The 56,087-nt window shown below is 72.8% G+C and carries 51 protein-coding genes and 1 pseudogene (1 of these 52 only partly in view); 27 read left to right on the forward strand and 25 right to left on the reverse strand.

Features of this window, described 5'->3' with window-relative positions; all coding sequences use genetic code 11:
- Positions 1-948: VWA domain-containing protein (locus ACFWFZ_RS25215; RefSeq protein ID WP_387125212.1), on the forward strand; the 948-nt coding region annotated here is incomplete at its 5' end.
- Between the two features lie 115 nt (positions 949-1,063).
- Here ACFWFZ_RS25215 and aspS read toward each other — a convergent pair.
- On the reverse strand, positions 1,064-2,881 hold the full coding sequence (gene aspS / locus ACFWFZ_RS25220) for an aspartate--tRNA ligase (RefSeq protein WP_387125214.1): 1,818 nt from the start codon (positions 2,879-2,881) through the stop codon (positions 1,064-1,066).
- Positions 2,882-3,037: 156 nt separating this feature from the next.
- On the opposite strand from aspS, the gene ACFWFZ_RS25225 reads away from it, so the two are divergent.
- Positions 3,038-5,200, forward strand: coding sequence for a SpoIIE family protein phosphatase (locus ACFWFZ_RS25225; protein WP_387125216.1), 2,163 nt, complete (start codon positions 3,038-3,040; stop codon positions 5,198-5,200).
- Between the two features lie 48 nt (positions 5,201-5,248).
- Positions 5,249-6,340, forward strand: coding sequence for an AI-2E family transporter (locus tag ACFWFZ_RS25230; protein WP_387125218.1), 1,092 nt, complete (start codon positions 5,249-5,251; stop codon positions 6,338-6,340).
- Positions 6,341-6,420: 80 nt separating this feature from the next.
- Here the strand turns inward: ACFWFZ_RS25230 and ACFWFZ_RS25235 are convergent, their stop codons facing one another.
- The 6 genes from ACFWFZ_RS25235 to ACFWFZ_RS25260 form a co-directional block, all read right to left on the reverse strand.
- Positions 6,421-7,416 (reverse strand): pirin family protein, encoded by a 996-nt coding sequence (locus ACFWFZ_RS25235; RefSeq protein WP_387125220.1) that lies wholly within the window; start codon positions 7,414-7,416, stop codon positions 6,421-6,423.
- Between the two features lie 448 nt (positions 7,417-7,864).
- Positions 7,865-8,245 carry a hypothetical protein gene (locus ACFWFZ_RS25240; protein WP_387125222.1) on the reverse strand — a complete coding sequence of 127 codons (381 nt, stop codon included), beginning with the start codon at positions 8,243-8,245 and terminating at the stop codon, positions 7,865-7,867.
- 97 nt (positions 8,246-8,342) lie between these two features.
- On the reverse strand, positions 8,343-9,302 hold the full coding sequence (locus tag ACFWFZ_RS25245) for a helix-turn-helix domain-containing protein (protein ID WP_387125224.1): 960 nt from the start codon (positions 9,300-9,302) through the stop codon (positions 8,343-8,345).
- A 61-nt stretch (positions 9,303-9,363) separates the two neighbouring features.
- Positions 9,364-9,819 (reverse strand): SseB family protein, encoded by a 456-nt coding sequence (locus tag ACFWFZ_RS25250; RefSeq protein WP_387125225.1) that lies wholly within the window; start codon positions 9,817-9,819, stop codon positions 9,364-9,366.
- 70 nt (positions 9,820-9,889) lie between these two features.
- Complete coding sequence (locus ACFWFZ_RS25255) at positions 9,890-10,093, reverse strand: DUF397 domain-containing protein (protein WP_387125226.1); 204 nt, start codon at positions 10,091-10,093, stop codon at positions 9,890-9,892.
- Positions 10,074-10,925 carry a helix-turn-helix domain-containing protein gene (locus tag ACFWFZ_RS25260; protein ID WP_387125228.1) on the reverse strand — a complete coding sequence of 284 codons (852 nt, stop codon included), beginning with the start codon at positions 10,923-10,925 and terminating at the stop codon, positions 10,074-10,076. The genes ACFWFZ_RS25255 and ACFWFZ_RS25260 overlap by 20 nt, the downstream gene beginning before the upstream one ends.
- A gap of 115 nt (positions 10,926-11,040) precedes the next feature.
- Between ACFWFZ_RS25260 and ACFWFZ_RS25265 the strand changes: the two genes are divergently transcribed.
- From ACFWFZ_RS25265 to ACFWFZ_RS25285, 5 genes are all read left to right on the forward strand, one after another.
- Positions 11,041-11,250 carry a hypothetical protein gene (locus ACFWFZ_RS25265; RefSeq protein WP_387125230.1) on the forward strand — a complete coding sequence of 70 codons (210 nt, stop codon included), beginning with the start codon at positions 11,041-11,043 and terminating at the stop codon, positions 11,248-11,250.
- Positions 11,247-11,606, forward strand: a complete 360-nt coding sequence (locus ACFWFZ_RS25270) for an ATP-binding protein (protein ID WP_387125232.1) — start codon at positions 11,247-11,249, stop codon at positions 11,604-11,606. The genes ACFWFZ_RS25265 and ACFWFZ_RS25270 overlap by 4 nt, the downstream gene beginning before the upstream one ends.
- 116 nt (positions 11,607-11,722) lie before the next feature.
- Positions 11,723-13,549: an acyl-CoA dehydrogenase gene (locus ACFWFZ_RS25275; protein ID WP_387125234.1), complete on the forward strand. Its 1,827-nt coding sequence runs from the start codon at positions 11,723-11,725 to the stop codon at positions 13,547-13,549.
- A 159-nt stretch (positions 13,550-13,708) separates the two neighbouring features.
- Positions 13,709-14,437 (forward strand): hypothetical protein, encoded by a 729-nt coding sequence (locus ACFWFZ_RS25280; RefSeq protein ID WP_387125236.1) that lies wholly within the window; start codon positions 13,709-13,711, stop codon positions 14,435-14,437.
- A 101-nt stretch (positions 14,438-14,538) separates the two neighbouring features.
- A complete protein-coding gene (locus ACFWFZ_RS25285; RefSeq protein ID WP_387125238.1) occupies positions 14,539-15,831 on the forward strand; it encodes a M18 family aminopeptidase in 1,293 nt (430 codons plus the stop codon).
- Positions 15,832-15,884: 53 nt separating this feature from the next.
- Here the strand turns inward: ACFWFZ_RS25285 and ACFWFZ_RS25290 are convergent, their stop codons facing one another.
- Positions 15,885-17,726, reverse strand: coding sequence for an NHL domain-containing thioredoxin family protein (locus tag ACFWFZ_RS25290; protein WP_387125240.1), 1,842 nt, complete (start codon positions 17,724-17,726; stop codon positions 15,885-15,887).
- A gap of 117 nt (positions 17,727-17,843) precedes the next feature.
- On the opposite strand from ACFWFZ_RS25290, the gene ACFWFZ_RS25295 reads away from it, so the two are divergent.
- Positions 17,844-18,398, forward strand: a complete 555-nt coding sequence (locus ACFWFZ_RS25295) for a Uma2 family endonuclease (RefSeq protein WP_387125242.1) — start codon at positions 17,844-17,846, stop codon at positions 18,396-18,398.
- Here the strand turns inward: ACFWFZ_RS25295 and ACFWFZ_RS25300 are convergent.
- On the reverse strand, positions 18,395-19,285 hold the full coding sequence (locus ACFWFZ_RS25300; RefSeq protein ID WP_387125245.1) for a virginiamycin B lyase: 891 nt from the start codon (positions 19,283-19,285) through the stop codon (positions 18,395-18,397). The genes ACFWFZ_RS25295 and ACFWFZ_RS25300 overlap by 4 nt on opposite strands.
- A pseudogene (locus ACFWFZ_RS25305) lies at positions 19,282-20,889 on the reverse strand (ABC-F family ATP-binding cassette domain-containing protein); the annotation flags it as partial. The pseudogene ACFWFZ_RS25305 and the gene ACFWFZ_RS25300, both read right to left, overlap by 4 nt.
- Positions 20,890-20,976: 87 nt before the next feature.
- Here ACFWFZ_RS25305 and ACFWFZ_RS25310 point away from each other — a divergent pair.
- Positions 20,977-21,582 carry a TetR/AcrR family transcriptional regulator gene (locus tag ACFWFZ_RS25310; protein ID WP_387125247.1) on the forward strand — a complete coding sequence of 202 codons (606 nt, stop codon included), beginning with the start codon at positions 20,977-20,979 and terminating at the stop codon, positions 21,580-21,582.
- 93 nt (positions 21,583-21,675) lie between these two features.
- Positions 21,676-22,341 (forward strand): MSMEG_1061 family FMN-dependent PPOX-type flavoprotein, encoded by a 666-nt coding sequence (locus tag ACFWFZ_RS25315; RefSeq protein ID WP_387125249.1) that lies wholly within the window; start codon positions 21,676-21,678, stop codon positions 22,339-22,341.
- Positions 22,342-22,454: 113 nt separating this feature from the next.
- Here the strand turns inward: ACFWFZ_RS25315 and ACFWFZ_RS25320 are convergent, their stop codons facing one another.
- Both ACFWFZ_RS25320 and ACFWFZ_RS25325 read right to left on the reverse strand, forming a co-directional pair.
- Entirely contained in the window at positions 22,455-22,994 is a 540-nt protein-coding gene (locus tag ACFWFZ_RS25320; RefSeq protein WP_387125251.1) for a DUF4240 domain-containing protein, read from the reverse strand.
- A 28-nt stretch (positions 22,995-23,022) separates the two neighbouring features.
- Positions 23,023-23,823: a hypothetical protein gene (locus tag ACFWFZ_RS25325; RefSeq protein ID WP_387125253.1), complete on the reverse strand. Its 801-nt coding sequence runs from the start codon at positions 23,821-23,823 to the stop codon at positions 23,023-23,025.
- Between the two features lie 32 nt (positions 23,824-23,855).
- Here ACFWFZ_RS25325 and ACFWFZ_RS25330 point away from each other — a divergent pair, with 32 nt between their 5' ends.
- Complete coding sequence (locus tag ACFWFZ_RS25330; RefSeq protein WP_387125255.1) at positions 23,856-24,359, forward strand: LURP-one-related/scramblase family protein; 504 nt, start codon at positions 23,856-23,858, stop codon at positions 24,357-24,359.
- 119 nt (positions 24,360-24,478) lie between these two features.
- On the opposite strand, the gene ACFWFZ_RS25335 is transcribed toward ACFWFZ_RS25330, so the two are convergent.
- Complete coding sequence (locus ACFWFZ_RS25335) at positions 24,479-25,258, reverse strand: carbon-nitrogen family hydrolase (RefSeq protein WP_387125256.1); 780 nt, start codon at positions 25,256-25,258, stop codon at positions 24,479-24,481.
- Between the two features lie 163 nt (positions 25,259-25,421).
- Here ACFWFZ_RS25335 and ACFWFZ_RS25340 point away from each other — a divergent pair, with 163 nt between their 5' ends.
- Complete coding sequence (locus ACFWFZ_RS25340) at positions 25,422-26,252, forward strand: maleylpyruvate isomerase family mycothiol-dependent enzyme (RefSeq protein ID WP_387125257.1); 831 nt, start codon at positions 25,422-25,424, stop codon at positions 26,250-26,252.
- A gap of 74 nt (positions 26,253-26,326) precedes the next feature.
- Here the strand turns inward: ACFWFZ_RS25340 and ACFWFZ_RS25345 are convergent, their stop codons facing one another.
- Both ACFWFZ_RS25345 and ACFWFZ_RS25350 read right to left on the reverse strand, forming a co-directional pair.
- Complete coding sequence (locus ACFWFZ_RS25345; RefSeq protein ID WP_387125258.1) at positions 26,327-27,691, reverse strand: nitrate/nitrite transporter; 1,365 nt, start codon at positions 27,689-27,691, stop codon at positions 26,327-26,329.
- A gap of 26 nt (positions 27,692-27,717) precedes the next feature.
- A complete protein-coding gene (locus ACFWFZ_RS25350; protein ID WP_387125259.1) occupies positions 27,718-28,368 on the reverse strand; it encodes a GntR family transcriptional regulator in 651 nt (216 codons plus the stop codon).
- A gap of 196 nt (positions 28,369-28,564) precedes the next feature.
- Between ACFWFZ_RS25350 and ACFWFZ_RS25355 the strand changes: the two genes are divergently transcribed.
- On the forward strand, positions 28,565-29,755 hold the full coding sequence (locus ACFWFZ_RS25355; protein ID WP_387125260.1) for a DUF418 domain-containing protein: 1,191 nt from the start codon (positions 28,565-28,567) through the stop codon (positions 29,753-29,755).
- On the opposite strand, the gene ACFWFZ_RS25360 is transcribed toward ACFWFZ_RS25355, so the two are convergent.
- The 3 genes from ACFWFZ_RS25360 to ACFWFZ_RS25370 all read right to left on the reverse strand — a co-directional run bounded on the left by ACFWFZ_RS25360 (position 29,727) and on the right by ACFWFZ_RS25370 (position 32,369).
- Positions 29,727-30,050: a hypothetical protein gene (locus ACFWFZ_RS25360; protein ID WP_387125261.1), complete on the reverse strand. Its 324-nt coding sequence runs from the start codon at positions 30,048-30,050 to the stop codon at positions 29,727-29,729. The genes ACFWFZ_RS25355 and ACFWFZ_RS25360 overlap by 29 nt on opposite strands.
- Before the next feature lie 15 nt (positions 30,051-30,065).
- Positions 30,066-31,937, reverse strand: a complete 1,872-nt coding sequence (locus tag ACFWFZ_RS25365) for a C1 family peptidase (protein ID WP_387125262.1) — start codon at positions 31,935-31,937, stop codon at positions 30,066-30,068.
- Positions 31,938-32,093: 156 nt separating this feature from the next.
- Positions 32,094-32,369: a glutaredoxin domain-containing protein gene (locus tag ACFWFZ_RS25370; protein ID WP_387125263.1), complete on the reverse strand. Its 276-nt coding sequence runs from the start codon at positions 32,367-32,369 to the stop codon at positions 32,094-32,096.
- A 104-nt stretch (positions 32,370-32,473) separates the two neighbouring features.
- Here ACFWFZ_RS25370 and ACFWFZ_RS25375 point away from each other — a divergent pair, with 104 nt between their 5' ends.
- Positions 32,474-33,679 carry a DUF1266 domain-containing protein gene (locus tag ACFWFZ_RS25375; protein WP_387125264.1) on the forward strand — a complete coding sequence of 402 codons (1,206 nt, stop codon included), beginning with the start codon at positions 32,474-32,476 and terminating at the stop codon, positions 33,677-33,679.
- Positions 33,680-33,753: 74 nt separating this feature from the next.
- Positions 33,754-34,170, forward strand: coding sequence for a PPOX class F420-dependent oxidoreductase (locus ACFWFZ_RS25380; RefSeq protein WP_387125265.1), 417 nt, complete (start codon positions 33,754-33,756; stop codon positions 34,168-34,170).
- Between the two features lie 74 nt (positions 34,171-34,244).
- Here ACFWFZ_RS25380 and ACFWFZ_RS25385 read toward each other — a convergent pair whose 3' ends face one another.
- From ACFWFZ_RS25385 to pdhA, 4 genes are all read right to left on the reverse strand, one after another.
- Positions 34,245-35,180, reverse strand: coding sequence for a GNAT family N-acetyltransferase (locus ACFWFZ_RS25385; protein ID WP_387125266.1), 936 nt, complete (start codon positions 35,178-35,180; stop codon positions 34,245-34,247).
- A 111-nt stretch (positions 35,181-35,291) separates the two neighbouring features.
- Positions 35,292-36,737, reverse strand: a complete 1,446-nt coding sequence (locus tag ACFWFZ_RS25390; RefSeq protein WP_387125267.1) for a dihydrolipoamide acetyltransferase family protein — start codon at positions 36,735-36,737, stop codon at positions 35,292-35,294.
- Positions 36,738-36,750: 13 nt separating this feature from the next.
- Positions 36,751-37,731: an alpha-ketoacid dehydrogenase subunit beta gene (locus ACFWFZ_RS25395; RefSeq protein WP_387125268.1), complete on the reverse strand. Its 981-nt coding sequence runs from the start codon at positions 37,729-37,731 to the stop codon at positions 36,751-36,753.
- Complete coding sequence (pdhA, locus tag ACFWFZ_RS25400; RefSeq protein WP_387125269.1) at positions 37,731-38,939, reverse strand: pyruvate dehydrogenase (acetyl-transferring) E1 component subunit alpha; 1,209 nt, start codon at positions 38,937-38,939, stop codon at positions 37,731-37,733. Before pdhA ends, ACFWFZ_RS25395 begins: the two co-directional genes overlap by 1 nt.
- 326 nt (positions 38,940-39,265) lie before the next feature.
- Here pdhA and ACFWFZ_RS25405 point away from each other — a divergent pair, with 326 nt between their 5' ends.
- Positions 39,266-39,925, forward strand: a complete 660-nt coding sequence (locus ACFWFZ_RS25405; RefSeq protein ID WP_387125270.1) for a response regulator — start codon at positions 39,266-39,268, stop codon at positions 39,923-39,925.
- Between the two features lie 168 nt (positions 39,926-40,093).
- Here ACFWFZ_RS25405 and ACFWFZ_RS25410 read toward each other — a convergent pair whose 3' ends face one another.
- Positions 40,094-41,686, reverse strand: a complete 1,593-nt coding sequence (locus tag ACFWFZ_RS25410) for a protein kinase (protein WP_387125271.1) — start codon at positions 41,684-41,686, stop codon at positions 40,094-40,096.
- A gap of 231 nt (positions 41,687-41,917) precedes the next feature.
- Between ACFWFZ_RS25410 and ACFWFZ_RS25415 the strand changes: the two genes are divergently transcribed.
- From ACFWFZ_RS25415 to ACFWFZ_RS25460, 10 genes are all read left to right on the forward strand, one after another.
- Positions 41,918-43,573 carry a protein kinase gene (locus tag ACFWFZ_RS25415; protein WP_387125272.1) on the forward strand — a complete coding sequence of 552 codons (1,656 nt, stop codon included), beginning with the start codon at positions 41,918-41,920 and terminating at the stop codon, positions 43,571-43,573.
- 146 nt (positions 43,574-43,719) lie between these two features.
- Positions 43,720-44,313: a hypothetical protein gene (locus ACFWFZ_RS25420; protein ID WP_387125273.1), complete on the forward strand. Its 594-nt coding sequence runs from the start codon at positions 43,720-43,722 to the stop codon at positions 44,311-44,313.
- A gap of 83 nt (positions 44,314-44,396) precedes the next feature.
- Positions 44,397-45,047 carry a PadR family transcriptional regulator gene (locus tag ACFWFZ_RS25425; protein ID WP_387125274.1) on the forward strand — a complete coding sequence of 217 codons (651 nt, stop codon included), beginning with the start codon at positions 44,397-44,399 and terminating at the stop codon, positions 45,045-45,047.
- Between the two features lie 25 nt (positions 45,048-45,072).
- The gene (locus ACFWFZ_RS25430; protein WP_387125275.1) at positions 45,073-45,819 is read left to right on the forward strand and encodes an ABC transporter ATP-binding protein; all 747 of its coding nucleotides are present in this window, start codon (positions 45,073-45,075) and stop codon (positions 45,817-45,819) included.
- A gap of 101 nt (positions 45,820-45,920) precedes the next feature.
- A complete protein-coding gene (locus tag ACFWFZ_RS25435; RefSeq protein WP_387125318.1) occupies positions 45,921-48,680 on the forward strand; it encodes an FtsX-like permease family protein in 2,760 nt (919 codons plus the stop codon).
- 82 nt (positions 48,681-48,762) lie between these two features.
- Positions 48,763-49,302: a bacterial proteasome activator family protein gene (locus ACFWFZ_RS25440; protein WP_387125276.1), complete on the forward strand. Its 540-nt coding sequence runs from the start codon at positions 48,763-48,765 to the stop codon at positions 49,300-49,302.
- A gap of 306 nt (positions 49,303-49,608) precedes the next feature.
- Entirely contained in the window at positions 49,609-50,484 is an 876-nt protein-coding gene (locus tag ACFWFZ_RS25445; protein WP_387125277.1) for an NTP transferase domain-containing protein, read from the forward strand.
- Complete coding sequence (locus ACFWFZ_RS25450; RefSeq protein ID WP_387125278.1) at positions 50,481-51,776, forward strand: molybdopterin molybdotransferase MoeA; 1,296 nt, start codon at positions 50,481-50,483, stop codon at positions 51,774-51,776. The genes ACFWFZ_RS25445 and ACFWFZ_RS25450 overlap by 4 nt, the downstream gene beginning before the upstream one ends.
- Entirely contained in the window at positions 51,764-52,864 is a 1,101-nt protein-coding gene (locus tag ACFWFZ_RS25455) for a potassium channel family protein (protein ID WP_387125279.1), read from the forward strand. The genes ACFWFZ_RS25450 and ACFWFZ_RS25455 overlap by 13 nt, the downstream gene beginning before the upstream one ends.
- Positions 52,865-52,890: 26 nt before the next feature.
- A complete protein-coding gene (locus tag ACFWFZ_RS25460; RefSeq protein WP_387125280.1) occupies positions 52,891-53,868 on the forward strand; it encodes an NAD(P)H-quinone oxidoreductase in 978 nt (325 codons plus the stop codon).
- 230 nt (positions 53,869-54,098) lie between these two features.
- On the opposite strand, the gene ACFWFZ_RS25465 is transcribed toward ACFWFZ_RS25460, so the two are convergent.
- Both ACFWFZ_RS25465 and ACFWFZ_RS25470 read right to left on the reverse strand, forming a co-directional pair.
- The gene (locus tag ACFWFZ_RS25465; RefSeq protein WP_387125281.1) at positions 54,099-55,442 is read right to left on the reverse strand and encodes a dihydrolipoamide acetyltransferase family protein; all 1,344 of its coding nucleotides are present in this window, start codon (positions 55,440-55,442) and stop codon (positions 54,099-54,101) included.
- Positions 55,442-56,087, reverse strand: the 3' portion of a protein-coding gene (locus ACFWFZ_RS25470) for an alpha-ketoacid dehydrogenase subunit beta (RefSeq protein WP_387125319.1). The gene runs 323 nt beyond the window's last position; only the last 646 of its 969 coding nucleotides appear in the window; the start codon falls outside the window, past its right edge; its stop codon occupies positions 55,442-55,444. Before ACFWFZ_RS25470 ends, ACFWFZ_RS25465 begins: the two co-directional genes overlap by 1 nt.

Raw genomic sequence — 56,087 nt, forward strand, 5'->3', positions numbered from 1 at the left:
GAACAGCCCGCCGAGGCCGCACCGCAGGCCGACGCCGTCCAGGCAGCGACCCCCGCCCCCGAGGAGCCCGCCCAGGGCACCGAACCGGCTGCGGAGCAGGCCGGTACCGCCGTCACGGCTGAGGCGCCGGCCGCGGACGCAGCCACGGCCACCGAGCAGGCTGCCACCGAGGCCCCGGCCGCCACCGCGGAGCAGGTGGAAGCCGAGCCCGAGGCTGCCGCTCCTGCGAAGCCCGAAGCCGCCGAGCCGCAGGCTCAGGACGAGGCCGGGCCGGAAGCGGAGGCGGAAGGGCCTGCGCATGCGGCTGCGGCCGTGCGGCGCCGGGCGCCTGAGGTCGCCGCCGCGTACAAGGCGGCCGGGCAGGTGCTCCGGAGCAAGGGGAAGGCCGGCGCCCGCGCCAAGGTCTACCTCGTCCTCGACCGCTCCGGGTCGATGCGCGGGTTCTACAAGGACGGCAGCGCCCAGTACCTCGCCGACCACGCCCTCGCCCTCGCCGCGCACCTGGACGAAGCGGCGACCGTGCACACCGTGTTCTTCTCCACGGAGGTGGACGGCACCGCCGACCTGACCCTCGACAGCCACTACGGCTCCTGGGTCGAGGGCCGCCACGCCGAGCTCGGCCGGATGGGCCGCACCAGCTACCACGTGGCCGTCGAGGCCGTCGTCGAGCAGTACCGCAAGGACGGCGGCGAGGGCCCGGCCCTGGTCGTCTTCCAGACGGACGGCGCCCCCGACAACCGCCAGCCCGCCCGGCAGGCGCTGACCGAGGCCGCCTCCACGGCCCCCGGGATCCACTGGCAGTTCGTCGCCTTCGGCGACCACGACTCCAAGGCCTTCGACTTCCTGCGCAAGCTGGACGCCGAGAACGCCGGCTTCTTCCACGCGGGGCCCGCCCCCACCGAGCTGACCTCCGCCGCCCTCCTCAAGGGTGTCCTGGAGAAGTTCTAGCCACAGCTTCCAGACGCAGGTCAGGTCCGGACACAAGTCCGGACACAGCGGAAGGGCCCGGGGGCGTCGTCGCCCCCGGGCCCTTCCGCTGTGTGGCCGTGCCGCCGGCTGCCGCCTAGCGCGCAGCGTCCGGGTGGACGGACTCGCTGACCGGCTTGGCGTCGGCCGCCTTCGTCTCGACCGGCTTGCGCAGCGCGATGTTCAGCTCGCGCAGGCGGCTCTCCTCCAGCACCGTCGGCGCGCCCATCATCAGGTCCTGCGCGTTGCCGTTGAGCGGGAAGGCGATGGTCTCGCGGATGTTCGGCTCGTCGGCCAGCAGCATCACGATGCGGTCCACGCCCGGGGCGATACCGCCGTGCGGCGGGGCGCCGAGGCGGAACGCGCGCAGCATGCCCGCGAACTCGCGCTCGACGGTCTCGGCCTCGTAACCGGCAATCGCAAAGGCCTTCAGCATGACCTCGGGCTCGTGGTTGCGGATGGCGCCGGAGGACAGCTCGATGCCGTTGCAGACGATGTCGTACTGCCAGGCCAGGATGTCCAGCGGGTCCTTCTCCTCCAGGTCCTTCATGCCGCCCTGCGGCATGGAGAACGGGTTGTGGGAGAAGTCGATCCTGCCGGTCTCCTCGTCCTTCTCGTACATCGGGAAGTCGACGATCCAGCAGAAGCGGAAGACGTTCTCCTCGAAGTGGCCGGCGCGCTTGGCGGCCTCGACCCGGACCGGGCCCATGATCTTGGAGACCTCGTCGAACTCGCCCGCGCCGAAGAACACGGCGTGGCCGGGGACCAGGCCCAGGCGCTCGGTGAGGACCTTGACGTTCTCCTCGGTGAGGAACTTCGCGATCGGGCCGGTCAGCGTGCCGTCCTCGCCGACGCGGACCCAGGCCAGGCCCTTCGCGCCGAGCGAGACCGCGTAATCGCCGAGGCCGTCGAAGAACTTGCGCGGCTGGGCGGCGGTGTCCGGGACGGCCAGGGCGCGCACGTGCTTGCCGGCGAACGCCTTGAACTCCGAGCCCTCGAAGACGTCGGTGATGTCGACGAGCTCCAGCTTGGCGCGCAGGTCGGGCTTGTCGTTGCCGTACTTCAGCATCGACTCGCGGAAGGGGATCCGCGGGAAGGGGGAGGTGACGTGGCGGCCGTTGCCGAACTCCTCGAAGAGCTCGGTCATGAGCGTCTCGATCGGCTGGAAGACGTCCTCCTGCTCGACGAAGGACATTTCCACGTCGAGCTGGTAGAACTCGCCCGGCGAGCGGTCGGCGCGGGCGTCCTCGTCGCGGAAGCAGGGCGCGATCTGGAAGTACCGGTCGAAGCCGGAGATCATCAGCAGCTGCTTGAACTGCTGCGGGGCCTGCGGCAGCGCGTAGAACTTGCCCGGGTTCAGACGGGACGGCACCACGAAGTCACGGGCGCCCTCGGGGGAGGTCGCGGTGAGGATCGGGGTCGCCATCTCGTTGAAGCCGAGCGCCACCATCTTCGAGCGGATCGAGGCGATGACCGCCGACCGCAGCATGATGTTGCGGTGCATGCGCTCGCGGCGCAGGTCGAGGAAGCGGTACTCCAGGCGGCGCTCCTCGTTCACACCGTCGTCGGTGTTGATCGTGAAGGGCAGCGGGGCGGCAGCGCCGAGCACCTCGACCTCGGCGACCTCGATCTCGATCTCGCCGGTCGGCAGGTCCGGGTTCACGTTGTCCGCACCGCGGGAGACGACCTTGCCGTCGATGCGGACGACGGTCTCCTTGGAGACGCTGCTGAGGGCCTCGTTCGCCGCGGTGCCGGGGCGGGCGACCAGCTGCGTGATGCCGTAGTGGTCGCGCAGATCGATGAAGAGGATGCCGCCCAGGTCTCGACGGTTGTGCAGCCAGCCGCTCAGTCGGACGTCGGCGGCGACGTCAGAGGCGCGGAGCTCGCCGCAGGTGTGGGACCTGTACCGATGCATCAGTCATCCAGTTCTACGCGATACCAGGGTGGATTCAACCGTCCCAAGGTTACCGTCCGGGACGGTGACGGGTCGGGCACTGGCGTCCGCCTGCGCAAATGCGACCGACATCGCGCGAACAGGCACGTACCGGATGCGACCTGTAAAGATGACCGGGTGCGCACCGAGGATGTCCTGGCCGCCGTCGCGACAGGCCTGTGGAAATGGGACAACGCCTCCGGGACGGTCTCGCTCGACGCGGAGGCCGCCCGGCTCCTCGGGCTGCCCGCCGAACCGGTGGTGCTGCCGGAGGTCGCCGTACGCTCCCGCTTCCACCCCGTGGACTGGAACGAGATCAACGGGATCGTGAACCTGGCCGTCGCCGAGGGCACCCTCGCCGAGGCCCGGCTGCGGATCATGGACGTGGACGGCCGGGTCATGCGGACCGTGCGCAGCCGCTCCAAGCCTCTGGAGAGGTGGTCGGCCGACGGGAGCCTGGACTACGAGCTGATCGGCACCATCCAGGAGATCGCCGAGCCCCAGCCGGGCACCACCGCCGCCCACACGCCCATCACGGGCGACTGGCGGCGCTCCCGCGAGGCCTTCCTGCTCGACGCGGGGCGGGCGCTGGCGGAGGCCCGGTCCACGGCGGAGGTGCTGCGGGTCGCGGCCTCGCTGTCCATGCCCGGCTTCAACCCCGACGGGCTCGCCGTCTTCGGCGTGGCCGGGGACCGGCTGTCCGTCATCGGGCACCACGGGCACGACGCCGGGGACGAGGGACCCTTCACGGACATGCCGCTGGAGACGGACTACCCGGCCGCGGAGGCCGTCCGTACCGGCCGGGCGATCTACCTGTCCTCCCCCGAGGACTACAAACGGCGCTTCCCGGCCACCTGGCCGCTCGCTCAGCGCTTCGACCGGGTGTCCTGGGCCTTCCTGCCGCTGATCGTGGCCGGAAGGACCATGGGCGCCTGGATGGCCGCCTTCAGGCAGCCGGCGTCCTTCTCGCCCGACGAGCGGTCCGTCCTGACGACTGTGGCCCGGATGCTGGCCCAGGCGCTCCAGCGGGCCGGGGTGGCCGAATCCGAGCGGGAACTCACCACGGGCCTGCAACGGTCGATGATGCCGCAGCTCGGCCCGGAGATCCCCGGCATGCGGATCGCCGCACGCTACGTCCCCACGGGCGGCGGGCTCCAGGTCGGCGGCGACTGGTACGACATGATCCCGCTGCCGTCGGGCCGGTTCGCGCTGGTCATCGGCGACGTGCAGGGCCACGACGTCCGGGCGGCCGGCCTGATGGGCCAGCTGCGGATCGCCGTACGGGCGTACGCGTCCGAAGGGCACCGGCCGGACGCTGTGCTCTCCCGCGCCTCCCGCTTCCTCGCCGGGCTGTGCGCCTCCCAGGAGCCCGCCGCGCAGGAGGACCCGGACGCTCAGAGCCCGCGGTTCGCGACCTGCCTGTACGTGGAGTGCGACCCGCAGACCGGAACGCTGGAGGTGGCCCGCGCCGGCCACCCCGACCCCGTGGTGCGGATGACCGACGGCACGGTGCTGATGCGGCCCACCGCCGGCGGGCTCCCCCTCGGGATCGTCCCCGACACCGACTACCCGACGACCCGGTTCACGCTGGAGCCCGGCGAGACGATGATGCTCTGCACCGACGGGCTCATCGAGACCGGCGGGCACGACCTGGACACCGGCTGGGCCCGGCTGCGGGCCGTCCTGGAGGCCGACACGCACGAGGCCGGCGGCCATGAGCCCGGGCATCTGGAAAAGCTGGCGGACCTGCTGGTCCAGGCCGTGCACGGGCCGTCCTCGCACCACACCACCGGCCCGCTGGCCGACCGCCGCGAGGACGACATAGCCGTGGTGCTGCTGTGCCGCGAGGGCGCGGGCTGCGGCTGCGGCGCCCCGTCGGCGCACCCGGTCCGCCCGACCCGCCGCACGATGCTGACCGTGGCCCAGGCGGAACCGGAACGCATCGCCGGCGCGCGCCGGCAGGTCCGGGAGCTGCTGCACGACTGGGCCGACGAGGAGCAGGTCGACTCCGCGGTGCTGATGGTCTCCGAGATGGTCACCAACGTCCTCACGCACACGGACGGCGACGCCCTGCTGGTCGCGGAGGCGGTCGGCGAGCTGGGCGGGCGCCGGTTGCGCGTGGAGGTCGCGGACTCCAGCGACGAGCTCCCGCACAAGCGGCACCCGGGCGAGATGGCCTCCAGCGGCCGCGGGGTGCTGCTGACGGAGATGCTGGCCGACGCGTGGGGCGTGGACCCGCGCGGGGAGGGCAAGACGATCTGGTTCGAACTGCACGAGCAGTCCAAGCAGCCGGACGCGTAGCGCGGTACGGGCCGGGGCCGCCGCGGCGGCCCGTGGTTGGATGACGCCGTGCCGAACTCCCTGCTCCCCGAACCGGTGCGGCGGCTCGCCGCCTGGTGCGCCGTCGTCCTGCTGGTCACCGCGGTCCTCGCCGTCGGCGTATGGCTGTGCATCGTCTTCCAGACCGCGGTCACGCCCGTCCTGCTGGCCGTGCTCGGCACGGCCCTGCTCGGGCCGATGCACCGGCGGCTGGTGGGCATGGGCGTGAACCGCTCGCTGGCCGCGGCACTGACCTGCCTGGCCGTGGTCGCCGTCGTCGGCGGGGCCTCGTACATCGTCGTCCTGGCGCTCATCGAGACCGGTGACCAGATCGTCGACGCGCTGCGGCGGGCCGGCGAGACCCTCGCCGAGCACTTCGGGGCGGTGGGCACCTCGCTGGAGGACATCACCGCGAACTCCAAGGACCTGCTGGCGAAGTTCGGCGGCACGGCCGCGTCCGGCGTGGTCGCCGGGCTCAGCGTGGTGGGCTCGATGCTGGCGATGGCCCTGCTCGCGATGGTGCTTATCTTCTTCTTCCTGCGCGACTCCGACCGGGCCGTGGGCACGCTGCGCTCGATCGCGCCGAGCCGCTCCGGCGACCTGATGGAGGCGATGGCGCGGCGCGCCTTCGAGGCCGTCGAGGGCTTCATGCGGGGCACCACCTTCGTGGCCCTGATCGACGGCGTGCTGATCGGAGCGGGGCTGCTGGTCCTCGACGTGCCGGGCGCGCTGGGCCTGGCCGCGCTGGTCTTCGTGACGGCGTACATCCCCTACCTCGGCGCCATCCTCTCGGGCGCCGTCGCCGTCCTCGTGGCCTTCGCCGACCGCGGCTGGGCCATCGGCCTGTGGGCGCTGGGCCTGGTGCTGCTGGTCCAGATGATCGAGGGGTACGTGCTGCAGCCCGTGGTGCAGAGCCGCACGGTGCAGATGCACCCGGCCGTGGTGATGCTGGCCATCACCGCCGGCGCGAGCGTCGCCGGCATCCTCGGCATGCTCCTCGCGGTCCCCCTGACGGCGGCGTTCTTCGGCGTGGTCTCCGAGCTGCGCGACCGCTACGCCAGGGCGGAGGCGGAGGTGGAAGCGGACCCGATGCCGCAGCCGCAGCCCGCGGACCCCGCCTGACGGGACGGGCGATGCGACGGCACGGGCCGCGCCCCCCTGTTGAGGGGCGCGGCCCGTGGTGCGCGTCGTGGCCCTCGGCGTCAGTCCTCGTCCGCCTGGCCCGCGCCGCGGTGGCCGAGGCCCGTGCGGGCGGTGGTGGGGATGCGGCCCAGGCGGCCCGCCTGGAAGTCGTCGAAGGCCTGCTGGAGCTCGTGCTTGCTGTTCATGACGAACGGCCCGTAGTGCGCCATCGGCTCCCGGATCGGGCGCCCGCCGAGGATGACGATCTCCAGGTCCGGGGCGTTGGAGTCCTGGGACTCGTCCGCCCGCACCGTGAGGGATCCGCCCTCGCCGAAGACGGCCGTCTGCCCGGTGTGGACGGGCCTGCGGTCCTCGCCGACCGTGCCGCGCCCGGCCATCACGTACGCCAGCGCGTTGAATTCCTCACGCCACGGCAGGGTGATCCGCGCCCCCGGAGCGACGGTCGCGTGGATCATCGTGATGGGCGTGTGGGTGATGCCGGGGCCCTCGTGGCCGTCGATCTCACCCGCGATGACGCGGAGCAGGGAGCCGCCGTCCGGGGTGGACAGCAGGGTGACCTTGCCGCCGCCGATGTCCTGGTAGCGCGGGGGCATCATCTTGTCGGAGGCCGGCAGGTTCACCCACAGCTGGAGGCCGTGGAAGAGCCCGCCGCTGACGACGAGGGACTCCGGCGGGGCCTCGATGTGCAGCAGGCCCGAACCGGCGGTCATCCACTGGGTGTCGCCGCCGTTGATGACGCCGCCGCCGCCGTTGCTGTCCTGGTGGACGAAGGTTCCGTCGATCAGGTACGTGACGGTCTCGAAGCCGCGGTGCGGGTGCCACGGGGTCCCTTTCGGCTCGCCCGGCGCGTACTCCACCTCGCCCATCTGATCCATCATGATGAACGGGTCGAGGTACTGGTAGTTGATCCCGGCGAAGGCGCGCCGCACCGGGAATCCCTCACCCTCGAAGCCACTCGGAGCGGAGACGACGGCCAGCACCTTGCGCGGGACGACCGCCTGCGGCTCGGCCACGCGCGGAAGCGTCAACGGGTTCTCAACAGTCACTGCGGGCATGGTCAGGACCTCCTTCTGATCCGAGTTTAGTTGAAACTCGAACTTTCTGCCACACCCCTCAGAACAGAGCGGCCCCCCGGGACATTCCCCGGCGCCCGCCGCGCGCCCAGGGCCCCGTCACGCCGTGATCCACGCCGCGGACGCCTTGATAGAACAGACGTCCAAGGCGACACCGCCATCTCGATCCGCACAGCCGGCGGAGGCGGCGCGTCCGGCTTCGGCACCGACGCGGCCCAGAAGAAGCTGGCGGCCGGCAAGCTGTCCGGCGATGTCAGGACCCAGACCGACAGCGCGGGGAAGAAGGCCGTCGAGGACACCACCCGCCTGGCAGACCGCGAGGGGCCCGGCGCGCGGCCGCAGGACCGAGTCTGCGGCATCCGCTCCGGCCCGCCTCCGGCCCGAGGCCCCGGAGGCGTTCCTCCGGGGCCTCGGGCTGCCTGACCTGCGGTTACGGCCCGACGATGCGCAGCGAGTTGTACGGAGTGAGGTCCACGTCGACGTACGTCCACGGTGCGATGGTGATGTCGCAGTCGGTGCCGTTGCCGTTGCGGCAGAGCTGCGCGTACCAGCCGGGCGACTGGTTGTTGAAGACGCGCTTCATCCCGTTCTGGCCCCAGAAGGGGTGGTTCCCGCGCGTGAAGTACTCCTTCGGCCAGCCGTTCCAGTTCGCACCCCCGTAGATGCACGCGGCACCGTAGGAGCAGTTCGCATAGGTGTCGCCCGCGGCTGCCGCGCCGGCCGGGGACGCCGCCAGGACCCCCGTGCCCAGCGCCATCACCCCCGTGGCCGCGACCGCCGCCAGCTTCGTGCGCAAGGACGTACGTGACATCGCACTCTCCCCCTTCGGTAGGAGCGGGTTCTCCCGCAGCACCGATACTCCGGACCGGCCGGCCCCGCCGCGATGCTTTCGGGCGTCGCCGAAAGCTTCAGCCTCCGCTGTGGAGGAGGTCCGCGCCCAGGCCCGTCACCGAGTGCAGGACCGCTTTGCCGTCCCGCTCGGTGGTGATCAGGCCGGCCGCGCGCAGGGTGCGGGTGTGCTCCGAGACCGAGGGGAGGCTGATGTCGAGGTCCCGGGCCAGCTCACTGGTCGTGCGCCGCTGCACCAGCCGCTGCAGCACGGCCGCCCGGGTGCGGCCCAGCAGCGCGTCCAGCGCCCCTTCGGCGGGGCCGGCGGAGGTCAGGGGCAGCGGGGTCATCGCCGGGTAGAGCAGGACGTGCGGGCCGTCGGGGTGCTCGGCCACCAGCGGGCGGCCCGTCCAGAACGGCGAGGGCATCAGTATCAGGCCGCGCCCGCCGAGGCGGACCTCGTAGTGCGGCGGCCGGGCCACCTCGAAGACGGTCCCCGACCAGCCGGCCGCCGGATGCGTGCTGGCCAGGCACGCCCTGATGCCGTGGGTGGCCAGGAGCCGGGTGCGCCAGACGACGTCCGCCTGGAAGGACTGCCGGATCCGGGCCCAGTAAGGGGCCACCACGCTCTCGTGGGCCGCCGTGAGCGCGCCGCCGAGCTGGTTCCACGCCTCACGGTCCCGGCCCCACAGCGCCCGCAGCCAGGAATCCGGTCCGGGGGCGCGGGCGGCGGCGCGGGCGAGCTGTTCGCCGGTCAGCAGCGGCGCGGCCGCCCGTACGGCGGCCAGGCCCTCCTCCAGGGTGCGGGCGTACGGTTCGACGAACGGCGGGTTGTCACCGTCCGGGCGCAGCAGGTCCAGCAGGGGCCGCGCCCGTCGGGGGAGCTCCTGGCCGACGCGCGCCCGCCAGCGGCCGAAGACCGCCGCCTCGTCGGTCCGCTGCCAGGCCACCAGGGCCATCGCCAGCTCCACCATGGGGAGCGGCCCGTCGGCGAAGGTGACGTTGAACAGGTCCTCGGCCGTGAAGTGCACTCTCAGCATCGCGCCCGCCCCCCGTGTGGCTACGGCGTACCGCTGTCAGCCGTCTGCGTGGCAATGGCTTCTAGCCGTACATGCGGCGCATCGCGAAGTCGACCATCTGCTCGACCGCCTTCGCGTCGAAGACCATGCGGTGGTCGCCCTCCATGTCGAGGACGAAGCCGTACCCGGTCGGCAGCAGGTCGATCACCTCGGCGCCAGTGATCACGAAGTACTTGGACTCCTTGCCGGCGTACCGGCGCAGCTCCTTCAGCGTGGAGAACATGGGGATGACCGGGTGCTGCGTGTTGTGCAGCGCCAGGAAGCCCGGGGTCTCGCCACGCGGGCAGTAGACCTTCGAGGTCGCGAAGATCTGCTGGAAGTCCTCGGCGGACAGCGACCCGGTGGTGAAGGCGCGTACCGCGTCCGTGAGGGAGGGCGGGGACGGCTCGGGGTACAGCGGCGCCTGCCCATAGCCCTGCTGGGGCTGCTGAGGGGCGTACTGCTGCTGGGCGCCCGGATTCTGGTCGTAGCCGTACATGCGGCCCACCCTACCGAGCGGCCGAAGGCGTACCGGCCGGTACCGGCCACCGCTGCCCGGCGGGGTGCGGTCAGGAGGCCTTGAGGGCGGCCACGAAGGGCCCCCAGGCCGCCGCCGTGACCACGACGACACTGCCGTCGGGCCTCTTGGAATCCCGCACCTGCACGAGTCCCACTACCTCGTCAGCCACCTCGACGCAGTCGCCGCCGGTGCCGTTGCTGTAGCTGCTCTTGCGCCAGGTCGCGGCGCTCAGGTCAATTCCGCTGCTTGCCATCTCGGTAGTCCTCTGCCGCGGCGTCGAGGAGGGCCAGGGACGCCTCCGGCGGCAAGGCGGCGGCCCTCAACAGATCGTAAGACCTGCGGTACTCCTTCACGAGGGCCGGAAAGTCGACGAGTTGGCCGCTGTGCAGGCTCTCCACGTACACGACGGGCGGCGCGTCCGGGAAGGTCATCAGCTTCGCCATGCCCATCATGAGGGCGTGCGTTGCGGTCGTTTCCGGGACCACTTGCAGAATGGACCGGGTCCGGCGGACCACGGCCGCGATGTGCTCCAGCAGCTCCGCCATCTGCGGCGCGGGCAGGGCCGGGCGGCGGATCACCGACTCGTCCAGCACCACCCAGAAGTCCGGCGGGCACTCCCCGTCAAAGAGCTTGGCCCGCCCCATCCGGGCGGCCACCAGCTTCTCGATCGTCTCGTCGGCCGCCCGGGGCATGGCGGCGCGGCTGATCGCCCGCGCGTAGGCGGGGGTCTGGAGCAGCCCCGGCACCAGCATCGGCGCCCATTCCTCGATGGTCTCGGCGTACGGCTCCATCTCCGCGACGTCCGCGAAGTACTCCGCGTACCCCGACTGCTTCGCGCGGCGCGCATCTTCACAGCGGCGCTCGAAAAAGCCGTCCGTGCCCAGCTTCGCGTCCACATGCCGGGCCAGATCCGGGGGCATCCGGCGTTCGCCGCGCTCGATCTGGCTCAGGAAGGGCACGCCCCGGAAACTGCCCTCGGCCAGCTGGTCGAGCGTGAGCCCGGCCGCCTCCCGCTTGTAGCGGAGCTCCGCGCCGTAGAAGGACGGCACGTTCGCCGACGCGTCCGGGTCCTTGCGAGCCGGCACAACCCACCACCACCATTTGCCACTTGTCCTGCGCAACCGGAAACCCTTCCCACGGTACGCGGCGGGGCGCCAGCCTGTGAGGGCTTCGTCACACTCCGCCACGGAAGGGTTTGCCATGAGCGACCACCCCCACGACCGTGAGGCCCTCGCCGCCCTCGACGCGCTGCGCGGCGCGCTCGCCGCGCACGGGATCACCCTGCCCTCGCTGGACCTGCACCTGCCCTCCTACGCCGGGCGGTACGGCTCGCCGCCCCTCATCACCCTCGGCAACTGCAACGCCGCCACCGCGCAGCGGCTGGCCGCCGCCCTGGCCGGCGACCGGTGAACACGCTCACGGTCCGCCTGCTCGCCACCCCGCAGGCGGCTCCGATGCTCCGGCACGCCGTGCGCGAGCACCTCGGTCCCGACGGCCACCCCGACGCCGCGCTGTGCGTCACCGAGCTGCTGGCCAACGTCATCAACCACCTCGGCGAGGGCACGCCCGTCACCCTGCGGATCAGCGGAAGGGCAGCCCGTACGCGGGTCGAGCTCACCGACCCCGCACCGGGGGCACGGCCCGTACGGCGCGAGGCGGACGCGACCGACGAGTCCGGGCGCGGGCTTGCGCTGCTCGACGCCCTGGCGGTGCGGTGGGGCGTCACGCGGGGGCACGGCACCAAGACCGTGTGGTGCGAGCTTTGACCCTGGTCACAGTCGGCGCGGAAGGGTTGCTGTTATTACCGACGGGTAGCATCATGTTGTTACCGATTGGTATGTACGAGGAACCTGTCTCCCCGAGCCTTAACGGAGCCGTCGCCATGGGGCACTACAAGTCGAATCTCCGCGACATCGAGTTCAACCTCTTCGAGGTGCTCGGCCGCGACCAGCAGTACGGCACCGGTCCGTTCGAGGAGATGGACACCGAGACCGCCAAGAGCGTCCTGTCCGAGATAGCCCGCCTCGCCGAGAACGAGCTGGCCGAGTCCTTCGCGGACGCCGACCGCAACCCGCCCGTCTTCGACCCGGAGACCAACACCGCGCCGGTTCCGGCCTCGTTCAAGAAGAGCTACAAGGCCTTCATGGACTCCGAGTACTGGCGTCTGGGCATCCCGGAGGAGATCGGCGGCACCGTCTCCCCGCGCTCCCTCGTCTGGGCCTACGCGGAACTCCTGCTCGGCTCGAACCCGGCCGTCTGGATGTACTCCTCCGGCCCGGCCTTCGCCGGCGTCCTCCACGAGGAGGGCAACGAGGCGCAGAAGAAGATCGCGCAGATCGCCGTCGAGAAGCGCTGGGGCTCCACCATGGTCCTCACCGAGCCGGACGCCGGCTCGGACGTGGGCGCCGGCCGCACCAAGGCCATCCAGCAGGAGGACGGCTCCTGGCACATCGAGGGCGTGAAGCGCTTCATCACCTCCGGTGAGCACGACATGGAGGAGAACATCCTCCACTACGTCCTCGCCCGCCCCGAGGGCCACGGCCCGGGCACCAAGGGCCTGTCCCTCTTCCTCGTCCCGAAGTTCCACTTCGACTGGGAGACCGGCGAGCTGGGCGAGCGCAACGGCGTCTACGCCACGAACGTCGAGCACAAGATGGGCCTCAAGGCCTCCAACACGTGCGAGATGACCTTCGGCGACCAGCACCCCGCCAAGGGCTGGCTGATCGGCGACAAGCACGACGGCATCCGCCAGATGTTCATGATCATCGAGTTCGCCCGCATGATGGTCGGCACGAAGGCCATCGCCACCCTCTCCACCGGCTACCTCAACGCGCTGGAGTACGCCAAGGAGCGCGTGCAGGGCCCGGACCTGGCGAACTTCATGGACAAGACCGCGCCCAAGGTCACCATCACGCACCACCCCGACGTGCGCCGCTCGCTGATGACGCAGAAGGCGTACGCCGAGGGCATGCGCGCCCTCGTCCTCCACACCGCGACCGTCCAGGACGAGATCCAGGTCAAGCAGGCCGCCGGCGAGGACGCCTCCGCCCTCATCGGCCTGAACGACCTGCTCCTGCCGATCGTGAAGGGCTACGGCTCGGAGAAGTCCTACGAGCAGCTCGCGCAGTCCCTGCAGACCTTCGGCGGCTCCGGCTACCTGCAGGAGTACCCGATCGAGCAGTACATCCGCGACGCCAAGATCGACACCCTGTACGAGGGCACCACGGCCATCCAGGGCCAGGACTTCTTCTTCCGGAAGATCGTCCGCGACCAGGGCGCCTCGCTGAACATGCTCTCCGAGACGATCAAGAAGTTCCTGGCCGAGGCCGTCGGCGGCGAGGAACTGGCCGGCGCCCGCGACGCGCTCGCCAAGGCCGCCGTGGACCTGGAGGCCATCGTCGGCCAGATGATCGTCGACCTCACCGCCACCGGCGAGGACGTCAAGAACATCTACAAGGTCGGCCAGAACACCACCCGCCTGCTGATGGCCTCCGGCGACGTGGTCGTCGGATACCTGCTGCTCAGGGGCGCCGCCGTGGCCGCCGAGAAGCTGGCAGGCGCCTCCGCGAAGGACGTCCCCTTCTACACCGGCAAGATCGCCGCCGCGAAGTTCTTCGCCGCGGAGGTCCTCCCGGGCGTCTCGGTCCAGCGCCAGCTGGCCGAGTCCGTCGACAACTCCCTCATGGAGCTCGACGAGGCCGCCTTCTAACCCCGGCACCGCCACGCCGCACACGCACACGCACGCACGCACGCAGCGGCCGGGTCCCCCGCACAGGGACCCGGCCGCTGCCGCGTGCACGGGCCCCGTCACCGGCGCCCTGTACTGCGGCTTTCCCCGATGTCAGTCGTTCATGGGACGCTCGTAGGCATGAGTCCACAGGATCAGCACGGCAGCAGGGGGTATTCCGTCCCCACCGGGCGGCCGTATGCCCTCAAGGAGCTGCAGGCGAGCCTGGGCAGCCTCGGCGACCACCTGCGCGAGCTGTACGACGGCGCCCACCCCGCCGAGTACGACACCATCGCCGACGCGCTGTACGTGGCCTTCCAGACGGCCGCCGGACTGGCCCCCGCCAAGAGCTACACCGGCTGCCCCGAACACCCCAACGGCGCCCTCGACCCGGAGGCCCCCGAAGGCTGGGGCCGCTGCCTCATCTGCAACGACCGCCGCCGCCTCGGACAGCGCCACCGCGGCGGCCCCGGCGCCGCCCCCGCCGCCGAGCAGCGCCGCCTGGGCTACCCCGTACCGGACGGCCCGTACACCCTCCACGCCCTGCGCGCCTACCTGCGCACCGTCGAGGACCAGCGGTTCCACCTGGGACTGTCCTCCCCAGCCGAGGACTTCGTCCGCATCGCGGACGACCTCCACCGCGCCTTCATCGTGGCCCGCGAACTGTCCCGCCCGCGCAACGCCTCGGGCTGCTCCGAGCACCCCGGCGCCCCCATCGACCCCGACGCACCCCCCGGCGAGGCCTGTATCTTCTGCGCCGGACGCAGAAGACGCGCGCAGCGCTCCCCGCACACCCCGGAGATGCTCCCGCGCATCCGCCGGGGCGAGCGCAGGCAACTGCAGCGCAGATTCGACCGTCCGCCGGGCTGAGAACAACGGGACCCGCAGATCACCCGCCCTGTGGCCCCGGACCTCCGGCCATCCGTCGCAGTCCGGCCATGGCGAACACGACCGTCGTTAAGGTGAACCACATGAGCTCTCCCGCCCGCTTCGACCGCGGCCACACCGACGATCTGATGACCTTCCTGACGGCCAGTCCGTCGCCGTACCACGCCGTGGCCAACGCGGCCGAGCGGCTGGAGAAGGCAGGCTTCAGGCAGTTGTCGGAGACGGACGCCTGGGACTCGGGCACCGGGGGCAAGTTCGTGCTCCGCGGCGGCGCGCTCATCGCCTGGTACGTCCCCGAAGGCGCCGCGGCACACACCCCCTTCCGCATCATCGGCGCCCACACCGACTCGCCGAACCTCCGGGTCAAGCCGCTCCCCGACACGGGCTCACAGGGCTGGCGGCAGATCGCGGTCGAGATCTACGGCGGGACCCTGCTCAACACCTGGCTGGACCGGGACCTGGGCCTGGCCGGGCGGCTGACCCTGCGCGACGGCACCGAGCGCCTCGTGAACATCGACCGGGCGCTGCTGCGTGTGCCCCAACTGGCCGTGCACCTGGACCGGTCGGTGAACAGCGACGGCCTCAAGCTCGACAAGCAGCGGCACATGCAGCCGATCTGGGGCCTCGGCGAGGCGCACGAGGGCGACCTCATCGCGTTCCTGGAGGAGGAAGAGGGCCTGGAACACGGCTCGGTGGCCGGCTGGGACCTGATGGTCCACTCGATCGAGCCGCCCGCCTACCTGGGCCGCGACCGCGAACTCGTGGCGGGCCCCCGGATGGACAACCTGCTGTCCGTGCACGCGGGCGTCGCGGCGCTGGCCGCCGTCTGCGGCGCCGAAAAGCTCGACCACATCCCGGTGCTGGCCGCCTTCGACCACGAGGAGAACGGCTCGCAGTCGGACACCGGCGCCGACGGCCCTCTGCTGGGGAACGTGCTGGAACGTTCAGTCTTCGCCCGTGGCGGTTCGTACGAGGACCGCGCGCGGGCCTTCGCCGGCACCATCTGCCTGTCCTCCGACACCGGGCACGCCGTGCACCCCAACTACGGTGAGCGGCACGACCCCACGCACCACCCGAGGGCCAACGCCGGTCCGATCCTGAAGGTCAACGTCAACCAGCGGTACGCCACCGACGGCAGCGGGCGCGCGGTGTTCGCCGCCGCGTGCGAGCGCGCCGGCGTCCCGTGGCAGACGTTCGTCTCCAACAACGCGATGCCGTGCGGCACGACGATCGGCCCGATCACGGCCGCCCGCCACGGCATCCAGACCGTGGACATCGGCGTCGCGATCCTCTCGATGCACAGCGCCCGCGAACTGTGCGGCGCGGACGACCCGTACCTCCTCGCCAACGCCCTGGTGGCCTTCCTGGAGGGCTGAGCCCGAGGGCTGGGCCCGAGGGCCCAGCCCTCGCAGGAAGGCGGGGAGCGGTCTCAGCCCTCTTCGTCCATGCCGGCGAGGACGAGGGGCAGCCGGGCGGCGCCGTCGGCGGTGACCTTGACGGGTACACCCCAGTCCTGCTGGTGGACGTGGCAGGCCGGGTACTCGTTGGCCGGGTCGTCGTCGCAGGACGCCGCCATCGCCGAGACGTGCAGCACGCCCTCGGTGACGTCCGGGTTCAGCTCCAGCTCCCGGAACAGGTCCGTTCCGGCGCCCTCCCCGCCCGCCAGCAGCTCAGGCGGGGTCGAGGAGACGAGCAGGCGGGTGGAGGGCCCGTAGCGGGTGTCGAGCTTCTGCCCGCTCGGGGCCTGGAAGACCACGTCGAGGCGCAGCGTGCCGGGCGCCACCTCGGTAGCGGCGCGCTGGGTGCGGTGGGCGACCGCGTCCACCCGTACCGCCTCCTCCGGGAGCCGCAGCCGGGTCAGGCGGTGCCGCGCGGACTCGACGACCACGATGTCCTCGCCGACCAGCACGGCGTCGCTGGGCTCGCGCAGGTCGGTCGCCAGGGTCGAGACCTGCCCGGTGGCGGGGTCGTAGCGGCGCAGCGCGTGGTTGTACGTGTCGCACACCGCGACCGAGCCGTCCGGCAGGGCCGTCACCCCGAGCGGGTGCTGCAGCAGGGCCTGGGCGGCGTCCCCGTCCCGGTGCCCGAAGTCGAACAGGCCGGTGCCGACCGCGGTGCTGACGGCGTAGCCGGTGTCGGCGGGGTGGACGTACCGCAGGGCGCTGGTCTCGGAGTCGGCGATCCACAGCCGGTCCCCGGCGGCGGCGAGCCCCGACGGCTGCGCGAACCAGGCCTCGGCGGCCGGCCCGTCGTGCAGCCCCTCGTTGGTGGTGCCGGCGGCGACCTCGACGGTCCCTTCCGCCGGGTCCCAGGTCCACAGCTGGTGGACGCCGGCCATGGCGATCCACACCCTGCCCTGCCACCAGGCCACGTCCCACGGCGAGGACAGGTCCACTTCGAGGGCCGGCCCGGAGGTCGGCGAACCCTGCCACCACTGCCGCCCGGTGCCGGCGACCGTCTCGACGGCCCCGCTGTCGAGGTCGACGACGCGCAGCGCGTGGTTGACGGTGTCGGCGACGACCACCCGGCCGTCGGGCAGCAGCGCCAGCCCCTGCGGCTCGCTGAAGCTGTCGCCGGCGAAGCCGCGCTCGCCGCTGCCGATACGGCGTACGACGCTCTCCCCGTCGGCGGCCAGCTCCACGAGCTGGTGGCGCGTGGAGTCCGAGACGAGGAAGTTCCCGCTGGGCAGGAGCAGCGCCTTGCCGGGGAAGCGCAGGTCGCTCGCGACGGGCTCGGGCGCCACGTACGGTCCGTCGCCGCGCCGCAGGGTGCCCTTGGCCTCGTGCTCGGCCTCCAGCTCCTCGACCAGCTTCGCGAGGGCGTGGGCGTGCCCCTCCCCGGCGTGCTGGGCGACGACGTACCCCTCAGGGTCGATCACGACGAGCGTGGGCCACGCGCGGACGGCGTACTGCTTCCAGGTGGCGAGCTCGGGATCGTCGAGGACGGGGTGGTGCACCTCGTAGCGCTCGACGGCGTCGACGACCGCCGCGTGCTCGGCCTCGTGCACGAACTTCGGCGAGTGCACGCCGATGATCACGACGGTGTCGCGGTGCTTCTCCTCCAGCTCGCGCAGCTCGTCGAGGACATGCAGGCAGTTGATGCAGCAGAACGTCCAAAAATCGAGGATCGTGACCCGTCCCCGCAGGTCGGCGAGGGTCAGCTCCTTCCCCCCGGTGTTCAGCCAGCCTCCCTTGCCGATCAGCTCGGGGGCACGGACACGGGCACGGCGGGGCGCGGGCGCGGAGGTGGGCGCCGGGGCAGCATCGTTCATCCTTCAAGCTTGCCATTCCTTTCCCCACCACCCCCACGGGTGACCGCCCCCCGCCACACGGCCGCAACGAACGGGGGTGTGGGAGCCTGGCGACGGGCGGCGAAGGAGGCTTCCGGCATGACCACCGCGCACGACTACAGCGAAGGCATCGATCCCGAACGCGCACTGAAGTACGCCATCCAGCACCACAGCGGAGACCGCACTGAGATCGTCGAAGGGGTCATCACCAACGTGACGCCGAGTTGGGACCACGAGCGAGCGGCGAAACTCGTACGTCGCCAGATCGAAGCGAGGGTGGACGATCTCGACTGCGTCGAAGGCTCTGGAAATCTGGATCTGCCCGGATCGGCCAACTGGTACGTCCCGGACATCGCCGTAGTGCCCGAGGAACTCGCCCACCGCGGGGGTGCACTGCTGCCCGATCAGACCCTGCTGATCGTTGAGATCACTTCCAAGTCCAACGCCGACACCGACCGCATCGTGAAGCGGAGGCGGTATGCCGAATACGGTGCGCCGCTCTACCTGCTCGTCGACCGGCTGGAGCGGTCCGTCACCCTGTTCGCCGAGCCCGGGAGCCTGGGCTACACCAAGGTGGACGGGCCGCATCCGTTCGGGACGGTCGTACGGCTACCGGAGCCGTTCGGCGTCGACCTCGACACCGGTGGGCTCTAGGACCGCAGGGGCAGGCGGGCCAGGTGGCCCGTTTCCTGGGCGACGTACAGGGTTCCGTCCGCGGCGAAGGTGAGGCCGTGGGGTTCCGTGCCGGGGCTCGGGAGGTGGTGTTCCTCGACGTGGCCGTCCGGGGTGATCGCGCCCACCCGGTTCGTGCCCCACTCGGTGAACCAGCACCGGCCGTCCGGGCCCGCCGTGATGGCGTGCGGCCGGCAGGCGGGGTCGGGCAGCGGGTATTCGGTGACCTCGCCCGCGGTGGTGATCCGGGCGATCCGTCCGACGCCGATCTCCGCGCACCACAGCGCTCCGTCGCCGCCCGCCGTGATGCCCACGGGGCCGGCGTCCGGGGTGGGCAGCGGATGGACGGTGATCCGGCCGTCGGTGGTGATGCGGCCGACGGCGTTCGCCCGGTTGAGGGTGAACCACAGCGCCCCGTCGGGGCCGGTGGTGATGAAGGAGGCGAAGGCGTCCCGCACCGGCAGCGGGTGTTCGGTGACCTCGCCCACCGGGGTGATGCGGCCGATGAGGTCGGCGTGCAGGGCGGTGTACCAGAGCGCGCCGTCGGGGCCCGCGGCGATGCCGAACGGGCCGCTGCCGGGGGTGGGCAGGTCGTACGCGCGGAGCTCTCCCGACACCGTGACGCGGCCGATGCGGTGGTCCCCGGCGCGGGTGAACCACAGTGCGCCGTCGGGGCCCGCGGTGATGACGGAGGGCCCGCAGTCGGCGGCTCCCGTGTCGTACCGGGTCACCTCGCCCGCGGTGGTGACCCGGGCGAGCGCGCCCGCGTGCACGAGCGTGGTCCACAGGGCGCCGTCGGGTCCGGCGGTGAGCGAGTAGGGGCCTTCGCCGGGTGCGGCCACGGTGATCGCGGTGGGGGTGTCGGTCACGGGGCTCCTCGGAGGGGTGCGGGGGCGGCGAGGTCGAGGCGGGCGCCGCACCAGCGGTCGAGCAGGCGCCGGTCGTGGCTGACGACGACGAGGGCGCCCGGGTAGTGGTCGAGGGCGGCTTCCAGGTCCTCCGCCAGCGCGAGGGACAGGTGGTTCGTCGGCTCGTCGAGCAGCAGTACGTCGGCCGGCCGGGCCACGAGGCGGGCCAGCGCGAGCCGTTGGCGCTGTCCCGTGGAGAGCTTCCCGACGGGGGTGTCGAGCCGGTCGGCCGCGAACAGCCCCAGGGAGAGAAGCCGTTCGGTGCCGTCGGGGCCGAACGCCTCGCGGACGGTGCGGGCGGGCGGGCCGGGGTCGGGCTGCTGGGGCAGGTGCCCGGTGCGGCCGCGGCGGGTGATCCGGCCGCTGTCGGGGGCGAGTTCACCGGCGAGGACGCGCAGCAGGGTGCTCTTGCCGGCCCCGTTCGGTCCGGTGACCAGCAGCCGGTCGCCCGCCGAGAGGGCGAGGTCGAGCGGGAGCAGGCGGCCGTGGACGGCGATGCCGCGGGCGTCGAGCACCGGGCCAGCGGCTGCGGACGCGGCCCCGGTCGTGTGCGGCACCGTGGTGAAGCGCAGCGGGGCCGCGGGGGCGGGGACCGGGGCGGCCAGCAGCCGGCGCAGCCGTGCCTCGGCGTTGCGGACGCGGCCGGCCAGGGACTGCTGGACGCGTCCCGCGGCCCGGTCGTACGCCATCTTGTTGCCGTCCTTCATGGCTCTGCCGGGGGCGACGCGCCGGGCGGTGGTGGCTGCGGTCTCGCGCAGCCGCTCGGTCTCGGCGCGCCAGTCGTCGTGGGCCTGGGCGCGGCGGGCGCGTTCGGCGGCCTTCCCCGCGAGGTAGCCGGTGTAGCCGCCGCCGTAGCGGGTGAGGGTGCGGGTGTCGGCGTCGGCCTCGACGAGGGTGGTGGTCACGCGGTCGAGGAAGGTCCGGTCGTGGGAGACGGCGACGGTGGTGCCGGCCCGGCCGCGCAGGTGCTCCTCCAGCCAGGTCAGGGCGGTGTCGTCGAGGTGGTTGGTGGGCTCGTCGAGCAGCAGGACCTCGGGGGAGGCGGTCAGCAGGGCCGCGAGGCGCAGTCGGACCCGTTCGCCGCCGGAGAGGCCGCCGACGCGGCGGTCGCGGTCCAGTGTGACCAGGCCGAGGCCGTGCAGGGCGCGCTCCAGCCGGGCGTCGGCGTCGTAGCCGCCGCGCAGTTCGAAGGCGGTGAGGAGGTCGCCGTACTCCGGCAGGCCGCTCTCGTCGCCTTCGGACATGGCGCGTTCCAGGGCGCGCATGCGGGTCTTGATGGTGCGCAGGTCCGTGAGGCCGCGGTCGATGACGTCCTGGACGGTGAGGTGGCCGGGGAGGTGTTCCTCCTGGGCCAGGTGGCCGAGGCCGCCGGCTGCCCGGACGGTGACGGTGCCCTGGTCGGGGGCTTCGAGGCCGGCCAGGAGGCGGAGCAGGGTGGACTTGCCGGAGCCGTTCTCGCCGATGATCCCGGTGCGTTCGCCGGGGGTGAGGGAGCAGGTGACGGCGTCGAGGACGAGGCGTCCGCCGTGGGACTTGGTGGCGGCTCGGAGGGTGAGCTGGGTGAGGTGGTGGGGCCGGGTGGACCGGCCGGTTGCGGTGGCGGGCTGCGAGACGACTCCCTAAAGCGACGACTGTTGCGTTAGAATGCTGGCATGCCGACCACCACATCCGCAAGCGGTTCTCGTCCGGGGGGCCGCAGCGCCCGGGTCCGCGCCCAGGTCCTCGAAGCCACCGGCGCGCAGCTGGTCGAGCACGGCTACGACGGGCTGACCGTCGACGCCGTGGCCGAGCGGGCCGGAGTGCACCGCACCACCGTCTACCGCCGCTGGCGGGACGTCGGCGGGCTGCTGGCCGACCTCCTCGACGCGGCGGCCGACGACGGCTGGGAGCCGGCCGACACCGGGACGCTGGAGGGCGATCTGACGGCGCTGAACGAGGAGATCCTGGCCGGGGTCACCGCCGACCCGCCGCTCACCACGGCGCTGATCGCCGCGTCGTTCCGCTCGGCCCAGGCCGCGCGGGCGCTGCGGGCCTTCTGGGAGGACCGGTACGACCGCTGCGCGGTGGTCGCGGTACGCGCAGAGGAGCGGGGCGAACTCCCGCCGGGCACCCGGTCGCGGGAGCTGCTGGTCGCGGCGACCGCGCCGATGTACCACGAGCTGGTCCTGCTGGGCACGCCGCCGGACCCGCGCCTCCCGGCCACCACGGCCCGCACCGCCGCCCTGGCGGGCCGGGCCGGCGCCTTCGCCGGGCCCTGACCGGGTTCTGACCGGGCCCTGACCCGGCCCTCATCGGCCGCCGATCGGCCCTTGCCCGGACGCGGCCGGACGCGCCCGGTAGCGTGCGGGAGCATGACGGACAGCACGCCGCCGAAGGGGCGGATATTCGAGGCCTTGAACGCCGAAGCGGTGTGCAGTGCCGCGCGGTTGAGGGAGCTGTACGAGGAGCCGGGGGAGATGGCGCGGCGCAAGGCCGTGGACCGGATCCACGAGGCCGCCCGCGCGGTCATCGGACGGTCGTCGCTGGTGTTCGTCGCGAGCGCCGGGGCGGGCGGGCACTGCGACGTGACGCCGCGGGGCGGGCCGCCCGGATTCGTCGCCGTGCTCGACGAGTTCACCCTCGCGATCCCCGACGCCACCGGCAACAAGCGGCTCGACACCGCCCACAACATCGTGGAGACGGGCCGGGCCGGGCTGATCTTCGTCATCCCGGGCCGGTCCACCACACTGCGCGTGAACGGGCGGGCCTGCGTCAGTGCCGACCCGCGGCTGCTGGAGCAGCTGACCGCCGTCGGCAAGCCGCCGCGCAGCGCGATCGTCGTGGAGGTGGAGGAGGCCTACCAGCACTGCCCGAAGGCGTTCCTGCGCAGCGGCGCGTGGAAGCCCGAGCAGTGGCTCGCCGAGGACGCCGCCCCCAGCTCCGCCGAGATCACCCTCGCCCACCTGGACATGCCGCATCTGACGATCGAGGACATCCGCCGGCAGGAGCGCGAGTCCCTGCTGTACCGCTACGAGTAAGGGCTGTCCCGCAATCCGTGGCGGATCAGCGCGCGGCGTCGGACGCGGTGCATGGGCGCTTCCGACAACGCGGCGAGGCGCCGTAGCCGGCGCCGGAGATTGCGGGACGGCCCTCAGGTGAAGAGGGCGCTCAGGCGCGGCAGTCGGGTCGCCAGTTCGGCCGTGTCGTCGAAGTCGAAGTCCCAGGACGGGTCCAGGGGCGGGTAGCTGATCGTGAAGGAGTCCGCCGGGAGCTCGCGGCCGGTGGCGCTCTCGTACGCGCTCCACGCGATCGAGAGGGCCTCCTCGTCCCACAGCTCCAGGCCCTCCGCGGCCGCCTCGCGGACCGCCGGGTGGTCCGCGAGGGAGTCGGGGTCGGCCAGGGCGGCGTCGAAGACCGCACGGCCCTGGGTGAGCAGCCAGCCGCGGAAGTAGTCGAAGCCGTCGTCCGAGCAGCCGCCGTTGATCATGTAAGCCGCGGCCCAGAGCGGGCTGCGGTAGGACTCCGCGAGCAGGTCCCACAGCACCTGCTGGGCCGCGGCTATCTCCGCCTGTGGACGGGCCGCGAGCAGCTCGCCGGCCCGCCGCGCCACCGCGTCCACCCCCGCACCGGCGTCCGCCGCCGTCTCCGTGCGGGCCGTCTCGATCAACTGCCAGAACATCTGCTTGTCCATGGGAAGAGCCTGGCACCCGGCACTGACATCAGCCGAGGAAGGAGTGGAGAGATCGCGTGAACGAGGTGACGAAGGCGTCCTGGACCTCTGCCGGGAGCAGGTCCAGGGACAGGTACGGGTTGAGGTCCTCCAGCTCGACGAGGAGCAGTTCGCCGGACGGCGCCCGGCAGGCGTCCACCCGCTGGATGCCGTGGGAGAGGGTGTTCCACTCGACGAAGGAGCGGGCGAAGGCCAGGTCCTCGCCGGTCGGCTCGTACGGACGCAGTTCCCAGCGGCGGGCCGGGTCGGGGGCGTACAGCGCGTACTGGAAGGCGTCGTCGACGAAGTAGAAGGACACCTCGTACGCGAAGTCGATGCGCGGCTGGATCAGCACGGCCCCGGCCTCGCCGGCCGGTGTCGTGGTGAAGGTGAGGCCGATGGAGTCGGCGCCCTGCCTCGGCTTGACGACGTACTCGGGCACCTGCGGCAGTTCCGCGAGCCGGGCCGGGTCGTCGACGGTCGGGATGACCGGGTAGCCGGCGGCCGTCAGGTCGAGGAGGTACTGCTTGCCGGCCATGTCGGCGCGGCCGGTGAGGGGGTTGTAGACGGGCGTGCCGGCGGCGAGGGCGGCGGCGCGGAAGGCGTCGTACTCCTCCTGGTAGTGCAGGACCGGGCCGCTGTTGCGGACGATCACGGCGTCGAAGCCGGGCATCAGGGCGCGGGCGTCGGCCGGGTGGCACAGGGCCAGATCGAAGTGCTCGCGCAGGCGCGAGGTGAGGAATATGTCCTCGTCGCAGTAGCGGCGGCCGCGTGCGGGGTACGCCAGGTCGGTCACGTAGAGGAGTGGCATGGGGGAAACCTATCGCGGGCACTGATCAGCGCATGAAATACCTCGTTCGGGACAAAATGCTGGCCATCGGGGACGACTGCTGGATCGAGGACGAGGACGGTCGGCACGCCTTCCTCGTCGACGGGAAGGCGCTGCGGTTCCGGGACACGCTGGAGCTGAAGGATCCGGACGGCCGGATCCTGATCACCCTGCGGGAGAAGCTCTTCGGTTTCCGCGACGCGATGACCCTGGAGCGGGACGAGCGGCGGCTCGCGGTGATCCGCCGCAAGCGCCTCTCGCTGCTGCGCAACCACTTCCGCGTGACGCTGGTGGAGGGCACGGAGCTCGATGTCAGCGGGCGGATCCTGGACCGGGAGTTCAAGGTCGAGTACGACGGGGAGCTGCTCGCGCTGGTCTCCCGGCAGTGGTACCGGGTGCGGGAGACGTACGCGGTGGACGTGGTCCGGGCGGACGCGGACGCGGCGCTGCTGGTCGCGGTCGCGGTGTGCGTGATCCGGATGGCCGAGAGGGAGCGGGAGGACGCCCTCCCGGACTGAGTGCGGGCCCCGGGCCCCACGGTGCTCCCCGCCCCGGCCCGCGCTCCCGGTGTCCGCAGGCCGGCCGCGTCCCCGCGGCCGACGGCAGGCGTCAGCGGTAAGCGGTAAGCGGTCAGCGGTCAGCGGCCCAGGCGGCGGTCCTTGAGGGCCGGGAACTGCGCGCGGGTGTCGGCGACCTTGGCCGGGTCCAGGTCCACGGTGAGGACCTCCTCGCCGGGGCCCGCCTCCGCCAGGACCTCACCCCACGGGTCCACGACCAGGCTGTGCCCCGCCTGTTCGACGCCCGCGTGGGTGCCGGCCAGGCCGCACGCCAGGACGTACGACTGGTCCTCGACGGCGCGCGCCCGGTTCAGCAGCGTCCAGTGCGAGCGGCGGCGCGCGGGCCAGCCCGCGGCGACGATCATCGTGGTCGCGCCGGCGTCGACCAGGCCCCGGAACAGTTCCGGGAAGCGCAGGTCGTAGCAGGTGGCGATGCCGAGGGTCTGTTCCGGCAGCTCCACCGTGGTCAGGGAGTCGCCGGCGGACATGAGGACCGCCTCGCCCTGGTCGAAGCCGAAGCGGTGGATCTTGCGGTAGGTGGCGGCCAGCTCGCCGGCCGGGGAGAGGACCAGGGCGGTGTTGAAGAGGGAGCCGTCGCCCGCGCGCTCCACGACCGAGCCCGCGTGCAGCCAGACGCCGGCGTCGCGCGCCGCCTTGGACATGGCCTCGTAGGTCGGTCCGTCCAGCGGCTCGGCCTCGGTCTCGAACTGCTCGTAGGCGAACGCCCCGACCGTCCACAGCTCGGGCAGCACGACAAGATCGGAATCTTCCTGTTCCCGTACGAGATCGGCCGCTCGGGCGCGCCGGGAAGGCACCGACTCGCCCTCGTTCACTGCGATTTGGATCAACGAGGCGCGCACACTACCACCGTCCTGGCGTTCAAGCCGTCAACTCGGGCCTACGAATCGTCACACGAAAGCACTGCCGGGGTGCTCACAGGCAGCGTAGTTTTGGAAACTGAGTCCACTGCTTCCGAAACGCGCCACTGAACGACGCCACTGAACAGCACCGCGAGGGGTCCCGTTGACCGTCCATCCGCATCCCAGCCTGCAGCCCTATGCCGACGCGTGGACGCACTCCATCGAGGCGATATCCGAGCTGGTCCTCCCCCTGACGGAGGGCGAGTGGAACCGGGCCACGCCGTGCCCCGGCTGGTCGGTGCGTGACGTCGTCTCCCACATCATCGGCATCGAATGCGAGCAGCTGGGGGACCCCCGGCCGATCCACACGGTGGCGCGGGACCTGCGGCACGTGGTGGACGAGTTCAGCCGGTACATGGAGGTGCAGGTCGACGTACGGCGCCACCACACCGCGCCGGAGATGACCTCGGAGCTGGAGTACACCGTCATCCGCCGCGCGCGGCAGCTGCGCAACGAGAAGCGGGATCCGGACACGATGGTGCGGGGGCCGCTGGGCGACCAGGTGACCCTGGAACACGCGCTGCGGCTGCGGGCATTCGACGTGTGGATCCACGAGCAGGACCTGCGGTGGGCGCTGGGGTCGCCGGGGAACTGGGACGCGCCGGGTGCGTACGTGGCGCGGGACATCCTCCTGTCCGGGCTGCCGAAGGTGGTCGCGAAGCGGGCGGGCGCCCCGGCGAACTCCGCGGTGGTGATCGACGTGACCGGGCAGCTGGAGTTCATGCGGACGGTACGGGTGGACGCGGACGGCCGGGGCACGGTGGACAAGTCCCCGTCGCTGGGCCCGGCGGTGACGCTGGCCATGGACTGGGAGACGTACGTCCGCCTCGCGGCGGGCCGGGTGCGGGCGCACGCGGTCGCCGACCGGGTGAAGGTGGAGGGGGACGCGCAGCTGGCGGAGGCCATCCTGACGCAGTTCGCCGTGACCCCCTGATCCCCTGGCCCTCGGCCCTGCCCCCTGGCCCCGCGGCCCGGTGGGTGGTCCGGTGGGTGGCCTGGTGGCACCGCTCAGGCGGTGGAGCGCGGCCGCCGTTCCGTCCCCGGGCCGGACGCCTGGACGGGTGCCTGCGCGGGCGCCTCTACGGGTGCCTGCGCGGGGAGGGTGGCGCGGCCGCGGGCCGCCTCGCGGGCCAGTGCCCTGCGGCGCAGGCGCAGGATCTGGCTGACGCCGAGCGCTTCGAGCACGAAGACCGTCGAGAAGGCGATGCGGTAGTCGTCGCCGGTGGCGTCGAGGAGGACGCCCACCGTCAGCAGGGTCGTCATCGAGGCGATGAAGCCGCCCATGTTGGTGATCCCGGAGGCGGTGCCCTGGCGTTCGGCCGGGTTGGCGGGGCGGGCGAAGTCGAAGCCGATCATCGACGCCGGGCCGCAGCCGCCCAGCACCAGGCACAGGGTGGTCAGCAGCCACATCGGCGCGTGCCCGCCCGGGTGGGCGAGGACCGCGCCCCAGAGCAGGGCCGTGAGGCCGACCGTCCCCAGGGCGAGGGGTATCCGGGAGGACTGGCGGCGGCCGATGATCTGGCCGTAGACCAGCCCGAGCGCCATGTTCGAGGCGACGACCAGCGTGAGCAGTCCGCCCGCGGTGGTCCGCGTCAGCCCCTGCGCCTCGATCAGGAAGGGCATGCCCCACAGCAGCAGGAACACCATCGCGGGGAACTGCGTGGTGAAGTGCACCCACAGGCCGAGCCGGGTTCCGGGCTCGCTCCAGGACTCCCTGATCTGGCGCCGTACGAAGCCCGCCCCGCCGGTCCGCTCGGCCGGCGCCGGCGCCGGCTCGTGGCCCTCCGGGTGGTCGCGCAGGAACAGCACCAGCGGCACCAGCACCACCAGCCCGGCCACCGCGCTGCCCGCGAAGGCCGCGGTCCAGCCGACCCCGTGCAGGACGGGCGCGAGGACGAGGGTGGAGACGAGGTTGCCCGCCATGCCGACCAGCCCGGCCAGCTGCGCCACAAGCGGCCCGCGCCGGGCCGGGAACCAGCGGGTGCCGAGCCGCAGCACGGAGATGAAGGTCATCGCGTCGCCGCAGCCCAGCAGCGCGCGGGCGGCGAGGGCCATCTCGTAGGAGGGGGAGAGCGCGAAGCCGAGCTGCCCGGCGGTGAAGAGCACCGCGCCCAGCGTCAGCACCTTCTTGGTGCCGAGCCGGTCCACCAGCAGGCCGACGGGGACCTGCATGCCCGCGTAGACGAGGAGCTGGAGCAGGGAGAAGGCGGACAGGGCGGAGGCGTTGACGTGGAAGCGGTCCGCCGCTTCGAGACCGGCCACGCCCAGGCTGGTACGGAAGATCACCGCGACGAAGTAGACGGCGACGCCTATGCACCAGACGGCGACGGCCCTCCCGCCGCCCGGCGGGTCCTGCGTCTGCCCGACACCCACAGGCCCGCCGCCCACAGGCCCGCCGCTCACAGGCCCGGTCGCCGCACGAGCGACTCGACCCGGCCGATGTGCCCGCGTACCGCGGTGGCGGCCGCCCCGGCGTCCCCGGCCCGCAGCGCGTCCAGGATCTCGGCGTGCTCGGCCAGCGTCCGCTCCAGCCGGTCGGGGTGCGCGTGCAGCAGGGCCACGCCCATCCGCAGTTGCCGGTCGCGGAGTTGGTCGTAGAGCCGGCACAGGATCTGGTTCCCGGCGCTGCGCACGATCTCGGCGTGGAAGCCCCGGTCCGCCGCCGTCATCGCGGCGAGGTCCCCCGCGGCGGCGTGCCGGCGCTGCTCGTCGAGCAGCGCTTCGAGCCGGTCCAGCAGGCCGGGTGGCGCCGGCACGGCCTTGCCTACGGTGAACTCCTCGACCAGCAGCCGGGTTTCGAGGACGTCGTCGATCTCCTGCGCCGAGACCGGCAGGACCAGGGCGCCCTTCTTCGGGTACAGCTTCAGCAGCCCCTCGGTCTCCAGGCGCAGCAGCGCCTCCCGGACCGGGGTCCGGGACACCCCCACCGCCTCGGCGAGCTCTCCCTCGGTGAGGAGGGTGCCGCCTTCGTAGCGCCGGTCGAGCACACCGTGCTTGACGTGCCGGTAGACGCGGTCGGCGGCGGTCGCGGTGCTGGTGGCGGCAGGCATGCGCACAGCATAGATACAACAGGGGTGCAACACCTGGCCCGTCCGGGATGTGGACCCCGGCAGGGCATCGGCCCGCGGCAGGAGGCGGACCCGGGTGCTCTCCGACCTCGCCCCCGCCCGCCTGCACCGAAGGATGTACCGGGGCTTCGTCCGCCCGCAGGACGTACCCGGCCCCGCGCACCGGGAGCCTGGAGTCATGGCCGACACCCTTGCCCCGGTGGCCCGCACGACCACCCGGCTCCCCCTCCTCGACGTACTGCGCGGCGCCGCGATCCTCGGCACGCTCATGACCAACGTCTGGATCTTCGCCTCCCCCGGCTCGGAGTGGGGTGTGCTCCAGGGCGGACTGAAAGCTCCCGACGCACTCGCCGACCCCTCCGCCGCCACCATCGCCGAGGCCGTCTTCCGCTTCCTCGCGGACGGCAAGTTCCTGGCCCTGCTCACGGTGCTGTTCGGTGTCGGCCTGGCCATCCAGTACGACTCCGCCGCCCGGCGCGGCGAACCGTGGCCCGGCCGCTATCCGAAGCGCGCCGCCTTCCTCTTCGCCGAGGGCACCGTCCACTTCGTCCTCGTCTTCGCCTGGGACGTGCTGATGGGGTACGCCGTGACCGCCCTGCTCGTCGCCTGGCTGCTGGCGCGCTCCGAGAAGGTGCGGCGCGCGGCCATGTGGACGGCCGGCAGTGTGCACGTGGTGCTGCTGGGCCTGCTGACCCTTGACGCGACGGCCCGCCCGGACGGTGCGCCGAAGGCCCTGGACCCGGCCGCCGTCGACCTCTACGCCCACGGGAGCTGGCCGGCGCAGGTCGCCTTCCGCCTGGAGCACTTCCTCGTCCTGCGCATCGAGCCCGTCATCTCCTTCGGGCTGCTGGTACTCCTCTTCCTCCTCGGCGTACGCCTCCACCGCGCCGGCGCCTTCGCCGCCACCGAGGACGGCCGCCGCATCCGGACCCGGCTGGCCGCCTGGGGCCTGGGCCTCGGACTGCCGCTGAACGCCGCGACCGCCCTCGGCGGCGGCGACTTCTACCTTCTGGGCCGCTACGGGGCGGCGCCGCTGCTCGCCCTCGGCTACATCGGCCTGATCGGCATCGCCCTGGACCGGCTGTGGATCCCCGGATCCGCGACCCGCGCCCTCGGCTCCATCGGCCGCACCGCGCTGACCTGCTACGTCGCCCAGAACCTGCTCTGCATGCTGCTCTGCTACGGCATCGGGCTGGGCCTGGCCGACCGGCAGGCCGGCAGCGGCCCCTGGTGGGTGATGGGCCTGTGGGCGGGCGTGAGCCTGACCCTGGCGGCCGGGTCGTGGCTGTGGCTGCGCCGCTTCGACCGCGGCCCGCTGGAGGCCCTGCAGCACGCGGTCCTCAGCCCGCGCCGCCGCTCCCCGGCGTGACCTCCACGTCCAGCACGAACTCGTCGTACGGGACCTCGTGCGGGTAGGGCGGCCGGACCTGCGCGAAGCGGATCCTGGCCCGGCCCCCGCCCGGGGGCCGGGCCCGTACGACGTAGCTCAGCTCCACCGCGGCCCCGGGCGGCGCGCCGCCCAGGGCGGCCGGCCCCGGCGCCACCGACACCGCGTCCGCGTCCCCCGTGACCTGCCAGGTCCACACGTACCCGCGCGCCCCGCGCCCGGTGAGCCGCAGCTCGTAGGGCTCGCCGGGGCTCAGCACGACACTGCGTATCTCCACGCGCGCCCGGTCCTCTCAGACGGGGCCGATCACCGGCCCTTCGTGCCAGCCCGCGCCGTCGCGCCAGTAGTGCTGCAGGCGGCGGTCGGTGCGCAGGACGACGACTTCCAGGTTGAACCCGAAACTGCCCTGGAGCATCCCGGTGACCGCGGCGGCGTCGTGGCCGAAGACCGCGCTGCGCCGCCACGGGGAGCCGCCCGCGTTGCCGCGCCACCAGTGCTCGACCTGTCCGCCGGCCACGGCCACGCACAGCTCGTAGTTCCCGGCGGTGTCCTCGTCGGCGGCCCCGTACTGGCCCTCGATCAGGCAGGGCGCGGAGGTGGCGGGCGTGCCGCTGCCGAAGACCTCCCCGGCCCGCCAGGCGAAGCCGTCGGGGTCGTCGCGCCACCACAGCTGCATGAGGCCGTCGGTGCGGGCGGCGACCAGGTCGAGGTGGCGCGAGCGGGTCTGGAGGAGAGCGGGGCCGTAGTGGGCGATGCCGGAGGCGAAGCGGCCCCCGTCGTTCCAGGTCCAGGGGGCGCCGTTGATCCGCCACCAGTGGTTCAGCCGGCCGTCGGCGGTGCGGACGACCACCTCGAAGTTGCCCGGCTTGCCGTAGTCGCTCTGGATGAACGCCGGGGTGGAGCCGACGGCCGCGTCCCCCGGGCCGAAGGCGCCGCCGTCGCGCCATACCCCGGCGGACTGCTCGTAGTACCAGTGGCGCAGCCGGCCGCCCGTGGTCACGTGCAGGGACTCCATGTTGCGGTTGTAGGTGGTCCCGGTGAAGGCGGGCTGGCCGGAGGCGTCGTGCGCGAAGGTGCCCGCGCGGGCCCACGCGAAGGGCGCGTCGCCCTCGCGCCACCAGTGCTGGAGCCGGCCGCCCGTGGTGGTGGCGAGGAGCTCGAAGTTGCGGTGGGCGCGGCCGTTGCCGCTCTCGTAGACGTTGCCCGTGTGCAGACGGCGCTTGGTCCACGGGTCGGGGTTGGTGCCGCGCAGCCCGCACTTGGCCCAGTGGTCGATGTTGACCTCGCCGTAGGCGATCCGGCCGTAGCCGCCCACGTGGTAGCCGGTGCCCCAGGAGTTCTTGAACAGCCAGCAGCCCGCCGCGTCGTCGTAGCCCACGACCAGCACGCAGTGGCCGCCGGCGAGCCGTTCGCTCGTGCGGTGGTAGACCCCGGAGCCGAGGCCGAAGAAGTCGTCGTAGACGTCGAAGCAGGCGGTCAGCGGGCCGACCGTGTCCAGCCACACCTTCTGCTGCTCGACGTCGCCGAGCCGGACGTAGTCGGTGACCCGCACGGTACGGCCGCACCGGTCCCAGCTCGGCGTGTACTCGGCGCGCCAGGCGTCGCGGCGGGCGGCCGGCAGCCCGGCGGGCGGGGTGCTGTACGGCCAGCAGTCCGGGTCGGCGAGACCGCCGTTCGCCGTGATCCAGTCGAGGGCGGTCTCCGGGTTGCTGCCCTGCCCGCAGCTGAAGCGCAGACCGTCGTGGACGTCGCCCTCGGAACGCTCCGCCCATACGTCGTGCTCGATGCGGGCCATGGACTCCACCAGGCCGACGGCGGCGAAGGCCCAGCAGGAACCGCACGGGTTCTGGTCCTTCACCTTGGTGATCCAGGGCCAGCCCCAGCGGTTGCGCCAGTCCACGGCGGCGGGCCGGGCTTCGAAGACCCGATCCCCGGTCCCGGCGAGCAGCCCGTGCGCGGCGCGGCGGCGGGTCAGGTGCGGATTGCCGCTCGCGTGCCCGACGAGCCCCCGCAGATCGATCGTGCCCGCCTCCGCGGCGGTCGTCAGGTTCGCCCCGGGCTCCAGACCGAGCGAGGGCCGCGGCACCGGCTCGTCGTCGGCCAGGTGCTCCAGGACCGTCCACCGCGCCCCCCGCGCGCTCAGCTGCGCGCGCAGCTCCCCCACCGATTGAACAGACTCCTGCGGCATGGCGGCCCCCCAGCTGCAACCGTTCGGATCCGAGATCCGGGGAGCGTCCCTTGCCCGCCGGGGGCCGTCAAGGGGGTCCGCACGGTCGCGCGGTGGCACGCGGGGGGCATGCGCTCCGCCGGCCCCGGCGGCTCACCCCGCGGCGAGGGCCTCTCTGATCCGGGCCAGTGACGGGTTCACCATCGGGGGGTGGCCGGCGACGACCACCGTGGGGACGGTCTCGTTGCCGTCGGCCACTGCGCGGACGAAGGCCGCCGCCTCGGGGTCCCGCCAGATGTCGACCTTCCGGTAGGGGATCCGCGCCGCCCGGAGCTGCGTGCGGAGCTTGATGCAGAAGACGCATCCCGGCCGCCAGTACAGGGTGACGACCGCGTCCCCGCCGGACCCTGTGAAGCCGAACCGTCCCATGCCACAACCTCCTTGGCCCGCGTCCCACCTGGTCCGACGACAGTACCCGCGGGGAGGCGGAACGGGCCGGCAGTGGCCGGGGAGGGTCCGTATAAGGTCCCCGTATGGGCACCTGGATCGCGCCGAGCGTCATCGAGAGAGAGCTGTACGAGGCCAAGACCGCGGGCGACTGGGCGGCGTACTTCGACGTGCTCGCACGCGCCCAGCTCTACCTCGTGCAGCCCCGCGTGCAGGCCGACGCGCACCCCGACTCGGTCTTCTTCCACCCCACCCCGGACCGCATGCTCGTCGTCCGCACCGCCGGAATGCTGCCCGCGCCCACTCCCGAGACGGTCTTCGAGTCCCGGAGCCTGGGCTGGTTCTCCAAGGTGTGGGCCGCCGACGACCCCGCCTTCCTCGCCGTGAACCCGGGCTCACCCGCCGAGGCGTACCTCACCACCACCCCCGCCGACCTGGCCCGTTGGCGGGCGCACGCGGACGCCGCGCCTTTCTACGGCCTGCCCGCGGGCAAGGTCCACGCCCTCTTCACCGGCGGGCCCCTGCACGGGGACATCGCGCACGGCCTCGCCGTCGGCGCCCATCTGGCGGTCACGAACGGCGAGTTCTGGAACGCCCTCGCCTACCACGGCAGCGGCTACCGGCACGAGCGCCGCCGCGTCGCGAAGAGCTGGGGCATCACCGACCGGGCCGACTGGCTCGCCACCCTCGAAGAGCTCCTGGGCACCTCGGTGGTCAGCCCGGTCTGGGAGTTCGCGCTGCGCGTCCGCCGCGTCCTCGCCTCCGACTTCGCGGGGCCGGTGGACGTGGAGCACTGGCGGCACGCCGCCGAGGCGAGCATGCGCCGCAACGCCGAACGCTCCGCCGAGCCGCAGCTCACCCCCGACGGGGTCACCGTCGCCCGGCCGCGCCCTGCCGCCGAGGTGGAGGGGGAGATAGCCGGCGTCAAGCGGCTCATAGGCCGCATAGCCCGCTACGAACAACGCTTCCGGGCCGACGGACTGCTCCCCGAGGACGGCTGGGTCCGCTCCGTCGAGGCCTGGGACCTCGGCCGCGCCTCCCAGATGGCCCGCTGGGGCATCGGCTGCCGCTACGGCACCCTCCACGAGGCGGAGAAGGCCGTGCTGCGTGCCGGGGAGTCGGCCCGCCAGACGTACCGCTCGTGGGAGGAGTTCTCCGCCGGGTACGTCCTGGGCCGGTGCCTGCACTTCGACGAGGAGGAGTTCGGCACCTGGTACACGGGCGCCCTCGCCGCCCATGGCACGCTGACCACCGACCCCGCCAGCCCCTGGCGCAACATCCCCTGGACGTGACCGACCTCGGGTAGTCGCCGCCCCGGCCGGGAATCCGGCCGCGGCGCGCGGCGCCCGCAACTAGCCTCACCACCATGACTGTTGAGCTGAACGAGACCGTGCGCGGGCTGCTCGACGCCCCGCACCCCGCCGTCCTGTCGACCATCAACCCCGACGGGAGCCCGCAGAGTTCCGTGATCTGGGTGACCCGTGACGGGGACGAGCTGCTGATCTCCACCGAGCAGGGCCGCCGCAAGGAGCGCAACATCGTGCGCGACGGCCGGGTCGGCCTGACCGTCTTCGACCTGGCCAACCCCTTCCTCTACGCCGAGATCCGCGGCACGGCCACCGTCACCGAGGACGTCGGCCGGGCGGTGGCCGTCCGGATCGCCGAGGAGTACATGGGCCCGGGCGCGGGCAAGGAGTACCAGGACGCCCCGCCGGAGGACGTCCGCGTGATCGTCCGCATCACCCCGACCAAGGTCCTCGGCAACGCCGCCCGCCAGGCCTGACCCGCCCCGCAGGCTCCTCCAGCTCCGCCCGCGCGCGCCCACCGGGCGGCAGGCCGCCTCACCGGGTGGCCGGTTCAGCGGGCCGGGTCCTCCAGGACGAGGCGGATCTCGGTGACCTCGTAGCCGGCGCGGTCGAAGGCGGCGGCCATCGGCAGGTTCACGGTGTCCGTGGTCGCGGTGATGCGCTCGGCGCCCTCGGCCGCGTGGAAGCGGGTGATCTCGGCGAGGATCTCGTCGATCAGGCCCCGGCCGCGCTGCTCCGGTACGACGCCCAGGTAGCCGACGTTGCGGTGGTAGGGGGTGGCGGAGGGCACGGCCAGACCCGCGAGGCGGCCGTCGGGCAGGTGGGCCAGGCGCCACCAGGAGCGCTCGCCGGGACAGTCGCGGTAGAAGTCGAAGTCCTCGCGGGCCAGCTGCTCGGCGTCCATCAGCTCCAGTTCGTGCTGCGTGGCCAGGTCGAGGCTGCCCCGGGAGAGCCGGACGAAGGCGTCCAGCATCTCCTCGTCGGTGCCCTCGCGGAAGACGAGCCGGCCGGTGGGCTCCGCCGTCCCGGCCGCCGGCGTCCACTCGTAGCGCAGGCGCTCGATCTCGCGGGTCAGGCCGGTCCGGTTCGCGGCGTCCTGGCGCCAGGCGACCGCCGCGGCCAGCTCCGGGTCGTCGCGCCAGCCGCGGGGCAGGGAGATGTTGTAGCCGGGCCGCTTGCCGAAGGCGGCGTGACCGGCGTCCAGCAGCCCGGCGGCGACCGCGGCGGGGTCGGCGACCCCGGCCCCCACCTGGAGGCAGTCGAGCGCGATCGGCTGCTCGCTGTCGGCCCGGCCCCACCACAGGGCGCGCGCCAGGATCCTGCCGTCCCCGTCCTCGGCGGTCCAGATCCACTCGGGGCGGATCCGGTTCCCGGCGAGTTCCTCGCGGATCTTCTCGGCGGTCAGGGCGGGGACGGGGCCGTCGGCCGGGTGGGCGACGGCACGGTCCAGGTCTGCGGGGTCTGCGGTGGCAGCGCGCAAGAGCATCCGCCGATGATCACACGCGGTCCGTCGGCCGACCAGGCAATTCAGGCCCTGGAACGGCCGACGGCCGGCCTCCTCGGGGGAGACCGGCCGCCGGTTTCGTGCCGTGGTCCGCTACGACCAGGTGATCAGCCGGCGGGGGTGCTCCAGGACCGCCGCGATGTCGGCGAGGAACTTCGAGCCGAGCTCGCCGTCGATGAGGCGGTGGTCGAACGACAGGGCCAGGGTGGTGACCTGACGCGGCTTGACCTTGCCCTTGTGGACCCACGGCTGGAGCTTGATCGCGCCGACCGCGAGGATCGCGGACTCGCCGGGGTTCAGGAGGGGCGTACCGGTGTCGACGCCGAAGACGCCGACGTTGGTGATGGTGATCGTGCCGTTCTGCATGTCGGCCGGGGAGGTCTTGCCGTCGCGGGCCGTGGCGACCAGCGAGGACAGGGACTCCGACAGCTCGCCCAGGGTCTTGGCGTGGGCGTCCTTGATGTTCGGGACGATCAGCCCGCGGGGCGTGGCCGCCGCGATGCCCAGGTTGACGTAGTGCTTGAGCACGATCTCCTGGGCCGCTTCGTCCCAGGACGCGTTGACGTCCGGGTTGCGGCGGATGGCCACCAGGACGGCCTTGGCGATCAGGAGCAGCGGGTTGATCCGCAGACCGGCGAGGTCCGGGTCGTCCTTGAGCTCCTGGACCAGCTTCATCGTGCGGGTCACGTCGAACGTGATGAACTCGGTGACGTGCGGCGCGGTGAAGGCCGAGGCGACCATGGCCTGGGCGCTGACCTTGCGGACGCCCTTGACCGGGATACGGGTCTCCCGCGCCGACGCCTCGGCCGCCGGAGCGGCCACGGCCGCCTCGGCCACCGGGGCCTGGGCCTGCGCCGCGACGGGGGCCGCGGCGGCGGGCACGGCCTGCGGGGTGATCGCCGCGGCGGCCGCCGCGTGGACGTCCTCCCGGGTCACGACGCCGCCGTCACCGGTCGGCACCACCGAGGCCAGGTCGATGCCGAGGTCCTTGGCGAGCTTGCGCACCGGCGGCTTGGCCAGCGGACGCTCACCGGTGGGCTGCGCCGGGACCGCGGGGAGCACCGGCGCGGCCGGGGCCGCGGGGGCGGCGGCCGGGCCGGCCGTGCCGTTCTGCGCGGCCGCGGCCGCCGTGGCCTTGCGCGGGCGGCGCTTGGTGGAGGCGGTGGAGACGCCGTAGCCGACCAGGACGGGCTGGCGGGCCTCGGCGACGGGCTCCTCGGCCGGAGCGGCCGGAGCCGCCGCAGCGGCCTCGGCGACGGGCGCGGCCGCCGTCTGGACCGGCGCCTCGGCGCCGGCGTCACCGGTCTGCACCGAGATGATCACCTGGCCGACGTCGACCGTGGTGCCCTCCTCGAAGAGGAGCGCGTGCACGGTGCCGTCGAAGGGGATCGGCAGCTCGACGGCGGCCTTGGCCGTCTCGACCTCGCAGACGACCTGGCCGTCGGTGACGGTGTCACCGGGCTGGACGTACCACTTGAGGATCTCGGCCTCGGTGAGGCCCTCGCCCACGTCGGGCATCTTGAATTCGCGGATGGTCATGGAACGTGGCTCCTCAGTACGCCAGCGAGCGGTCGACGGCGTCGAGCACCCGGTCCAGGCCCGGCAGGTACTCGTCCTCCAGGCGGGCCGGCGGATACGGGGCGTGGAAGCCTCCCACGCGCAGCACCGGGGCCTCCAGGTGGTAGAAGCACCGCTCCGTGATGCGGGCGGCGATCTCCGAGCCCACGCCGAGGAAGACCGGCGCCTCGTGGACGACCACGAGGCGGCGGGTCCGCTCCACCGACGCCTGGATCCCGTCGAAGTCGACCGGGGACATCGAGCGCAGGTCGAGGACCTCCACCGACTTGCCCTCCTCGGCGGCCGCGGCCGCCGCCTCCAGGCAGACCTTCACCATCGGACCGTAGGCGGCCAGGGTGAGGTCGGAGCCCTCGCGCACCACGCGCGACGTGTGCAGCTCGCCCGGGATGGCCTCGGTGTCGACCTCGCCCTTGTCCCAGTAGCGGCGCTTCGGCTCGAAGAAGATCACCGGGTCGTCGCTGAGGATCGCCTGCTGGAGCATCCAGTAGGCGTCGCTCGCGTTCGACGGGGAGACCACCTTCAGGCCCGCGACGTGCGCGAACAGCGCCTCGGGGGACTCGGAGTGGTGCTCGACCGCGCCGATCGCGCCGCCGTACGGGATGCGCACGACGACCGGCAGCTTGATCTTGCCCAGGGAACGGGCGTGCATCTTCGCGAGCTGCGTGACGATCTGGTCGTACGCCGGGAAGACGAAACCGTCGAACTGGATCTCCACGACCGGCCGGTAGCCGCGCAGGGCCAGGCCGATGGCGGTGCCGACGATGCCCGACTCGGCGAGCGGGGTGTCGATGACCCGCTCCTCACCGAAGTCCTTCTGCAGGCCGTCGGTGATCCGGAAGACACCGCCCAGCTTGCCGACGTCCTCGCCCATGATCAGGACCTTCGGGTCCTGGTCCAGGGCCTTGCGCAGCGACTCGTTGAGCGCCTTCGCGATCGACATCTTCAGGGCAGCCATCAGTGACCCTCCTCGGCCGACTCGAAGGACGCGAGGTAGGCGGCGAACTGCGCGCGCTCCTCGTCGACGAGCGCGTGCCCGTCCGCGTAGACGTTCTCGAAGATCGCCATGGTGTCGGGGTCGGGCATGGCGCGCACGGCCTCGCGGACCCGCTTGCCCATGGCCTCGCTCTCGGCCTCCAGCTCCTCGAAGAACGCCTCGTCGGCGCCGCCGGTGGCCAGCAGGTGGGCCTTCAGGCGCTGGATGGGGTCCTTGGACTCCCAGGCCGCCCGCTCCTCGTCCCGCCGGTACTTCGTCGGGTCGTCGGAGGTGGTGTGCGCGCCCATGCGGTACGTGAACGCCTCGATCAGGGTCGGGCCCTCGCCGCGGCGCGCCCGGTCCAGGGCCCAGCGGGTCACGGCCAGGCAGGCCAGGACGTCGTTGCCGTCGACGCGGACGCCGGGGAAGCCGAAGCCCTGCGCGCGCTGGTAGAGCGGCACGCGCATCTGGCGCTCGGTCGGCTCGGAGATCGCCCACTGGTTGTTCTGGCAGAAGAACACCACGGGGGAGTTGTAGACCGCGGAGAAGTTGAAGGCCTCCATCACGTCGCCCTGGCTGGAGGCGCCGTCGCCGAAGTAGGCGATCACGGCCGCGTCCGCGCCGTCCTTGGCCACGCCCATCGCGTAACCGGTCGCGTGAAGCGTCTGCGAGCCGATGACGATCGTGTAGAGGTGGAAGTTGTTGAGGTTCGGGTCCCAGCCGCCGTGGTTCACGCCGCGGAACATCCCGAGCAGGTTGGTCGGGTCGACCCCGCGGCACCAGGCCACGCCGTGCTCGCGGTAGGTCGGGAAGGCGTAGTCCGCGTCGTTCAGCGCCCGGCCGGAGCCGATCTGCGCGGCTTCCTGGCCGAGGAGCGAGGCCCACAGGCCCAGCTCGCCCTGCCGCTGCAGGGCGGTCGCCTCACTGTCGAAGCGGCGGGTCATGACCATGTCGCGGTACAGGCCGCGCAGGTCCTCGGTGGTGATGTCTGCGACGAAGGATGCGAACTCCGCGTTTTCCGCGTTGTCGACCCGGTCCCCTTGGGGCGTCAGCAGCTGTACGAGCTGAGGTTCAGCGTCCTGCGTCTGCGCGGTGGCAGCGGCGGGCTTGGCGGCGTTCGCCGCTCCTGCCGCCCGCTTGGTGCCGCTGCTGCGTCGCGGCTTGCGCGCGGCAGTGCTCTCCACGGTCACTTGTGCTCCTCCGTCGGTCCGGCACCCGGGTTCTCCGGGGTCCAGTGCGGCTCACCTGCATCCGTAACGAGCGCACGGGGTGGGTGCGCGTCGCGTACGGGATTCAGGCGTGACAGGCGTCCCGGCGAGTGCCCTGCGCAATGCACGTTACCCAGTGCGCCGCATAACTGCGAAACCCCGTTTGACCTGCGTTTTTGCTTGGATTTCCAAGTAAATGCGCAGCGACGGGAACAACCACTGGTCACAGCCTTGCAGGGGCCGGGAACAACGGCACGTTATCCCGGGTAACTCCGGCAGGGAAGGGGTGAGTGTGTGAAACTGACTTCGTGCGCGAAGACGGAAAAATCAAGGTATTCCTCCTGGACGACCACGAAGTGGTCCGTCGGGGCGTCCACGAGCTGCTGTCGGTCGAACAGGACATCGAGATCGTCGGCGAGGCCGGTACGGCCGCCGACGCCCTGGTCCGCATCCCCGCCACCCGCCCCGACGTGGCCGTCCTCGACGTCCGGCTGCCGGACGGCAGCGGGGTGGAGGTGTGCCGCGAGGTGCGCTCCCAGCACGAGGACGTCAAGTGCCTGATGCTGACCTCGTTCGCCGACGACGAGGCCCTCTTCGACGCGATCATGGCCGGCGCCTCGGGCTACGTGCTCAAGGCGATCCGGGGGAACGAGCTGCTCAGCGCCGTGCGTGACGTCGCCGCCGGCAAGTCCCTGCTGGACCCGGTCGCCACCGCCCGCGTACTGGAGCGGCTGCGCGACGGCAAGGGCGGCAGGGGCGACGACCGCCTCGCGGGCCTCACCGAGCAGGAGCGGAAGATCCTCGACCTGATCGGCGAGGGCCTGACCAACCGCGTGATCGGCGAGCGCCTGCACCTGGCCGAAAAGACGATCAAGAACTACGTCTCCAGCCTGCTGTCCAAGCTGGGCATGGAGCGCCGCTCCCAGGCCGCCGCCTACGTGGCCCGGCTCCAGGCGGAGAAGCGGTAATTCGGTTCACCTGAACGGCGCAGGTCGTCGAGTCGGCCGCGGAAGAACCGGAACTCTTTGGTCCGGCTCCGCATTTCGTGGACGGCGAGGTCTTCGACCCGCTCTCTGACCGGCCGTCGTACGGCAACGGGCCCAGCGGAATCAATTCCGCCGGGCCCGTTGCCGTACTCACTCCGCGCTGTCCGGACCCGGCGGCGGCTGGGACTTGGTCGGCGGAGCGGTCACCGGGGCGCTCTTGGTCGGCGTGGCCGTCGCCGTCGCCGTCGCGGACTTCGTCGCCGTCGCGGTCGGCGACTGGGACGCCGACGCCGTGGGCGACTGGCTCGCGGTCTGCGTCCGGGTGCGGGTCGCCGGCGGCGGGGTGTCGTTGTTCGACGGCGTGTTGTCCGCCGTCTGACGCGTGTGCGTGGGGTCGGGCGAGTCGGACGCGCTCGGCTGGGCGCTGGGCGCGGTCTGGCTGGTCCCCGGGGTTTGCTTCTCGCTGCCCTTGGCGCCGCCCACGTTGTTGACGGCGTAGGCCACGCCGCCCGCGATCGCGACGATCGCGAGCAGCGCGAACAGCCACACCTTCCAGCGGCCGCCGCTGCCGCCCCGGTCGTCGTAGACCTCGTAGCCGCCGCTGTGACCGCCCTGGCCGCCGCCGGGGCCGCCGGGGAAGGCCGTGCCGTCGTCCGGGTTCAGCGGCGGCACCATCGGCTGCTGGAACTGCGAGGTCGAGGCGTTGGAGGCGTACCGCTGCCCGCCGCCGCCCCCGCCCACGGGCATGGCCGTGGTGGGGGCGGCGCCGCCGCGTCCGTGCGGCAGCGCCATGCCGACCGGGCCGGTGTTCCAGGTGCCGGTGTTCGGCCCCTGGTCGTGCAGCATCTGGAGCGCGTACTGGACCAGCCCGCGCATCTCCTCGGCGCTCTGGAACCGGTCGTCCGGATCCTTGGCGAGGGAGCGCATGACGAGGCCGTCGAGCTCCTGCGGGATGTGGTGGCCGTCCGGCAGCTGCGAGGGCGGGACGGGCGCGTCCTGGACGTGCTGGTAGACCACGGACAGCGGGGTCTCGCCGGTGAACGGGGGCCGCAGCGCGAGGAGTTCGTACAGCAGGCAGCCGGTCGCGTACAGGTCGGACCGGTGGTCCACGGCCTTGCCGAGGGCCTGTTCGGGCGACAGGTACTGCGGGGTGCCCATGACCATGCCGGTCTGGGTCATCGTCGCCTGCCCGCCGTGCAGGGCGCGGGCGATGCCGAAGTCCATCACCTTGACCGCGCCGGCGTCGGTGATGATGACGTTCGCCGGCTTGATGTCCCGGTGGACGATGCCGTGCTGGTGCGAGTACGCGAGGGCTTCGAGCACGCCCGAGACGATGATGAGCGCCTGCTCGGGGCCCGGGGCCTCGGCGCTGATGAGCAGGTCGCGGATGGTGCGGCCCTCGACCAGCTCCATCACGATGTACGGGACGGTGTTCGGGCCGACCCGGTCCTCGCCCGAGTCGTACACGGCGACGACGGCGTGGTGGTTGAGACCGGCGACGGACTGCGCCTCGCGCGTGAAGCGGGCCTTGGACACCGGGTCCTCGGCCAGGTCGGCGCGCAGCAGCTTCACGGCGACGGTACGGCCCAGGCGCACGTCCTCGGCGGCGAACACCTCCGCCATGCCGCCGCGGCCCAGCCGGTGCGTCAGCCGGTAACGGCCGTCGCCCACCAGGCCACCGTCGCCCCAGTGCTCAGGACCGTCGGTCATCCCGGCGCCGTTTCCCTCGGGTTCGGGTGCCATCAGTCCTCGCCGTCGTATCTCTCGGCCGCCGCTCAGCGGTAGTCCTCTTTTATTGGTGCTCCGGTGAACGCTACAGCCTCCGAACCGGTCACCGTTCGGACAAGGCCACCGTGTGCACGTGTGGTCACGGAACGGGCACCTGGCTTGACGTGTGCTTGCCCTGGGGCAGACTGGGCGCCACGTGCGCCACGCCAGGTGCGCGGGGACATACGCCGAGGGGAAGCAACAGTCATGAGCCAGGACGGCACTCAGGGCCAGTACGCGGGCGGCTCTCTGGCCGGTGGCCGTTACCAGCTAAGGGACTTGCTGGGGGCCGGCGGCATGGCCTCCGTGTACCTGGCGTACGACTCGGCGCTCGACCGGCAGGTCGCCATCAAGACCCTGCACAGCGACCTCGGCCGGGAGCAGTCCTTCCGCGAGCGGTTCCGCCGCGAGGCCCAGGCTGTAGCGAAACTGTCGCACACGAACATCGTCTCGGTCTTTGACACCGGTGAAGGCGAAGTGACGTTCGGCGGCGGCCGCTCCGGCGACGGCGCGGTGATGCCGTACATCGTCATGGAGTACGTGGAGGGCAAGCCGCTGGGCTCGGTGCTCGAAGCGGACATCCGGCAGTACGGGGCCATGCCGGCGGACAAGGCGCTGAAGGTGACGGCCGACGTGCTGGCCGCTCTGGAGACCAGCCACGAGATGGGGCTCGTCCACCGCGACATCAAGCCCGGCAACGTGATGGTCAACAAGCGCGGCGTGGTCAAGGTGATGGACTTCGGCATCGCCCGCGCCATGCAGTCGGGCGTCACCTCGATGACGCAGACCGGCATGGTCGTCGGCACCCCGCAGTACCTCTCGCCCGAACAGGCCCTGGGGCGCGGCGTCGACGCCCGGTCCGACCTGTACTCCGTCGGCATCATGCTGTTCCAGCTGCTGACGGGGCGGATCCCGTTCGACGCGGACTCGCCGCTGGCCATCGCCTACGCCCACGTGCAGGAGGAGCCGGTCGCCCCGTCCTCCATCAACCGGTCGGTGACGCCGGCGATGGACGCCCTGGTGGCGCGTGCGCTGAAGAAGAACCCGAACGAGCGTTTCCCGACGGCCGCGGCCATGGGCGACGAGGTCGCGCGGGTGCTAGGCAACGGGCAGACCGGGGCGCCGGTCATCGTGCAGGGCCAGGGACCCCTGAGCAGCGGCGCGGGCGTGTCCTCGGCCGTGTTCCCGCCGGTGGACTCCGGCTTCCAGGCGCCGCCGCAGTCGGTGCAGCAGCCCTACCAGGCACCGCACACCCCGACGCCGGCCCCGTACGCGCCGACGCCCGCCCCGCAGCCGCACGCGCAGGGCGGCTACGCCTACCCGCACACGCCTCCGCCGCAGCAGGGTTACGCGCCGCAGACCCCGCCCCCGTACACGATCTCCCCGGCCGGCACGGCGAGCCCGTCCGGCTCCGGCGGCAAGCGGAACATGCCGGTGGTCGTAGGCGCGATCACGGTGGCGCTGCTGGCCGTCGGCGGTCTGATCGCGGCGATCTCGATGAACGGGGACGACAAGGACAAGGGCGGCACCACGGCCGACCCGGGCGCCTCCACGTCCGCGTCGGCGAAGGCCGGGTTCAAGGGCCCCGACGTCACGCGCACGATCGACCCGAAGAAGTGCTCGGAGCCCACGAAGCACTACAGCGAGGCCGGCAAGTACACGGCGCCGGACCTCAAGTACAAGAACCTGCTGTCGGTGAAGGCCTGCATCCAGGCCTCGGGCGGCAAGTACAACATCGTCCCGAAGGACGAGGCCGTGTACGGCAAGGACACGGTGCTGAGCCAGTCCCCGGCCGCCGGAGACAAGATCAACAAGGAGGGCACGGAGTACACGCTCACCGTGTCCACCGGCAATCCGGAGTAGCCGGCCCGCGCGGATCACGACACACCGGCATCCCGGACACCCGACAGGGCGTCCGGGATGCCGGTTTTGCCCCACTATGTAAATCTGAGCGCATATCGCTGACTCCAGCGAGCACGCCGGCCGCTCGGGACGGGAGGGGCTTCCCCGTGATCCAAGGCTTCCGCCCGTCACGCTGGCTGGCCTGCGCCGCACTGGCCGCCGCCGCCCTCGCGCCCGCCGCCTCCGCGCACGCCGGACCCCTCAGCCCGGCCCATCCGCACCGCACCCCCGCCGAGCACGCCGCGCAGCACGCGGCCCAGGCGGCCCGGATGGCGCAGGCGGCCCGGGAGGAGCGCACCGCGGCCTTCGAGAGGGACGAGAGCGACGACGCCGACGCCCACGAGGAGCTGGCCGGGAGCGCCGCCGGGGTCGGCCGCGAGCGGCCCGGCCGGCCGGCCGGCGAACCCGCCAACCCGGAGCTGCTCATCGCCTCCCGGCCGCTGCCGGTGCGCCCGCGCACCGAGCCCACCCCGTCGGCACCGTCGGCCCCGTCGGCCCCTCCGCCCCAGCGGCCGCCGCAGGCGCAGGCGCGGCCCACGGCGGCCACCCCGACGGTGCGTGACACGGTCACCTCACTCGGCACCGAGCCGAACGACCGCGCCGCGGACCTGGCCGCGCACATACTGCCGCTGGGTACCGGATTCGCCCTGATGGGACTGGGTCTGGGCTATCTGGGCGTGCGGCTGCGACGGGGCGCGTAGCCCCGCCTCCGGCCCGCCTCCCACCCCGAAGTCCACCCCAGAATGGTTGCCCTGCGTGAACATACTCGGTATACATACCGAGTATGTCGATCCGTCACGGGCTTCTGGCCCTCCTGGAACGGGGTCCTCGGTACGGCTCCCAGCTGCGCACCGAGTTCGAATCCCGGACCGGCTCCACCTGGCCGCTCAACGTCGGGCAGGTCTACACGACCCTCGCCCGCCTCGAACGCGACGGCCTCGTCGCACCCGACGGCGAGGACGCGGCCGGGCACACGCTGTACGCCATCACCGACCCCGGCCGCACCGAGCTGCGCGAGTGGTACGAGCGCCCCGTCGACCGGGCCAACCCACCCCGCGACGAGCTGTCCATCAAGCTCGCCATGGCCGTGGGCGCCCCGGGCGTGGACATCCGCGCCGTGATCCAGTCCCAGCGGCACGCCACGATCCGCGCGATGCAGGACTACACCCGGCTCAAGGCCACCGCCCTCGCGGCGGTCGAGAGCGGGCAGTCCCGCGAACGCGACGACGTCGCCTGGCTGCTCGTCCTGGAACAGCTGATCTTCCAGACCGAGGCCGAGGCCCGCTGGCTCGACCACTGCGAAGCCCGGCTCGTCCGGCTCTCCCTGCCGGCCGACCGGAGAGCCACCGCACCCGAACCGCCCCAGGCCGCCGCCGAGACCACGGCCCCGACCTCAACCGACCGGCCCCGCACCGCCCGTACGCGGCGCGCCTGAACCACCGTTCCAGGGGGGAACCCTCATGTCCGACCAGCGCCAGTCCCGGCAACCCGTACTGCAGTTGGAGCGGCTCGTCCGCACCCACGGCAGCGGCGCCACCGAAGTGCACGCCCTGCGCGGGATCGACCTCGCCGTCCACCCCGGCGAACTCGTCGCCGTCATGGGCCCTTCCGGCTCCGGCAAGTCCACGCTGCTGACCCTCGCGGGCGGCCTCGACACCCCCAGCAGCGGCAGGGTGCTGGTCGAGGGCACCGACATCACCACCGCGAGCCGCAAGCAGCTGGCCGCGCTGCGCCGCCGCAGCATCGGGTACGTCTTCCAGGACTACAACCTGATCCCGGCCCTCACCGCCGCCGAGAACGTGGCCCTCCCCCTCGAACTGGACGGCACCTCGGCCCGCAAGGCCCGCGTCGCGGCCCTCGCGGCGCTGGCCGAGATGAACCTGGGCATCCTCGCCGACCGCTTCCCCGACGAGATGTCCGGCGGGCAGCAGCAGCGCGTGGCCATCGCCCGCGCCCTCGTGGGCGACCGCCGGCTGGTCCTCGCCGACGAGCCCACCGGCGCCCTCGACTCGGAGACGGGCGAGTCCGTCCTGGCCCTGCTGCGCTCCCGCTGCGACGCGGGCGCCGCCGGGGTCCTCGTCACCCACGAACCGCGCTTCGCCGCGTGGGCCGACCGCGTGGTCTTCCTGCGCGACGGCAGCGTGGTCGACGAGACCCTGCGCAGCCACGCCGACTCCCTCCTCTCCGGGCAGGCGGGCGGCCAGTGACCTCCTCGCTCCAAGGCTGGTACCACTCCTGGGTCGCGGCCCTGCGCATCGCGCGCCGCGACGCCTGGCGCGCCAAGGGCCGCAGCTCCCTGGTCCTCGCGATGATCGCCCTGCCGATCGTCGGCGTGAGCGCCGCCGACCTCACCCTGCGCAGCGCCGAGCTCTCCCCCGACCAGGCCGTCAGCCGCGTGGTCGGAGCCTCCGACGCCCGGGTCAGCACCTCGCACGCGGGCAAGCCCGTCTACCAGGTGCCCGACGGATCGATCTACGTGCCCGTCGGCGGCCACGACAGCCCCGACGTCCCGTCACAACCGCGGGAGGAGACCCCGGAGCAGGTGGCAGCCGCACTCCCGCCCGGGATCCGGCTCCTGAAGGACTCCGCCGGCTACGGCAAGGTCCGCACCAAGCACGGCTTGCTCGAATGCGACCTGCGCGAGATCGACCTGCACGATCCGCTGGCGAAGGGCCTGTTCACGCTCGACCGCGGCCGGCTGCCCGAGCGGGCGGGCGAGGTCGTCGCGACCAACGCCTTCCTGAAGAACTCCGGCCTGTTCGTCGGCTCCAGGGTCACCCCGCGCGGCGCCGCCTCCGCCTACAAGATCGTCGGTGCGTACGAGCTGCCGAACGACCTCCAGAGGGACCAGATCACCGCCCCGCCCGGGAGCCTGATCGCCCCCCTCGACAAGGCGCTCAAGGCCTCCGGAGGCACCGGGGTGCACCCGGACGACTCCTACCTGGTCAAGGTCGGCGGTGATGGTTTCACGTGGAACATGGTCCAGGCGGCCAACGCCAAGTCCCTGGTCGTCGTCTCCCGCGCGGTCGCCAACCACCCGCCCGCCGACGCCGACGTCCCCCTCTACCGGCAGGAGCCCAAGGAGCAGTTCCAGCGCAGCGCCGGCAGCGCCACCGAAATGGCCATCCTGGCCACGATCGTGGGCCTGGCCATGCTGGAGATCTGCCTGCTCGCCGGACCGGCCTTCGCGGTCGGCGCCCGCCGCTCGCGCCGCCAGCTCGGCCTGGTCGGCGCCAACGGCGGTGACCGCCGCCACATCCGATCCATCGTGCTCTCCGGCGGCCTCGTCATCGGCGCCGCGGCCGCCGTCAGCGGCACCGCGATCGGCATCACCCTGACCATCGCGCTCCAGCCGGTGTTGGAGGAGCAGCTCGGCAACCGCTTCGGCGGCCTGGACTTCCGCCCGCTGGAACTGGCCGGCATCGCCGTGCTCGCCGTGGTGACCGGACTGCTGTCCGCGATCGTCCCCGCGGTCACCGCGTCCCGGCAGACGGTGCTGGCCTCGCTGACCGGCCGCCGCGGTGTGCGCCGCTCCAACCGGGTGCTGCCGGTCATCGGACTGGTCGCCGTCGCCGGCGGCGCCGGGATCGCCCTGTACGGCAGCGCGTCGGACATGGGCTCCACCGTCGTGGCGGGCGGCAGCGCCCTCGCCGAGCTGGGCGTCGTCGCCCTCACGCCGGTCCTGGTCGGCCTCTTCGGACGGCTCGGACGCTGGCTCCCGCTCTCCCCGCGGCTCGCGCTGCGCGACGCCGTGCGCAACCGGGGCCGTACGGCACCCGCCGTGGCCGCGGTCCTGGCCGCTGTCGCCGGCACCGTGGCGGTGGCCACGTACCAGCACAGCAGCGACATCCAGAGCCGGCACGAGTACGTCGCCGACCTGCCGCACGGCACCGGCCTGCTGCTGACCTCCGAGAACGGCGCCTACAAGGAGGTCCCCGCCCTGCGCGAGTCCCTCACCAAGCAGCTCCCGGTGGTCCAGCGCGCGGACGTGGACCGGCTGGTCGTCGGCATGCCGGGCTGCGAGACGTACTCCCGGGACCCGGCCTGCGGCCGCGCCGAGATCATCACGCCCAAGGACCAGCGGTGCCCGCTCTACGAGACCCACGAGGGCTCCGACGCCTTCAGCGACGCGGAGGCCCGCCGACTGCGCCAGGACTGGCGCTGCAAGGACCTCATGCGAGGCACGCCGTACGCCACGGTCGTCGCCGACGAGAAGCTGCTGAGCGTGCTCGCGGTCACCGATCCGGGCTCCGTGTCGGCTCTCAAGCAGGGCCGGGCCGTCGCCTTCGACAAGCGCCAGGTCAAGGACGGCAAGCTCACCCTGCGGATCATCTCCGGACCGGACGGGGACGACACCTTCGCCGGTCCGGCCACGGAACCGGTCGGCGTGGACAAAACCATCCCCGTCCACCTGGCCCCGGAAGGCACCGAGGCCTGGGGCCTCGAACTGATCCTGCCGCCCGAGGCGGTCCAGGCCGCGGGGCTGACCACGGCACCGATCGGCTCGTACTTCGCCCTCGACGGGACGGCGTCCTCCGAGCAGCGGCAGAGGGTCGCCGGCGACATCGACCGGATGGGCGTGGAGGCCTCCCTGCGGATCGAAGCGGGATACCAGGGCGACGACAGCCTGGTCCTGCTCGCCCTGACCGTCTTCGCCGGCCTGGTCACCATCGGCGCGGCCGGCATCGCCACCGGTCTCTCCCAGGCCGACGCCGAGGCCGATCTGAAGACGCTGGCCGCGGTGGGCGCCCCGCCGCGGGTGCGGCGGACGCTGAGCGGCTTCCAGTGCGGGGTGGTGGCCCTGATGGGCGTCGTCCTGGGCTCGGCGGCCGGCATCCTGCCCGCGGTCGGCCTGCGCCTGACGCAGCGCCGGGAACTGGAGGCGCTCGCCCAACGCGCCGTCGACGAAGGCTACTCCCTGGCGGGCGAGTCCGTGCCGTTCGTTCCGATCGCCGTGCCGTGGGAGACCCTCGCCCAGCTGCTCGTCGCGGTACCGCTGGGCGCGGCCCTGCTCGCGGCGCTGGTCACCCGCTCCAGCGGCGCGCTGGCCCGCCGGGCCGCGGGCTGAGTCCGGTGCCCCCGTACAGGGTGGATCACGCCTGCACGGGGGCACACCGAGTGAGAGCGAAGGTGTGCGAGAGAATGACGGCATGGAGATGCCGAGGAGTGAACGGTCGCAGGACAGTCCCCCGCACGTCCTGATCGTGGGACAGGACGGGACGGCGGTCGGCGACGCCGATGACGAGTCCCGCGAGGTCCCGGTGACGGAAATGGTCGAACAGCCCGCCAAGGTCATGCGGATCGGCAGCATGATCAAGCAACTCCTGGAAGAGGTGCGCGCCGCGCCCCTCGACGAGGCGAGCCGGGTCAGGCTTAAGGACATCCACGCAGCCTCCGTGAAGGAGCTGGAGGACGGCCTGGCCCCCGAGCTCGTGGAGGAACTGGAGCGCCTGTCCCTCCCGTTCACCGAGGAGGCCATTCCCTCCGAGGCCGAACTGCGCATCGCGCAGGCTCAGTTGGTGGGCTGGCTGGAGGGCCTCTTCCACGGCATCCAGACCGCTCTGTTCGCACAGCAGATGGCCGCGCGGGCCCAGTTGGAGCAGATGCGCCGCGCCCTGCCTCCGGGTGGCCACCACGACGACGAGGAAGACGGCGGCCACGGCGCACTCCGCTCGGGCCCGTACCTCTAGGTCCTGTCTGGAGTTCCAGCGCGGGAGAAGGAGCGGCGTCCGGTGCCGTCGGATCCAAGGCGGAGGAGGGAGTCGACGCGGAGCGTCGGCGACTGACGACAGCGGCGGTGCCAGACGCCGCAACGCCGCGGGGGAACTCCAGACAGGACCTGGTACCGCGTCAGGCGCGGCACTGGCCTCCGGCGGTCAGCGGGCCCGGTCCACGGACCGGGCCCGCACCCATGTCCGGCCCCGCCGGCGTGTGCGGCGCGGGCTCCGGGTGGGCGGGTGTCGGAGCCGGGACATGGGCCGCGCATACTCATGGGCATGAGCTACGACGCGATCGTGCTGGCCGGCGGCGCCGCTCGGCGCCTCGGCGGGGTGGACAAGCCCGCGCTGAGCGTCGGCGGGCGGGCGCTCCTCGACCGCGTCCTCGACGCCTGCCCGGACGCCCTGCACACCGTCGTGGTCGGCGGCCGCCGGCCCACGGCGCGCCCCGTGCGGTGGACGCGGGAGGACCCGCCCGGGGGCGGCCCCGTCGCCGCGCTGGACGCCGGGCTGCGCGAGACCACCGCCGGGCTGGTCCTCGTACTCTCCGCGGACCTGCCGTTCCTGGACTGCGAGACCGTACGGGCCCTGCTGGCCGCGGCCGACGCGCACGGCACGGACGGGGCGATGCTGCGGGATCCCGACGGCCGTGGCCAGCCGCTGGTCGCCGCCTACCGGGCCGAGCCCCTGCGCCGTGAGATCGCGCTGCTCGCCACCGAGCACGGCGGCCTCGGCGGGCTCCCGCTGCGCGCGCTCACCGCGGAACTGGAGCTGGCTTCCGTCGAGGCGCAGCCCCTCGCCTCCTTCGACTGCGACACCTGGGACGATCTCTCCCTCGCCCGCGCCCGGATCAGGGAGCATGGAACCGTGCTGGACCAATGGATCACCGCCGTCAAGAGCGAGCTGGGCATCGACCTCGCCGTCGACACCAAGACCCTGCTCGACCTCGCCCGGGACGCCGCCCACGGCGTCGCCCGCCCCGCCGCCCCGCTGACCACCTTCCTGGTCGGTTACGCGGCCGCCCACGCCGCCGCCACCGGCGCCGACCCCGCCCAGGCCGTGGCCGAGGCCTCCCGCAAGGCCGCCGACCTGGCGCTGCGCTGGGCCGCCGAGGCGGAGGCCGACGCCGCCACCGGAGAGAACGGCTCGGGATGACCCCCACGAACTCCGCCGAGCAGGACCTCGACGAGGCCCTGGCCCTGGTCAGCCGTACCCCGGAGGGCGGCGGCGAAGGCGGCCACCGGTCCGCCTCCTGGCCGCAGGCCCGGGACGTCGCCACCCACGCCGGCGCCGGGGTGCGGGCCCGTACCCATGGCGTGCCCCTCGGCGACGCCCTCGGCGAGGTCCTGGCCGCCTCCCTGGACGCGCTGACCGACCTGCCGTCCTTCGACACCTCCGCCATGGACGGCTGGGCCGTGGCCGGCCCCGGCCCGTGGCACGTCCGCGCCGGCGAGGGCGTCCTCGCCGGCTCCGGCCGACCGGAACCGCTCGCCGACGGCGAGGCCGTCCGGATCGCCACCGGCGCCCGGATCCCCGCCGACACCACCGCGGTCATCCGCAGCGAGCGCTGCAACGAGGCGGGCGGGCAGCTCTTCGCCGGCCGGCCCGTCGTCACCGGCCAGGACATCCGCCCGCGCGGCCAGGAATGCCGCTCGGGGGACCTGCTGCTGCCCGCCGGTTCGCTGGTCACCCCCGCCGTGCTCGGCCTCGCCGCCGCCGCGGGCTACGACGAGCTGACCACCAGGCCCCGCCCCCGCGTGGAGATCCTGGTGCTGGGCGACGAGCTGCTCACCGAGGGCCGCCCGCACGACGGGCTGATCCGCGACGCCCTCAGTCCCATGCTGGCACCGTGGCTCACACGTCTGGGCGCCGAGGTCACCGGCACCCGGACGCTCGGCGACGACCCGGACGGGGCCGCGGCCCTGCTGGAGGCCGTCACCACATCCACCGCCGATGTCGTGGTCACCACCGGCGGCACCGCCTCCGGCCCCGTCGACCACGTCCACCCCGTCCTGGAGAAGGCCGGCGCCCGGCTGCTCGTCGACGGGGTGGCGGTCCGTCCAGGGCACCCGATGCTGCTGGCGCGGATCGGCGACCGGGCGGACGGGCGGCACGTGGTCGGGCTCCCCGGCAACCCCCTCGCCGCCGTCTCCGGCCTGCTGACCCTCGCCGAGCCGCTGCTGCGCGCCCTCGCGGGCCGCCGCCCGCGCCCGCGCTACACGGCGCCCGTGCGCGGCGACGTACCGGGCCACCCGCACGACACCCGGCTGGTACCGGTCCGGCTCGACGACGAGCATGCCGTACCGCTGCGCTACCACGGCCCCGCGATGCTGCGCGGCGTGGCGACCGCGGACGCGCTGGCCGTCGTACCGCCCAAGGGCGCCCGGTCCGGGCAGGAGCTGGAGGTCCTCGACCTGCCGTGGGCTTCGGGAGGATGTTTCACGTGAAACTGCCCGGACAGGACGCCATGGCCCGCGGGGCGGACGAGAAGCTCGTCTCCCGGCGTATCAAGCTGCCCAGGCGCATCGTCGAACATCCGCTGCGGCAGGTCGCCAAGCGCCTGCTGATGGCCTTGTTCGTCCTCCTCCTCACGGTCTTCATCGTGTGGCTGGACCGCGACGGCTACCACGACAACGCCAACGAGACGGTCGATCTCCTCGACTGCTTCTACTACGCCACGGTGACGCTGTCGACGACCGGCTACGGCGACATCGTCCCCTACAGCGACAGCGCACGACTGATCAACATCATGCTGATCACGCCGCTACGCGTGCTGTTCCTGATCATCCTCGTCGGTACCACCCTCGAAGTCCTGACGGAACGGACGAGGGAAGAGTGGCGGCTGAAGCGCTGGAGGAAGAACTTGCGCGAACACACGGTCGTCGTCGGCTTCGGTACGAAGGGCCGCTCGGCCCTCCTGACACTGCTGGCCACCGGCCTCTCCAGGGAACAGGTCGTCGTCGTCGACCCCAGCGCCAAGGTCATCGACATGGCCAACGCCGAGGGGTTCACGGGCGTGGTCGGCGACGCCACCCGCTCGGACGTACTGCTCCGCGCCGAGCTCCAGAGGGCCCGTCAGGTCGTCATCGCCACACAGCGCGACGACACCGCGGTCCTGGTCACGCTGACGGCCCGGCAGCTCAACCGCGGAGCGAAGATCGTCGCCGCGGTGCGCGAGGAGGAGAACGCCCCGCTGCTGCGCCAGTCCGGGGCCGACGCGGTCATCACGAGCGCGAGCGCGGCCGGTCGGCTGCTGGGCCTCTCGGTGCTCAGCCCGAGCGCGGGCACCGTGATGGAGGACCTGATCCAGCAGGGCAGCGGCCTGGACCTCATCGAACGGCCCGTCCGCAAGGCCGAGGTCGGCAAGTCGGTGCGCGACACCGACGACCTGGTCGTGAACGTGCTCCGCGGGCACCGGCTGCTGCCGTACGACGACCCGCACGCGAGCCCCCTCCAGCTGACGGACCGTCTCATCACCATCGTGCGGGCGGCGCCGCCCACCACGTCGAGGACGACACTGGGTCCTGCCGAGTAGCCGCTCCGTGACGTAGCCTCCGGGCCATGCATGCGATCACCATCGAGCAGCCCGGCGGCCCCGAGGCCCTCGTCTGGGCCGACGTTCCCGATCCGGTACCGGGCGAGGGCGAGGTCCTCGTCGAGGTCGCGGCGAGCGCCGTGAACCGCGCCGACGTCCTCCAGCGGCAGGGCTTCTACGATCCGCCGCCCGGCGCCTCGCGCCTTCCGGGGCTGGAGTGCTCCGGGCGGATCGCCGCCCTCGGGGCGGGCGTCTCCGGCTGGTCGGTGGGCGACGAGGTCTGCGCCCTGCTGGCCGGCGGCGGCTACGCGCAGCGGGTCGCCGTGCCGGCCGGGCAGCTGCTGCCGGTTCCTCCGGGGGTGGGCCTGGTGACGGCTGCGGCGCTGCCCGAGGTCGTCACGACGGTGTGGTCCAACGTGTTCATGGTGGCCGGACTGCGGCCCGGCGAGACCCTGCTGGTGCACGGCGGGGCCAGCGGTATCGGGACGATGGCGATCCAGCTGGGCAAGGCGGTGGGCGCGAGGGTCGCCGTCACGGCCGGCGGCCCGGAGAAACTGGCCCGCTGCAAGGAGCTGGGGGCGGACATCCTCATCGACTACCGCGAGCAGGACTTCGTCGCCGCGGTGCGGGAGGCGACGGGCGGGGCCGGGGCGGACGTGATCCTGGACATCATGGGCGCCAAGTACCTCTCGCGGAACGTGGACGCCCTGGCCGTGAACGGCCGGCTCGCGGTGATCGGGCTCCAGGGCGGGGTGAAGGCCGAGCTGAACCTGGGTGCGCTGCTGGCGAAGCGGGCGGCGATCACCGCCACGTCGCTGCGGGCGCGGCCGCTGGAGGAGAAGGCGGCGATCGTCGCCGCCGTGCGGGAACACGTGTGGCCGCTGGTGGCCGCCGGCCGGGTGCGGCCGGTGGTCCATGCGGTGTTCCCGATGCGGGATGCGGCCGAGGCCCACCGGGTCATGGAGTCGAGCACCCACGTGGGCAAACTCCTTCTCACGGTGTGAGCGGGGGCGGTGGCCGCCGCGCGGGGCCCCGCCCCGCCGCGGCCCGTTTCGCCGTCCCGCGGCTCCGTCCGCGTTCGCCGTACCCCGGCTCCGTCAGGGACCCAGCCGGGCTCTGCCCGGAGTCGGTCCTCGAACACCGGACGGGCCGGCGCATCCCGCCCCGCGGCGTGTGAGGCGCGGGGGTCCGGGGCGGGGCCCCGGTCTCTCAGCCCCGCCCCCGCGCCGCACGGCTAGAGCGTGCGCAGCAGTACCGCCGGGGACTCCACGCAGTCCGCGACGTAGCGGAGGAAGCCGCCCGCCGTGCCGCCGTCGCAGACCCGGTGGTCGAAGGTCAACGACAGCTGGACGACCTTGCGCACCGCCAACTGCCCCTCGTGGACCCACGGCTTGTCGATGATCCGGCCGACGCCGAGCATCGCCGCCTCCGGGTGGTTGACGATCGGCGTGGAGCCGTCGACCCCGAACACCCCGTAGTTGTTCAGGGTGAAGGTGCCGCCCGTCAGGTCGGCCGGGGCCAGCTTGCCCGCGCGGGCGAGCTCGGTCAGTCGCGCGAACTCCGCCGACAGCGACTCCGGGTTGCGGCCCTGCGCGTCCCGGACGACCGGGACCACCAGGCCCCGCTCGGTCTGCGCGGCGAAGCCCAGGTGCACCGACGAGAGCCGGACGATCTCCTTGGCCGCGAGGTCCACGGTGGAGTTCAGCTCCGGGTACTTGGCCAGCGCGGCCGTGCAGATCCGTGCCAGCAGCGCGAGCACCGAGATCTTGGGGCCGCCCACGGCGTTCATCGCGGCCCGGGCCGCCATCAGCTCGGTGGCGTCCGCGTCGACCCAGCAGGTGGCGTCCGGGATCTCCCGGCGGCTGCGCGACAGCTTCTCGGCGACCGCGCCGCGCAGCCCCTTGAGCGGGATCCGCTCGCCCTGCGCCGCCACCGCGACCGCGGCGGGGGCGGGGGCCGGCTCCCGCAGTGCGGCCAGGGCCGCCTCGACGTCGGCCCGCAGGATCAGGCCCTCCGGCCCGGAGCCGCGCAGCGCGCGCAGGTCCACCCCGTGGTCCCTGGCGAGCTTGCGCACGAGCGGCGAGATGACGGGCACCGGCCCGGCGGGAACGGCCGGCGCGGCAGGAGCGGCAGGAGCGGCAGCAGCAGCGGCCGGGGCCACCTCGACGGGAGCGGGGGCCGCGGCCGGCGCCGACACCGCGGCGGTGACGGGTCGCACCCGTCGCCGACGCGCCGGGCGCGAGTGGTCCGAGCCGTAGCCGATCAGCGGCCGGGGAGCCTCGCCGGAGCCTTCGGCCTCGGCGGTCTCCGCGGCCCCGGCGGGCATCGACTGCACACCCACCGCCACAGTGATCAGCGGGGCGCCGACCGGCAGCTCCTCGCCCTCCTCTCCGAAGCGGGCGGTGACCACGCCGCCGTACGGGCAGGGCACCTCCACCATCGCCTTGGCCGTCTCGACCTCGACGACCGGCTGGTCGATGGCGACGACGTCGCCGACCGCCACCAGCCACCGCACGATCTCGGCCTCGGTCAGACCCTCACCGAGGTCCGGCAGCCTGAATTCCATGACCTGCGGCATCAGTTCTCCCACTGCAGGCGGGCCACGGCGTCCAGGATCCGCTCGACTCCGGGCAGGTGGTACTTCTCCAGCATCGGCGGCGGGTACGGGATGTCGAAGCCCGTCACCCGCAGCACCGGGGCCTCCAGGTGGTGGAAGCACCGCTCGGTGACACGGGCGGCGATCTCCGCGCCCGGTCCGCCGAAGCCGCCGGCCTCGTGGACGACGACCGCACGCCCGGTGCGGCGTACGGACTCCACGACCGTCTCCTCGTCGAAGGGGACCAGGGAGCGCAGGTCGACGACCTCCAGGTCCCAGCCCTCCTCGCGGGCCGCCTCGGCCGCCTCCAGGCAGACCGGCAGCGACGGGCCGTAGGTGATCAGGGTGGCGCTCGTACCCGTCCGCCGGACGAGGGCCTTGCCGATGCCCGGGACGGCCGCCGGCGCCTGAGGCGACCAGTCGGCCTTCGACCAGTAGAGCCGCTTGGGCTCCAGGAAGACCACCGGGTCGTCGCTCGCGATCGACGCGCGCAGCAGCCCGTACGCGTCCTCGACGGTCGCCGGGGTGACCACCGTCAGGCCGGGCGTCGCCACGTAGTACGCCTCGGAGGAGTCGCAGTGGTGCTCCACGCCGCCGATGCCGCCGCCGTACGGCACGCGGATGGTG

Source organism: Streptomyces sp. NPDC060232, assembly GCF_042726555.1.
In the GTDB taxonomy this organism is placed as follows: domain Bacteria; phylum Actinomycetota; class Actinomycetes; order Streptomycetales; family Streptomycetaceae; genus Streptomyces.

Excerpts from the sequence above, each read along its gene's own strand:
- aspS (WP_387125214.1), bottom strand. The coding sequence starts at position 2,881 with ATGCATCGGTACAGGTCCCACACCTGCGGCGAGCTCCGCGCCTCTGAC.
- ACFWFZ_RS25235 (WP_387125220.1), bottom strand. The coding sequence starts at position 7,416 with ATGCCCGCAGTGACTGTTGAGAACCCGTTGACGCTTCCGCGCGTGGCC.
- ACFWFZ_RS25240 (WP_387125222.1), bottom strand. The coding sequence starts at position 8,245 with ATGTCACGTACGTCCTTGCGCACGAAGCTGGCGGCGGTCGCGGCCACG.
- ACFWFZ_RS25245 (WP_387125224.1), bottom strand. The coding sequence starts at position 9,302 with ATGCTGAGAGTGCACTTCACGGCCGAGGACCTGTTCAACGTCACCTTC.
- ACFWFZ_RS25250 (WP_387125225.1), bottom strand. The coding sequence starts at position 9,819 with ATGTACGGCTACGACCAGAATCCGGGCGCCCAGCAGCAGTACGCCCCT.
- ACFWFZ_RS25255 (WP_387125226.1), bottom strand. The coding sequence starts at position 10,093 with ATGGCAAGCAGCGGAATTGACCTGAGCGCCGCGACCTGGCGCAAGAGC.
- ACFWFZ_RS25265 (WP_387125230.1), top strand. The coding sequence starts at position 11,041 with ATGAGCGACCACCCCCACGACCGTGAGGCCCTCGCCGCCCTCGACGCG.
- ACFWFZ_RS25275 (WP_387125234.1), top strand. The coding sequence starts at position 11,723 with ATGGGGCACTACAAGTCGAATCTCCGCGACATCGAGTTCAACCTCTTC.
- ACFWFZ_RS25280 (WP_387125236.1), top strand. The coding sequence starts at position 13,709 with ATGAGTCCACAGGATCAGCACGGCAGCAGGGGGTATTCCGTCCCCACC.
- ACFWFZ_RS25285 (WP_387125238.1), top strand. The coding sequence starts at position 14,539 with ATGAGCTCTCCCGCCCGCTTCGACCGCGGCCACACCGACGATCTGATG.
- ACFWFZ_RS25290 (WP_387125240.1), bottom strand. The coding sequence starts at position 17,726 with ATGAACGATGCTGCCCCGGCGCCCACCTCCGCGCCCGCGCCCCGCCGT.
- ACFWFZ_RS25295 (WP_387125242.1), top strand. The coding sequence starts at position 17,844 with ATGACCACCGCGCACGACTACAGCGAAGGCATCGATCCCGAACGCGCA.
- ACFWFZ_RS25310 (WP_387125247.1), top strand. The coding sequence starts at position 20,977 with ATGCCGACCACCACATCCGCAAGCGGTTCTCGTCCGGGGGGCCGCAGC.
- ACFWFZ_RS25315 (WP_387125249.1), top strand. The coding sequence starts at position 21,676 with ATGACGGACAGCACGCCGCCGAAGGGGCGGATATTCGAGGCCTTGAAC.
- ACFWFZ_RS25320 (WP_387125251.1), bottom strand. The coding sequence starts at position 22,994 with ATGGACAAGCAGATGTTCTGGCAGTTGATCGAGACGGCCCGCACGGAG.
- ACFWFZ_RS25325 (WP_387125253.1), bottom strand. The coding sequence starts at position 23,823 with ATGCCACTCCTCTACGTGACCGACCTGGCGTACCCCGCACGCGGCCGC.
- ACFWFZ_RS25330 (WP_387125255.1), top strand. The coding sequence starts at position 23,856 with ATGAAATACCTCGTTCGGGACAAAATGCTGGCCATCGGGGACGACTGC.
- ACFWFZ_RS25350 (WP_387125259.1), bottom strand. The coding sequence starts at position 28,368 with ATGCCTGCCGCCACCAGCACCGCGACCGCCGCCGACCGCGTCTACCGG.
- ACFWFZ_RS25355 (WP_387125260.1), top strand. The coding sequence starts at position 28,565 with ATGGCCGACACCCTTGCCCCGGTGGCCCGCACGACCACCCGGCTCCCC.
- ACFWFZ_RS25370 (WP_387125263.1), bottom strand. The coding sequence starts at position 32,369 with ATGGGACGGTTCGGCTTCACAGGGTCCGGCGGGGACGCGGTCGTCACC.
- ACFWFZ_RS25375 (WP_387125264.1), top strand. The coding sequence starts at position 32,474 with ATGGGCACCTGGATCGCGCCGAGCGTCATCGAGAGAGAGCTGTACGAG.
- ACFWFZ_RS25380 (WP_387125265.1), top strand. The coding sequence starts at position 33,754 with ATGACTGTTGAGCTGAACGAGACCGTGCGCGGGCTGCTCGACGCCCCG.
- ACFWFZ_RS25385 (WP_387125266.1), bottom strand. The coding sequence starts at position 35,180 with ATGCTCTTGCGCGCTGCCACCGCAGACCCCGCAGACCTGGACCGTGCC.
- ACFWFZ_RS25390 (WP_387125267.1), bottom strand. The coding sequence starts at position 36,737 with ATGACCATCCGCGAATTCAAGATGCCCGACGTGGGCGAGGGCCTCACC.
- ACFWFZ_RS25395 (WP_387125268.1), bottom strand. The coding sequence starts at position 37,731 with ATGGCTGCCCTGAAGATGTCGATCGCGAAGGCGCTCAACGAGTCGCTG.
- ACFWFZ_RS25410 (WP_387125271.1), bottom strand. The coding sequence starts at position 41,686 with ATGGCACCCGAACCCGAGGGAAACGGCGCCGGGATGACCGACGGTCCT.
- ACFWFZ_RS25415 (WP_387125272.1), top strand. The coding sequence starts at position 41,918 with ATGAGCCAGGACGGCACTCAGGGCCAGTACGCGGGCGGCTCTCTGGCC.
- ACFWFZ_RS25425 (WP_387125274.1), top strand. The coding sequence starts at position 44,397 with ATGTCGATCCGTCACGGGCTTCTGGCCCTCCTGGAACGGGGTCCTCGG.
- ACFWFZ_RS25430 (WP_387125275.1), top strand. The coding sequence starts at position 45,073 with ATGTCCGACCAGCGCCAGTCCCGGCAACCCGTACTGCAGTTGGAGCGG.
- ACFWFZ_RS25435 (WP_387125318.1), top strand. The coding sequence starts at position 45,921 with ATGATCGCCCTGCCGATCGTCGGCGTGAGCGCCGCCGACCTCACCCTG.
- ACFWFZ_RS25440 (WP_387125276.1), top strand. The coding sequence starts at position 48,763 with ATGGAGATGCCGAGGAGTGAACGGTCGCAGGACAGTCCCCCGCACGTC.
- ACFWFZ_RS25445 (WP_387125277.1), top strand. The coding sequence starts at position 49,609 with ATGAGCTACGACGCGATCGTGCTGGCCGGCGGCGCCGCTCGGCGCCTC.
- ACFWFZ_RS25450 (WP_387125278.1), top strand. The coding sequence starts at position 50,481 with ATGACCCCCACGAACTCCGCCGAGCAGGACCTCGACGAGGCCCTGGCC.
- ACFWFZ_RS25455 (WP_387125279.1), top strand. The coding sequence starts at position 51,764 with ATGTTTCACGTGAAACTGCCCGGACAGGACGCCATGGCCCGCGGGGCG.
- ACFWFZ_RS25460 (WP_387125280.1), top strand. The coding sequence starts at position 52,891 with ATGCATGCGATCACCATCGAGCAGCCCGGCGGCCCCGAGGCCCTCGTC.
- ACFWFZ_RS25465 (WP_387125281.1), bottom strand. The coding sequence starts at position 55,442 with ATGCCGCAGGTCATGGAATTCAGGCTGCCGGACCTCGGTGAGGGTCTG.